Origin of the sequence: Ralstonia sp. UNC404CL21Col (genome assembly GCF_000620465.1) — a bacterium.
GTDB classification, from domain to species: domain Bacteria; phylum Pseudomonadota; class Gammaproteobacteria; order Burkholderiales; family Burkholderiaceae; genus Ralstonia; species Ralstonia flatus.
This window is the reverse complement of record NZ_JIBE01000003.1, coordinates 1,359,107-1,416,025: the sequence shown is the minus strand read 5'-3', so window position 1 is coordinate 1,416,025 and position 56,919 is coordinate 1,359,107. Positions and strand designations below refer to the sequence as shown.

The 56,919-nt window shown below is 63.1% G+C and carries 49 protein-coding genes and 1 pseudogene (2 of these 50 only partly in view); 31 read left to right on the top strand and 19 right to left on the bottom strand.

The window, feature by feature from the left end:
- Positions 1-1,009, bottom strand: partial view of a polysaccharide deacetylase family protein gene (locus tag N511_RS23765; protein WP_051530834.1) — the 5' portion only. Its footprint begins 47 nt before the window's first position; 1,009 of the gene's 1,056 nt are visible here — the first part of the coding sequence; the start codon lies at positions 1,007-1,009; the stop codon falls past the left edge of the window.
- Between the two features lie 106 nt (positions 1,010-1,115).
- Here N511_RS23765 and N511_RS0106720 point away from each other — a divergent pair, with 106 nt between their 5' ends.
- Entirely contained in the window at positions 1,116-2,021 is a 906-nt protein-coding gene (locus N511_RS0106720) for a LysR family transcriptional regulator (protein ID WP_027678594.1), read from the top strand.
- A 49-nt stretch (positions 2,022-2,070) separates the two neighbouring features.
- Here the strand turns inward: N511_RS0106720 and N511_RS0106715 are convergent, their stop codons facing one another.
- Positions 2,071-3,219 (bottom strand): HPP family protein, encoded by a 1,149-nt coding sequence (locus N511_RS0106715; protein ID WP_027678593.1) that lies wholly within the window; start codon positions 3,217-3,219, stop codon positions 2,071-2,073.
- Positions 3,220-3,452: 233 nt separating this feature from the next.
- Between N511_RS0106715 and N511_RS0106710 the strand changes: the two genes are divergently transcribed.
- Positions 3,453-5,441 (top strand): acid phosphatase, encoded by a 1,989-nt coding sequence (locus N511_RS0106710; RefSeq protein WP_027678592.1) that lies wholly within the window; start codon positions 3,453-3,455, stop codon positions 5,439-5,441.
- Between the two features lie 12 nt (positions 5,442-5,453).
- Here N511_RS0106710 and N511_RS0106705 read toward each other — a convergent pair whose 3' ends face one another.
- A complete protein-coding gene (locus N511_RS0106705) occupies positions 5,454-6,335 on the bottom strand; it encodes an AraC family transcriptional regulator (protein WP_027678591.1) in 882 nt (293 codons plus the stop codon).
- A gap of 242 nt (positions 6,336-6,577) precedes the next feature.
- On the opposite strand from N511_RS0106705, the gene N511_RS0106695 reads away from it, so the two are divergent.
- From N511_RS0106695 to N511_RS0106685, 3 genes are all read left to right on the top strand, one after another.
- Positions 6,578-7,090 carry a hypothetical protein gene (locus N511_RS0106695; protein WP_027678590.1) on the top strand — a complete coding sequence of 171 codons (513 nt, stop codon included), beginning with the start codon at positions 6,578-6,580 and terminating at the stop codon, positions 7,088-7,090.
- Positions 7,091-7,343: 253 nt separating this feature from the next.
- Positions 7,344-7,973 carry a hypothetical protein gene (locus tag N511_RS0106690; RefSeq protein ID WP_027678589.1) on the top strand — a complete coding sequence of 210 codons (630 nt, stop codon included), beginning with the start codon at positions 7,344-7,346 and terminating at the stop codon, positions 7,971-7,973.
- A gap of 7 nt (positions 7,974-7,980) precedes the next feature.
- Positions 7,981-8,559: a hypothetical protein gene (locus N511_RS0106685; RefSeq protein WP_027678588.1), complete on the top strand. Its 579-nt coding sequence runs from the start codon at positions 7,981-7,983 to the stop codon at positions 8,557-8,559.
- A 117-nt stretch (positions 8,560-8,676) separates the two neighbouring features.
- Here the strand turns inward: N511_RS0106685 and metK are convergent, their stop codons facing one another.
- Positions 8,677-9,867, bottom strand: coding sequence for a methionine adenosyltransferase (metK, locus tag N511_RS0106680; RefSeq protein WP_027678587.1), 1,191 nt, complete (start codon positions 9,865-9,867; stop codon positions 8,677-8,679).
- Positions 9,868-10,106: 239 nt separating this feature from the next.
- Here metK and N511_RS0106675 point away from each other — a divergent pair, with 239 nt between their 5' ends.
- From N511_RS0106675 to N511_RS0106660, 4 genes are all read left to right on the top strand, one after another.
- Positions 10,107-10,955 (top strand): lysophospholipid acyltransferase family protein, encoded by an 849-nt coding sequence (locus tag N511_RS0106675; RefSeq protein ID WP_027678586.1) that lies wholly within the window; start codon positions 10,107-10,109, stop codon positions 10,953-10,955.
- A gap of 13 nt (positions 10,956-10,968) precedes the next feature.
- Positions 10,969-11,862 (top strand): lipid A biosynthesis lauroyl acyltransferase, encoded by an 894-nt coding sequence (locus N511_RS0106670; RefSeq protein WP_027678585.1) that lies wholly within the window; start codon positions 10,969-10,971, stop codon positions 11,860-11,862.
- 89 nt (positions 11,863-11,951) lie between these two features.
- Entirely contained in the window at positions 11,952-12,833 is an 882-nt protein-coding gene (gene dapF, locus N511_RS0106665; RefSeq protein ID WP_027678584.1) for a diaminopimelate epimerase, read from the top strand.
- Positions 12,834-12,879: 46 nt separating this feature from the next.
- Positions 12,880-13,707, top strand: coding sequence for a polyphosphate kinase 2 family protein (locus N511_RS0106660; protein ID WP_027678583.1), 828 nt, complete (start codon positions 12,880-12,882; stop codon positions 13,705-13,707).
- A gap of 600 nt (positions 13,708-14,307) precedes the next feature.
- Here N511_RS0106660 and pyrE read toward each other — a convergent pair.
- The gene (gene pyrE / locus N511_RS0106655; protein ID WP_027678582.1) at positions 14,308-14,985 is read right to left on the bottom strand and encodes an orotate phosphoribosyltransferase; all 678 of its coding nucleotides are present in this window, start codon (positions 14,983-14,985) and stop codon (positions 14,308-14,310) included.
- 32 nt (positions 14,986-15,017) lie between these two features.
- Here pyrE and N511_RS0106650 point away from each other — a divergent pair, with 32 nt between their 5' ends.
- Positions 15,018-15,803 (top strand): exodeoxyribonuclease III, encoded by a 786-nt coding sequence (locus N511_RS0106650; RefSeq protein ID WP_027678581.1) that lies wholly within the window; start codon positions 15,018-15,020, stop codon positions 15,801-15,803.
- A 127-nt stretch (positions 15,804-15,930) separates the two neighbouring features.
- The gene (gene argC / locus N511_RS0106645; RefSeq protein ID WP_012760871.1) at positions 15,931-16,944 is read left to right on the top strand and encodes an N-acetyl-gamma-glutamyl-phosphate reductase; all 1,014 of its coding nucleotides are present in this window, start codon (positions 15,931-15,933) and stop codon (positions 16,942-16,944) included.
- Positions 16,945-17,005: 61 nt separating this feature from the next.
- Here the strand turns inward: argC and N511_RS0106640 are convergent, their stop codons facing one another.
- The 4 genes from N511_RS0106640 to N511_RS0106625 form a co-directional block, all read right to left on the bottom strand.
- Positions 17,006-17,914 carry a prohibitin family protein gene (locus N511_RS0106640; RefSeq protein WP_027678580.1) on the bottom strand — a complete coding sequence of 303 codons (909 nt, stop codon included), beginning with the start codon at positions 17,912-17,914 and terminating at the stop codon, positions 17,006-17,008.
- A gap of 308 nt (positions 17,915-18,222) precedes the next feature.
- Positions 18,223-18,978, bottom strand: a complete 756-nt coding sequence (locus N511_RS0106635; RefSeq protein WP_027678579.1) for a YdcF family protein — start codon at positions 18,976-18,978, stop codon at positions 18,223-18,225.
- Between the two features lie 112 nt (positions 18,979-19,090).
- A complete protein-coding gene (locus tag N511_RS0106630) occupies positions 19,091-19,696 on the bottom strand; it encodes a DUF6630 family protein (RefSeq protein WP_027678578.1) in 606 nt (201 codons plus the stop codon).
- Between the two features lie 25 nt (positions 19,697-19,721).
- A complete protein-coding gene (locus N511_RS0106625; RefSeq protein ID WP_027678577.1) occupies positions 19,722-20,231 on the bottom strand; it encodes a MarR family winged helix-turn-helix transcriptional regulator in 510 nt (169 codons plus the stop codon).
- A gap of 223 nt (positions 20,232-20,454) precedes the next feature.
- Between N511_RS0106625 and N511_RS0106620 the strand changes: the two genes are divergently transcribed.
- Complete coding sequence (locus N511_RS0106620) at positions 20,455-21,378, top strand: EamA family transporter (protein ID WP_027678576.1); 924 nt, start codon at positions 20,455-20,457, stop codon at positions 21,376-21,378.
- A 7-nt stretch (positions 21,379-21,385) separates the two neighbouring features.
- Here the strand turns inward: N511_RS0106620 and N511_RS0106615 are convergent, their stop codons facing one another.
- Positions 21,386-22,330 carry a M48 family metallopeptidase gene (locus N511_RS0106615; protein WP_027678575.1) on the bottom strand — a complete coding sequence of 315 codons (945 nt, stop codon included), beginning with the start codon at positions 22,328-22,330 and terminating at the stop codon, positions 21,386-21,388.
- A gap of 97 nt (positions 22,331-22,427) precedes the next feature.
- Between N511_RS0106615 and N511_RS0106610 the strand changes: the two genes are divergently transcribed.
- Positions 22,428-23,717 carry a muropeptide transporter gene (locus tag N511_RS0106610; RefSeq protein WP_027678574.1) on the top strand — a complete coding sequence of 430 codons (1,290 nt, stop codon included), beginning with the start codon at positions 22,428-22,430 and terminating at the stop codon, positions 23,715-23,717.
- A gap of 4 nt (positions 23,718-23,721) precedes the next feature.
- Here N511_RS0106610 and N511_RS0106605 read toward each other — a convergent pair whose 3' ends face one another.
- On the bottom strand, positions 23,722-24,915 hold the full coding sequence (locus tag N511_RS0106605; RefSeq protein WP_027678573.1) for a class I SAM-dependent methyltransferase: 1,194 nt from the start codon (positions 24,913-24,915) through the stop codon (positions 23,722-23,724).
- 16 nt (positions 24,916-24,931) lie between these two features.
- Here N511_RS0106605 and N511_RS0106600 point away from each other — a divergent pair, with 16 nt between their 5' ends.
- Together N511_RS0106600 and N511_RS0106595 are read left to right on the top strand one after the other, a co-directional pair.
- Complete coding sequence (locus N511_RS0106600) at positions 24,932-25,750, top strand: SDR family oxidoreductase (RefSeq protein WP_027678572.1); 819 nt, start codon at positions 24,932-24,934, stop codon at positions 25,748-25,750.
- Positions 25,751-25,774: 24 nt separating this feature from the next.
- Positions 25,775-26,173, top strand: coding sequence for a dihydroneopterin aldolase (locus N511_RS0106595; protein ID WP_024976941.1), 399 nt, complete (start codon positions 25,775-25,777; stop codon positions 26,171-26,173).
- 279 nt (positions 26,174-26,452) lie between these two features.
- Here the strand turns inward: N511_RS0106595 and N511_RS0106590 are convergent, their stop codons facing one another.
- Positions 26,453-27,382 carry an arginase gene (locus tag N511_RS0106590; RefSeq protein WP_027678571.1) on the bottom strand — a complete coding sequence of 310 codons (930 nt, stop codon included), beginning with the start codon at positions 27,380-27,382 and terminating at the stop codon, positions 26,453-26,455.
- Positions 27,383-27,407: 25 nt separating this feature from the next.
- Positions 27,408-28,634, bottom strand: a complete 1,227-nt coding sequence (gene rocD, locus N511_RS0106585; RefSeq protein WP_027678570.1) for an ornithine--oxo-acid transaminase — start codon at positions 28,632-28,634, stop codon at positions 27,408-27,410.
- A gap of 118 nt (positions 28,635-28,752) precedes the next feature.
- Here rocD and N511_RS0106580 point away from each other — a divergent pair, with 118 nt between their 5' ends.
- From N511_RS0106580 to N511_RS0106555, 6 genes are all read left to right on the top strand, one after another.
- Positions 28,753-29,676: a LysR family transcriptional regulator gene (locus N511_RS0106580; protein WP_027678569.1), complete on the top strand. Its 924-nt coding sequence runs from the start codon at positions 28,753-28,755 to the stop codon at positions 29,674-29,676.
- 86 nt (positions 29,677-29,762) lie between these two features.
- Positions 29,763-30,527: a TetR/AcrR family transcriptional regulator gene (locus N511_RS0106575; protein WP_027678568.1), complete on the top strand. Its 765-nt coding sequence runs from the start codon at positions 29,763-29,765 to the stop codon at positions 30,525-30,527.
- Between the two features lie 49 nt (positions 30,528-30,576).
- On the top strand, positions 30,577-31,551 hold the full coding sequence (locus N511_RS0106570) for an HlyD family secretion protein (protein WP_027678567.1): 975 nt from the start codon (positions 30,577-30,579) through the stop codon (positions 31,549-31,551).
- The gene (locus N511_RS0106565) at positions 31,548-32,519 is read left to right on the top strand and encodes an ABC transporter ATP-binding protein (protein ID WP_027678566.1); all 972 of its coding nucleotides are present in this window, start codon (positions 31,548-31,550) and stop codon (positions 32,517-32,519) included. The genes N511_RS0106570 and N511_RS0106565 overlap by 4 nt, the downstream gene beginning before the upstream one ends.
- Positions 32,516-33,691 carry an ABC transporter permease gene (locus N511_RS0106560; protein WP_027678565.1) on the top strand — a complete coding sequence of 392 codons (1,176 nt, stop codon included), beginning with the start codon at positions 32,516-32,518 and terminating at the stop codon, positions 33,689-33,691. The genes N511_RS0106565 and N511_RS0106560 overlap by 4 nt, the downstream gene beginning before the upstream one ends.
- Positions 33,692-33,698: 7 nt before the next feature.
- Positions 33,699-35,438 carry an efflux transporter outer membrane subunit gene (locus N511_RS0106555; protein ID WP_037026333.1) on the top strand — a complete coding sequence of 580 codons (1,740 nt, stop codon included), beginning with the start codon at positions 33,699-33,701 and terminating at the stop codon, positions 35,436-35,438.
- 287 nt (positions 35,439-35,725) lie between these two features.
- Here N511_RS0106555 and panE read toward each other — a convergent pair whose 3' ends face one another.
- A complete protein-coding gene (gene panE, locus N511_RS0106550; RefSeq protein ID WP_027678563.1) occupies positions 35,726-36,682 on the bottom strand; it encodes a 2-dehydropantoate 2-reductase in 957 nt (318 codons plus the stop codon).
- 166 nt (positions 36,683-36,848) lie between these two features.
- Between panE and ttcA the strand changes: the two genes are divergently transcribed.
- From ttcA to N511_RS24810, 4 genes are all read left to right on the top strand, one after another.
- On the top strand, positions 36,849-37,796 hold the full coding sequence (ttcA, locus tag N511_RS0106545; protein WP_027678562.1) for a tRNA 2-thiocytidine(32) synthetase TtcA: 948 nt from the start codon (positions 36,849-36,851) through the stop codon (positions 37,794-37,796).
- A 338-nt stretch (positions 37,797-38,134) separates the two neighbouring features.
- Positions 38,135-39,502: a bifunctional UDP-N-acetylglucosamine diphosphorylase/glucosamine-1-phosphate N-acetyltransferase GlmU gene (glmU, locus tag N511_RS0106540; protein ID WP_027678561.1), complete on the top strand. Its 1,368-nt coding sequence runs from the start codon at positions 38,135-38,137 to the stop codon at positions 39,500-39,502.
- Positions 39,503-39,619: 117 nt separating this feature from the next.
- Complete coding sequence (gene glmS, locus N511_RS0106535; RefSeq protein ID WP_027678560.1) at positions 39,620-41,458, top strand: glutamine--fructose-6-phosphate transaminase (isomerizing); 1,839 nt, start codon at positions 39,620-39,622, stop codon at positions 41,456-41,458.
- A gap of 130 nt (positions 41,459-41,588) precedes the next feature.
- Positions 41,589-43,382 carry a TnsD family Tn7-like transposition protein gene (locus N511_RS24810; protein ID WP_081785323.1) on the top strand — a complete coding sequence of 598 codons (1,794 nt, stop codon included), beginning with the start codon at positions 41,589-41,591 and terminating at the stop codon, positions 43,380-43,382.
- Here the strand turns inward: N511_RS24810 and N511_RS24805 are convergent.
- The 4 genes from N511_RS24805 to N511_RS24800 all read right to left on the bottom strand — a co-directional run bounded on the left by N511_RS24805 (position 43,336) and on the right by N511_RS24800 (position 49,705).
- Complete coding sequence (locus tag N511_RS24805) at positions 43,336-45,171, bottom strand: TnsD family Tn7-like transposition protein (RefSeq protein ID WP_081785322.1); 1,836 nt, start codon at positions 45,169-45,171, stop codon at positions 43,336-43,338. The genes N511_RS24810 and N511_RS24805 overlap by 47 nt on opposite strands.
- A gap of 4 nt (positions 45,172-45,175) precedes the next feature.
- Positions 45,176-46,681, bottom strand: a complete 1,506-nt coding sequence (locus tag N511_RS23760; RefSeq protein WP_051530832.1) for an ATP-binding protein — start codon at positions 46,679-46,681, stop codon at positions 45,176-45,178.
- Positions 46,678-48,753 carry a Mu transposase C-terminal domain-containing protein gene (locus tag N511_RS24540; RefSeq protein WP_027678559.1) on the bottom strand — a complete coding sequence of 692 codons (2,076 nt, stop codon included), beginning with the start codon at positions 48,751-48,753 and terminating at the stop codon, positions 46,678-46,680. Before N511_RS24540 ends, N511_RS23760 begins: the two co-directional genes overlap by 4 nt.
- Before the next feature lie 94 nt (positions 48,754-48,847).
- Positions 48,848-49,705 (bottom strand): TnsA endonuclease N-terminal domain-containing protein, encoded by an 858-nt coding sequence (locus tag N511_RS24800; RefSeq protein ID WP_081785321.1) that lies wholly within the window; start codon positions 49,703-49,705, stop codon positions 48,848-48,850.
- A gap of 608 nt (positions 49,706-50,313) precedes the next feature.
- On the opposite strand from N511_RS24800, the gene N511_RS0106510 reads away from it, so the two are divergent.
- The 5 genes from N511_RS0106510 to N511_RS0106490 all read left to right on the top strand — a co-directional run bounded on the left by N511_RS0106510 (position 50,314) and on the right by N511_RS0106490 (position 56,518).
- Complete coding sequence (locus N511_RS0106510; RefSeq protein ID WP_027678557.1) at positions 50,314-51,534, top strand: AAA family ATPase; 1,221 nt, start codon at positions 50,314-50,316, stop codon at positions 51,532-51,534.
- A 12-nt stretch (positions 51,535-51,546) separates the two neighbouring features.
- A complete protein-coding gene (locus tag N511_RS0106505) occupies positions 51,547-52,323 on the top strand; it encodes a metallophosphoesterase (RefSeq protein WP_027678556.1) in 777 nt (258 codons plus the stop codon).
- Between the two features lie 125 nt (positions 52,324-52,448).
- A complete protein-coding gene (locus tag N511_RS0106500; protein ID WP_027678555.1) occupies positions 52,449-54,083 on the top strand; it encodes an anti-phage dCTP deaminase in 1,635 nt (544 codons plus the stop codon).
- 618 nt (positions 54,084-54,701) lie between these two features.
- Positions 54,702-55,613, top strand: a complete 912-nt coding sequence (locus N511_RS25450) for a hypothetical protein (protein ID WP_231479578.1) — start codon at positions 54,702-54,704, stop codon at positions 55,611-55,613.
- Positions 55,592-56,518 carry a hypothetical protein gene (locus N511_RS0106490; RefSeq protein ID WP_231479577.1) on the top strand — a complete coding sequence of 309 codons (927 nt, stop codon included), beginning with the start codon at positions 55,592-55,594 and terminating at the stop codon, positions 56,516-56,518. The genes N511_RS25450 and N511_RS0106490 overlap by 22 nt, the downstream gene beginning before the upstream one ends.
- A 64-nt stretch (positions 56,519-56,582) precedes the next feature.
- Here the strand turns inward: N511_RS0106490 and N511_RS0106485 are convergent, their stop codons facing one another.
- Positions 56,583-56,858 (bottom strand): hypothetical protein, encoded by a 276-nt coding sequence (locus tag N511_RS0106485; protein ID WP_316871984.1) that lies wholly within the window; start codon positions 56,856-56,858, stop codon positions 56,583-56,585.
- 46 nt (positions 56,859-56,904) lie between these two features.
- Here N511_RS0106485 and N511_RS24795 point away from each other — a divergent pair.
- Positions 56,905-56,919 (top strand): annotated as a pseudogene (locus N511_RS24795) (IS3 family transposase) (its annotated part continues 331 nt past the right edge of the window); the annotation flags it as partial.

Genomic DNA, 56,919 nt, shown 5'->3' with positions numbered 1-56,919 from the left:
GGCGGGCGATCTCGTCCTTGCGCAGGAAGGCCACGCCGGGATGCTGCTTGGCATAGCGGAGGAAGGCGTCCCACGCGCGCACCATCTGCGGCGTGCCGCTGATGCGGTCGTGCGCGCTGATCGACATCATGCGGCGGCGCGAGCCGGCTTCTTCGTAGAGCTGGTCGAAGTCGAGCTTGATCTGCTCGAGGAAGGCCGATGGCGAGTAGTTGCGGCCTTCGATCAGCAGGATGTCGTTGTTGCGCAGCGTGTAGGGCACGACCACGAAGTCGCGGCCGTTGACCTGCTCGATGAAGGGCTCGTCGCGGCTCAGGTCGTCGATGTGATACAGGTAGCCCAGCTCCTGCAGCAGCGACAGCGTGTTGGGGCCGCGTCGCAGCCAGTTGCAGTTGTAGCCAACGGGGCGCTGGCCCGTCACCGCCTCGACCATCGTCATGGCTTCGCTCAGGAAGGCGCGTTCCTGGGCGCGCGTCATGGCGTATTGCGAACTCCAGCGCGGGCCGTGCCCGGCGGCCTCGTGGCCGCGTGCGACGATCTCGCGCGCGAGTTCGGGGTGGCGTTGCGCCGCCTCGCCGATCATGTGCGAGGTGACCTTCACGCCGTGTCGGTCCCACAGGTCAAGCATGCGCGGAATGCCCTCGCGGTAGCCGTAGGCAAACCACGTGTTGGTGGCCGGGTCGGACGGCATGCTGGCCGGAAAGTCGATCTTGGGGAACGGGCTGTCGGTGCCTTTGGGCGGCTGGCCGCCGGCTTCGAACTGCATCGAGATGGAGATGATGAGGCGAATGCCGTCTGGCCAGAACTGGCCTGCGCCTGGCGCGCCAGCAGCTGCAGGGCCGCTGGCCCGCGGTGTTTGTGCGGCGGCGTTGCCGGCCAGCAGCGCGCCAGCGGCCAGGGCGCCTGCCCCGGCGCCTGCACGGCTGAGAAACGTGCGGCGGCCGGCGTGCGGCTGGGCAGCGGTGTCGACGCGAGCGTCGGTGGAGGGCGGGGTATCAGGCAGTCGGGTCATGGCGCAAGCGCTAACGTGAAAGACCGAGGCATGCTAGCCTTCGCGAAATCGCTGAAATACCGCTGCCAATAGGAAACATCCTTTCCGAAACGCGAAGAATTGCCTCATGCTCGACAACCTGCCCGCGCTCATTTCGTTTGCCCGTATCGTTTCCGCCGGCAGTCTGTCGGGCGCGGCACGCGAGATGGATTTGCCGCTGTCCGTCGTGAGCAAGCGCCTGGCGCAGCTCGAAACCGCCTTGGGCGTACGCCTGATCCAGCGCACCACGCGCCGTCAGACGCTGACCGAAGAGGGCGTGCTGTTCCACAGCCGCGTGGTGCGCATCCTCGATGAAATCGAACAGGCCGAGTCGCTGCTGATGCAGCGTCGCCAGGCCGTGAGTGGCCTGCTGCGCGTGACGGCGCCGGGGCAGCTCGGGCGACGGCGCATTGCGCCCATCGTGGCGGCGTTTCAGCGCGAGCATCCGCAACTGAGCGTGCAGCTGGAGCTGACCGACGCCGTGGTCGACCTGATCGACAGTGGTTACGACATGGCCATCCGCTTCGGCGCGCTGACCGATTCGACGCTGATTGCGCGGCCGCTGGCCCCGAACTTCCGGGTGCTATGTGCCTCGCCGGCATACGTGGCCGAGCACGGCGCGCCGGCGCATCCGGCAGACCTCGTGCGCCATCGGTGCATCCTCATCGGTGACCAGCGCCGCGCAGACTGGCGCTTCAGCGGCGGTGGCGAAGAGCACACCGTGCGCGTGACGGCCTCCATCGTCACCAACGACGGCGAAGCCGCGCATGCGCTGGCCGCCGAGGGCGCGGGCATTGCCGTCAAATCCATCTGGGACGTGGGCGACGATCTGTTGGCCGGGCGCCTGGTGCGCGTGCTGCCGGGGCATTCGGTGTCGGCGGCACCGCTGCACGCGATCTATCCGCACAGCCAGCACCTTGCGCCGCGCGTGCGCGTGTTTGTCGACTACGTTCGGGACCGGCTCCAGCAGGACTGGCGTTGGGATGCGCTGTGACGGCAGGGCAGGCGCAGTCGGGCGCTCGGGCGCCTGATGTGCTGACGCGTCAGGCCGCCTGGGGCGCGATGTTCGCCTGACGATACAGCCCGCCCACCAAGTCGGATTCGGTAACGATGCCGGCCAGCCGGCCGTCGGCATCCAGCACCGGAATGTGGTGGTGGCCGGCGCTGGCAAACATCGGCACCAGGTCCGACATGGGCGCACTGGCCGCGATGGTCTGCACGCGCGTCTTCATGTGGTCGGCCACGCGCGGCGGTGTGAGCGCGCCGATGCTGAACCAGCGGCGCAGCGTCTGGCGCAGGTCTGCGGGCGCCAGGCCGAGCAGGTCGGCGCGCGTGACGATGCCCACCACGCGCCTGTCTTCGTCCACCACCGGCAATGCCTTGAAGCCATGCTGACGCAGCAGTTGCAGCGCACGCGGGATCGATGTGCCGGCCAAGACCGTGACCACCGGCGTGGTCATGATGTCGGCGCACGTGAGTGCGTGGAACGTGCGCGTGTAGGCCTGCAGCTGCATCTCGCGCAGCACGGCTTCGATGTCTTCCGGGTCGATGTCCAGCAGCTCGCTCTGGCGGCGCAGCGCAGCGACGATGTCGGCGCGGCTGAAGCCGGCTGCGGTGGGCGGACGCTCGGCGGCGGGCAGGCGTTGCGCGTGCGGATAGCGGTGGCCCGTGGCCGCGTGGTACACCAGCGCGCCCACCAGCAGCAGCGCTGACTGGATCAGGATCGGCTCCAGCACGAAGCGATAGCCCAGCGCATGCACGGCCGGGCCGCCAATCACGGCGGTGAGCGCCACCGCCCCCGAAGGCGGGTGCACGCAGCGCAGGGCAAACATGCCGGCAATCGCTGCCGAGACGGCCAGCGCCGATGCAATCACCGGGTCATTGACCAGCAGCGCGCACGTGACGCCCGCGGTGGCCGCCACCAGGTTGCCGCCGATGATGGACCACGGCTGCGCGAGCGGGCTGGCCGGCACCGCAAACAGCAGCACGGCCGAGGCGCCCATCGGCGCGACCAGCAGCGGGATCAGCGTGGCCGCGCCCGGCACCATCTTCATCATCGTGCCGGTAAACAGGATGCCGATGAGGGCGCCGACGGCGGAACGCATGCGTTCGCTCCAGCGCACGGTTACGGGTGCGGGAATGAAGCTGTGGAGCCAGCGGCGCAGGGCGGGATGCAGCGGTGAAGCGGACATGGTCGACAGACGGCGATTGCCCGGACCAGGCTTCACCAGAGGTCAAAGAATGCGGTCGGCGATTATATCACTCTGTGACATAACTCACTGGCAGCGCTGTCATGACGCGAGATGCCCCAACGTAGGGCGAAGATCACGCGGATTTGTCAACGAAACGTCACCGTTATTTCATGGCGCGTGCCGAGACTGCTGGGCTTTCCAGCGCTCTTTGCGGGTTGCAAGCCCGCCGCACCATGTCCTTCACTGTCCGCCCCGCGTTTTCCCGTCCGCGTCTTTGCTCCAGCCTCGTTGCACTTTTCGGCGCCCTCGCGCTCACCGCGTGCGGCGGCGGCGATGACAACACCAGCAGCACGCCCGTTGCCACCACGCAGGCCATTCCGGCGCCGCCGGCAGACCCCGGCTTTGTCGACACGGCGGCCGTGGCCACCGGCGTGCCGGCCTTCGTCGACAACATCGCCACCAACCAGCGCGGCGATGCGCGCTACGCCACGCTGGGCACCAACGCCGGTGTGCGCCTGTTCACGCGCTTTCTCGACCTCTGGCAGCCGCTGACGGAGATCGTCGATGCGGGCGTGAACGCGCCGGCCAACGGGTCGTTCCCGGCGGTGGTCGCCTCCACGTGGACGGGCCTGCCCAACGACGGCACGGCCGGCGGCACGCAGCTCAATCTGCCGGTCTTGAACGCAAACGTTCAATACGTGGTGAACGCCACCGCCAACCGCACGCAGGCGCAGGCCGATGCGGCGTACTTTGACGACCGCCGCGGCAAGGGCTACAGCGTGACCGACGGCATGGGGCCGCTGACCACCGCGTGGCGCACGCTCGCGCAGCAGACGACGTCCATTACCACCGTGCCGGCCGATGCCACCACCGTGCTTTACAACGACAGCGGCAACAACACGGGCGTGGGCACCTCGGGCGGCAACACCGCGTTCGGCAAGGTGGTCGACCTGATCAACACGGTCGGCAACAACGCTTCTACCGAGCCGGCCAAGCGCTTCTACAAATATGCGCGACCGTACCGCTGGAGCAGCAGCGTGGCGGTCGTGCCGACGCTGGTGCCGGCCGAGAGCCCGACCCCCGCCACCGACGGCGGCTTCATCAGCGGCCACTCGGCCGAGGCGACGCGCGATGCCGTGGCCATGGCATACCTGGTGCCCGAGCGCTTCCAGCAGATGCTGTCGCGTGGTCTGGAGCTGGGCGAGAACCGCATCCTGGCCGGCATGCATTCGCCGCTGGACGTGATGTCAGGCCGCATGATCGGCATTGCCGCCGCCGCAGCCAACCTCGTCGACCCGGCCAATGCCGCGCTCAAGGCGGCCGCCTTCACGCAGGCGCACACCGCGCTGATGGCGCAGACCGGCACGGATGCGACGACCTTCCCGGCGCTGGCCCAGTCCGGCACGCCGGCCACCGACCGCTTTGCCGACTACGCCACCAATCAGGCCAATTTCACGCGCCGCATGACGTTTGGCTTCACGCAGATCGGCGCGACGACGCTGGCGCCGGTGGTGCCCAAGGGCGCCGAGGTGCTGCTGGAAACGCGCTTCCCGTACCTGAGCGCCGATCAGCGCCGCGTGGTGCTGAAGACGACGGAGCTGGCATCCGGCTACCCCGTGCTCGACGACGCCGAAGGCTGGGGCCGCCTCAACCTGTTCGCGGCGGCCGACGGCTACGGCGCGTTCAACGGCAACGTGATCGTGTCGATGGATGCAACGCAGGGCGGCTTCAACGCGGCCGATACGTGGCGCAATGCCATCTCGGGCGCGGGCAAGCTCACGCTGCAGGGCACCGGCCGGCTGCGTCTGGCAGGCGCCAACACGTACACCGGCGGCACGCAGGTCGCAGGCGGTGTGCTGGAAGCCGATTCGGCCAACGCATTCGGCACGGGCGACGTGTATGTCGGCGCCGGCACGCTGGCGGTCAACGCGCCGGCGGCGGTGGCCATTGCGGGCAAGTTCACGCAACTGCAGGGCACCACGCTCGACCTCGCCATCGGCCCGAACGGTCAGGGCAAGCTGAGCGTGGCCGGCCTCACCACGATTGCCGGCGGCACGCTGCACGTGAAGTTCGTGAACGGCTACGCGCCCAAGGTGGGCGACACCATCGCCGTGGTAGATGGCGCGGGCAGCAACCGCCAGTTCTCATCGGTGGTGGTGGACGGCTTCAAGGCCACGGCCATTTACACGGCCACCGGCATCCAGATCCACCTGGACGCCTGATTGTCTGACCGGTCATCTGAGCGGCAGCAGCACGTCGGTCACGGCTTCGTGCTCGGGCACGTCGGGGTAGAAGCGCACGCGCTGGAACAGCAACGGCGCGTCGCGCAGCTCCTCGCCGCTGGCGGGCAGCCAATCGGCATACAGGTACGCCACGCTCTGGGCGAGCGTGTCGTCGGAGCCCGTGTGGCGCAGCACGGCATAGCGCCCGCCTGCCAGCGTCTTGCCGGTGATGCCCGCCGCATTGGGGGCGATCGGTGCCTGCGTCGCCGCGCAGATGTCCATGCGGAACGCCTCGGGCGGCACGTCGTCGGGGTTGTCGTAGACGACGTTGTACGTGGCCGAAACGCTGGGGTGCAGCCGATGCTCGCGGCGCCAGGCGATGAACGTGCGAAGGGTCTCGCCCAGGCGTGCTGGGTCGCCGCGGTGCTCGATGGCGGCGACGGCGACGGCCTCGCGCTCGACGATCTCAACGGATTGGGTGTGCGGTTGTGCGGGCATGTGTTGGCTCCTGAGGGCGCGCAGCGCCTGTAGATCGGTCGCCCAGGATGCCCACTGCGGCGCGGCCCGGAAGGCTGACGGCGATTGGCCCGCCTGCCTGCGGAACGCCCGAGCAAATGCCTCCGGCCCTTCGTACCCGCACGCCAACGCGATGTCGGTGATGCGCACGTCGTCGCGATAGGCGAGTTGATGGGCGGCACGCTTCAGGCGCAGCAACTGCACATAGCGCCCGACGTTCATGCCGAACAGCAACGAGAACTGACGGTGGAAGTGGTAGCTCGAAAACGCTGCCACGCCGGCCAGCCCGTCCACGTCGAGCGTGTCTTCCAGATGCGCGTCGATGTGGGCGAGCATGGCGCGGAAGCGGGCGAGGTAGCGGTCGGTGGCGGTGGTCAATGCGGTGGCTCCTGGGTGGCGATACGGTATCGCCGGCGGGTTTGACGCGCCTGATCGAAATTGCGCAATCGCCTGCCGTGATCTTTGGCCCGTGCCGCTTGTCATGGGGCGAAGTTGGGCACATGCGGCGCATATCGGCGCTGCCCTGGCGTCCCTAGAGTGGGTCTTGCCGTGAGGGCGGTTCCTTGCGGTGCGCCGGCACACAGCCGGTGGCTCACGCTCATGGATGACGAGGCCACATCATGGCAGAACAGACGCTCTACACATCGCACAACAACTATTCGAGCCTGCAGACACAGGGCGGCGGCACCGACACCGAACGCCGCCTCGGCTGGTGCGCCGCCGCCAGCGCGCTCTGGTGCAAGAACACGCTGGACGCGTCGATCGCGCCCAAGGATTCCGACCCGAGCAAGCTGCGCGCCGGCATCTTGCAGGTTAAGTTCCGCTGGGATCCGAATGGCAATGGGCAGGACGTGCTGACCTTGCTGAGCAACGTGGACCTGCATGGCGTGCAAGTTGCCAACGCGGTGAACTTCGATGCGCTGCTCGATATCGTGACGGGTACGCCGGGCGTGTACTGGCTGTCCAATTACGGCCACGCGACAGCCGTGGACACGCGCCCCGGTCGCGAACTCTTCTACGACATCGAGAACGGCCTGTTCCAGTACGGCAACTCCGCTGAACTGCGCCAGGGCATTCGCGCTCGCTACGGCAACTCGCCGCGCTGGCGGGCTTTTCGCGTGACGGCGGCTTGATTGCTGCTGCGAAGGTCCAAGAAAAAACCGCCCTGAAGGGCGGTTTTCATTTTGCCGATGCGCCGGGTTCGGAGCCCGACTGAAGCGGCCCCACCAGCCGCCGCGATACCCCTCTTCGAAAGGGCGTGATCTTCACTTCGCCTCTGATAGCATCCCCCAGCCCCTCCGGGGCGCCGTCTGCGGGGCGCGCCAGTACGCTGACCGCCTGCGTCGACGTATCCGAAGTCGACCTCACACAAAGAAGAATCAGGGTATGCAAAACAACAACAGCAAGTTTGGGGGCGGGCGCTTCATCCGCCGTATGGTGATGGCCGCTGCTTTGACCGGCGCAGCCATGTTGACAGGTTGCGCGAGCTTCTATGTCGACACCGCGACCAAAGCGGTGCCGGCGTCCGAAATGAAGAAGGTTGCGGATCCGAAGCCGGTGCAACTGGTGTTCGAATTTCAAACCAAAGGCGCGCCCAACCCGCGCGTGACGACGCTTCTGAAAGACACGGCCGCCAAGGAAGTCATCGAAACCGGCCTCTTCTCGAAGGTATCGACAGAGCCGACGCCGAACGTGGGCATGCTCAACGTCACGCTGAACAACGTGCCGATCACGGACGATGCCGCGTCCAAGGGTTTCGTGACGGGTCTGACCTTTGGTCTGGCCGGCAGCGCTGTCACCGATGGCTACATCTGCACGGTGAGCTACCTGCCGCCGGGGCAGGCGACCCCCATCGTGAAGACTGCGCGTCATGCGATCCACACCACGCTGGGCAACGCCAATCCGCCCGCCGGCGCCAAGAAGTCTGCGACAGCGCTGGACGCAGCCCAGCAGGTGACGCGCGAGGTGTTGAGCAACGCGCTGAAGGATCTGTCTTATGACGCCGCGTTCAACTGATTCCGGAATGACGCGTGCACTGTGGGCGGCGTTGCTCGCGGCCGCCTCGCTGCTGGCGGGCTGCGCCGAAATGCCGATGACGCCGCCCAAGCCGACTATCGAGAACGCAGCGAAACTGCGCAGCGGTAGCCCTGCCATCGGCCCGGTCGAGGTGGGCCGCTTCTCACTGGATGCCGCGCAATCGGCGAGTATGGATAAGGGCGTCAGCATTCGCAGCAACACAGTGCGCTCGCCGGTGGAGGGCTCCTTTGCCCAATACCTGCGGGAAACCTTGCGCGTCGAGTTGCAGTCGGCAGGCCTGTTGGATGCGCGTTCCGATGCAGTCATTACCGGCACGCTGCTCGACAGCTCCGTCGAAGCACCCGTGGGGACTGGCAAAGCCTCGCTGGCAGCAAGGTTTGTGGTGACGCGGGCTGGCGCCGTGCGCTACGACCGCGCATTGCGTACCGAGGCTTCGTGGGATTCTCCGTTCATGGGCGTGTCGGCGATTCCACAGGCGGCAGGGCAATATGAAGCGCTCTACCGCAAGCTGGTCGGCGTGTTGCTCGACGATGCCGCGTTCCGTGCCGCTGTTGCGAGGCAGTAGCGCGCACCGCATGTGCAGGGTAGAAAAAAGAAGTCGCCCTTCGGGGCGGCTTTTTTCTTGGCAGGCAGACAAAAAAACCGCCCCGAAGGGCGGTTTCTCTTTGGCGCCAGTGCTGGCTCAGGCAAACGCCTTGGCCGGCTCGCCAGCCAGGCCGGCTGCTTCGCGCAGCAGCAGGGCCTTGTCGGTGGCTTCCCAGCTGAACTCCGGCTCTTCGCGGCCGAAGTGACCGTACGCGGCAGTCTTTTCGTAGACCGGGCGCAGCAGGTCCAGCATCTGCACGATGCCCTTCGGACGCAGGTCGAAATGCTCGTGCACGAGCTTGGCGATCTGGTCGTCCGGGATCACGCCCGTGCCTTCCGTGTACACCGTGATGTTGATCGGGCGAGCCACGCCGATCGCGTAGCTGACCTGCACCTGGCATTGGCGCGCCAGGCCAGCGGCCACCACGTTCTTGGCCACGTAGCGCGCGGCGTACGCGGCCGAGCGGTCGACCTTCGACGGGTCCTTGCCCGAGAACGCGCCGCCGCCGTGCGGGGCTGCGCCGCCGTACGTGTCGACGATGATCTTGCGGCCGGTCAGGCCGCAGTCGCCTTGCGGACCGCCGATGACGAAGCGGCCGGTCGGGTTCACCAGGTACTTGGTGTCGGCCAGCATGTGCGACGGCAGCACCGGCTTGATGATCTCTTCGATCACGGCTTCGCGGATGGCCTCTTGCGACATTTCCGGCGCGTGCTGGGTGGACAGCACCACGGTATCCACGCTGTGCGGCTTGCCGTTCACATAACGCACGGTCACCTGCGATTTGGCGTCCGGGCGCAGCCAGGGCAGGCGGCCGTCGCGGCGCAGTTGCGACTGGCGCTCGACCAGGCGATGCGCGTAGTAGATCGGGAAGGGCATCAGTTCGGGCGTTTCATCGCACGCGTAGCCGAACATCAGGCCCTGGTCACCGGCGCCCTGGTTCAGGTAGTCGTCCGATGCGCGGTCGACACCCTGCGCGATGTCCGGCGATTGCTTGTCGTAAGCGACGAGGACGGCACAGCCCTTGTAGTCGATGCCGTAGTCGGTGTTGTCGTAGCCGATGCGCTTGATGGTTTCACGCGCGACCTGGATGTAATCGACGTTGGCCGACGTGGTGATTTCACCCGCCAGCACCACCAGGCCGGTGTTGCACAGCGTTTCTGCAGCGACGCGCGCATATTTGTCCTGGGCGAGGATGGCGTCCAGGATGGCGTCGGAAATCTGGTCGGCGACCTTGTCGGGATGGCCCTCGGAGACCGACTCCGAGGTGAAGAGGAAGTCGTTTGACACGGCTGTTAGCTCCAGATTGGCTATCACGTTGCCAATCCGTTAAGCCACGGCCGGCGACGCTTTAGCGGTATTTAGCAACCTTGCCGAGGTTTGTGGCCAAGCAAGGATTCGCCCCGCAAGTTGTCAGTTAACTCGGCGAATCGCGCTATTATACGCGGCACTTTTCTTGGCCGCAGCAAGGCCTGCCAAGACCCTGCTCCCCTGTCGACTGCGACCAACACATTGCAGCGTACGCACGCATGACCTTCCTCTACTGGCTGTTTTCACGCCTGCCCCTGTCAGTGCTGCAGGCGCTGGGCGGCTGGCTGGGAGCGTTGGCCGCCCAGGTGCCCGGCCGCTATCACGACCGGCTCATCGCCAACTTCCGCCACGCCTATCCCGACGTCACCCCCGCCATGCTCAAAGAGGCTGGGCGCTCCGCCGGCCGCATGGTGTTTGAGATGCCGTACTTCTGGGTGCGCAAGAACGGGGCGCAGGTTGCGCCGCACCTGTTCGATGTCTGCCGATCCACCATTGAGCGCGCGCTGGCAGACGGGCGCGGCCTGATCTTCCTCACGCCGCATCTGGGCTGCTTCGAGGTGCTGCCGCAGGCTTACGCAAGCGAGCATCCCGTCACATCGCTGTTCAAGCCGCCGCGCAAGGAAAGCCTGCGCGCCTGGATCGAACACATGCGCACGGGGCCGAACATGCACATGGCCCCCGCAGACCCGCGCGGCGTGCGCATGCTGGTGCGCGCACTCAAGCGCGGCGAGGCCATCGGCATCCTGCCCGACCAGACGCCCACCGGCGGTGAAGGCGTATGGGCGCCGTTCTTCGGCAAGCCGGCCTATACGATGACGCTGGTGCACCGCTTGCATCGCCTGACAGGCGCGCCGGTGGTGGCGCTGTTTGCCGAACGGCTGCCGCGCGGTGCGGGCTACCGGCTGCACGTGGAGGAGATCGGCGACCTGCCCGAAGACGCCACGCAGGCCGCCACGCGCATCAACGCCGCCATCGAGCGGTTGATTGCCGTGGCGCCGACGCAATATCTCTGGGGCTATAACCGCTACAAGCATCCCAAGGGCGCGGAAGCTCCGCCCGCTGCCTGACACTGCTGCCTTTATGGAACGTTTCTCTGCCAAACTCGGACTCGGCTTCTTGTGGCTGCTGTCCTTCCTGCCCTACGGTTTCGTCGCGCGTTTTGGCGAAGGCCTTGGCGGTCTGCTGTACCGCATTCCCAACGGCCGCCGCCGCGTGGTCTTGGCCAATTTGCGCGCGTGCTTTCCCGAGAAGTCGGAAGCCGAGCGCGAAGCCATGGCGCACGACGTTTTCCGCAAGGTTTTCCGCAGCTTTGCCGAGCGCTCGTTTGCCTGGTTCGCATCGGAAAAGCGCCTGATGCGCGTGGTGAAGATCGACGACCAGGCCAACCTGCCGGCGCTGCACGGCCAGCCGCACATTCTCGTGACGCTGCATCTGTCGGGCGTGGAGATCGGCGCCCTGGCGCTGACGGACTACCTGCGCACGCACGTCGGCAACGCGGGCTGTTCGCTGTACACGCGCATGGCGAACCCGGTGCTCGATGACGCCATCAAGGCGCTGCGCAGCCGCTTTGGCGCGACCATGGTGTCGCGCAACGAAAACATCCGCCAGATCATGCGCACCATCAAGCGCGGCGAGGCGCTGCAGCTCATCTCGGACATGGATTTCGGCGAGCGCGACTCCGAGTTCGTGCCGTTCTTCGGCGTGCCGGCGCTCACGCTCAACGCCATTCCGCGCATGGCGTCGATGACCGGCGCCAAGGTCGTGCCGATGTACACCGAGATCCTGCCCAACTACGAAGGCTACGCGCTGCGCATCCTGCCCGCGTGGGAGAACTACCCCACCGGCGACCTGACCGCCGACACGCGCCGCATGAACGCCTTCTTTGAAGACGCGATCCGCCCGCGCATCACCGAGTATTACTGGGTGCACAAGCGCTTCAAGCACCGCCCCGAGGGCATGCCGGGCATTTATTGATGCCTGCAGCCGGCCCAGGGCAACCGCGGCCGGCTCGCTTTAGAATGGGCGCTTTCCGAACGCTCATTGCCGCCTCTGTGCGGCCCGCCATGAAACTGCACTTCACCAAGATGCACGGCGCGGGCAACGACTTTGTCGTGCTCGACGGCATCCAGACCCCCATCGACTTCACGCCCGAGCAATGGGCTGCCATTGCCGATCGCCACTTCGGCGTGGGGGCGGACCAGCTCCTGCTGGTCGAGCGTTCAACGCGGCCCGACGTCGATTTCCGCTACCGCATCTTCAACCACGACGGCGGCGAGGTGGAGCACTGCGGCAACGGCGCACGCTGCTTCGTCAAGTTCGTCACCGACCGCGGTTTGACCGACAAGCGCACCGTGCGCGTGGAAGTCATGAACGGCATCGCCACGTTGACGATGCAGGACGATGGCCAGGTCACGGTCGACATGGGCGCACCGGTGTTCGAGGCGGCGCGCCTGCCGTTCCTGCCCGACGGCCTGCCCACCCGCGTTGAAGGCGACGACACGCAGCACGCGCTGCAGATCAACGGCCGCACTGCATGGCTGTCGACCGTGTCGATGGGCAATCCGCATGCCGTGCAGATCGTCGACGATACGGAAGCCTTTCCCGTGCTGGGAGACGGTCCGCTGATCGAATCGCATGCCGTGTTTCCGCGCCGCGTGAATGCGGGCTTCATGCAGATCGTCGATCGCCATTCCGTGCGTCTGCGCGTGTACGAGCGCGGCGCGGGCGAGACGCTCGCGTGCGGCACCGGCGCCTGCGCAGCGGTGGTGGCCGGCATCCGCCGCGGCCTGCTGGATTCGCCCGTCAAGGTGGCCACGCATGGCGGCGACCTGACCATCGCCTGGGCCGGCGTCGGCCAGCCGGTCATGATGACGGGCCCCGCCACCACCGTCTTTGAAGGCACGCTGGACCTGGATGCACTCAAGCTGACTGCCGCACCGCATTGACACCGCGCGGCCGCCTGCCGCAACGTCAGAACAACAAGGAGATACCGTGGGCACGAACGGCAAGAACCTGATTGACGACTACCGTTTCGACGGCAGCAACAAGTTCAAGATCGCGAAGGTGGATGCCACTAGCAAGCCGTTCTCCACCGGCAACAAGGCGGACGACAACGCACGCCTGGCCGAAGTCTCGGCCAAGCTCGACGCCCTGCAGGATGTGCTCTACGCCGAGCACCGACGCAAGGTGCTGGTGATCCTGCAGGGCATGGATACCTCGGGCAAGGACGGCACCGTGCGCGGCGTCTTCCGCGCGATGGACCCGCTGGGGCTGCGCGTGGTCGGCTTCAAGGCGCCGACGCCGCAGGAACTCGCACACGACTACCTCTGGCGCGTGCACGCCCAGACGCCCGCGCGCGGCGAGATCGTCATCTTCAACCGCAGCCACTACGAAGATGTGCTGATCACGCGCGTGCACGGCGACATCGACGCGGCCGAGTGCAAACGCCGTTATGGGCACATCAACGCGTTCGAGCAGATGCTGAGCGACACCGGCACGACCATCGTCAAATGCTTCCTGCATATCTCGAAAGACGAGCAGCGCCAGCGCCTGCAGGAGCGCGTCGACGATCCGCACAAACACTGGAAATTCGACCCAGCCGATATTGCAGAGCGGGAGTTCTGGGAGGGCTATATGGAAGCCTACGAGGCCGCCATCAACGCCACCGCGACGCCCGACGCCCCTTGGTATGTCGTGCCCGCGGATTCCAAGACGCACCGGAACGTGATGGTGGCGGAGATTTTGTTGCGGGTGTTGGAAGGGATGAAGCCGCAGTATCCGGAGGGGAATCCGGCGTTTGAGGCGTTGAGGATTGAGTGACTGGGTTGGCGGTGTCGGATTTTGGCGCTGGTGGTCCGCCCCCCCTTTCGTTCCCTGCCGGGACCGACTCACTTTTCTTTGTCTTGCCAAAGAAAAGTAAGCAAAAGAAAGGCGCGCCCGAGATGGCGACTTCCCCTTGGATTTGTGTGACCGTGCGGGGAAGGAGGCAAACTCGCTGCGCTCAGACAAGCCTCCTTCCTTGATCCGCCCGCTCACAAAAATTCAAGGCGCCATCAAGGGCTCAACGTCAAAAGAGAAAGGCCAACCCATCGTGCGGTTGGCCTTTTCGTTTGGGCTTGCGCCCCGAGGGTGTGGCTTTTGTCCTTTGACTTTCCCTGCCCTAGATGGCGCCTTGAATTTCTGTCGCAGGGAGGAAAAAGAGGGGAGGCTGTCTGAGCGCAGCGAGTTTGCCTCCCCTCCCTCCCTGCGACAGAAATTCAAGGAATGGGTCGCCATCTCGGGCGCGCCTTTCTTTGCTTACTTTCTTTGGCAAGACAAAGAAAGTGAGTCAGCCCCGGCAGGGGATGAAACAAAGGCCAAACCAAAAAACAAAAACCCCGACGAACAACATCCACCGGGGTTTTCCACAACATCAAAAGCTCAAATCGCGCTAACGCCGTACTTATCCCGATAAGCCGCAGCCTTTTCACGATACCCAGCCAGCGCCGGGTCCCCAGCGTTATCCAGATACCCCAGCAAATCGTCCAGATTAGCAATCGACACAACCGGCATCCCGTATTGAGCCTGCACATCCTGCACCGCAGAGCGCTCGCCAATATCCACCGCATTGCCGCTGCGCTCCATCCGATCCATCAGGATCAGCACGGCAGCCGGCGTTGCGCCAGCAGCGCGAATCATCTCCACCGACTCGCGCACCGAAGTGCCGGCAGAGATCACGTCATCGACGATCACCACGCGGCCCTGCAGCTTCGCGCCGACCAGGCTGCCGCCTTCGCCGTGGTCTTTGGCTTCCTTGCGGTTGTACGCGAAGCCCACATTGCGGCCCAGGCCCGCCAGCGCCACGGCGGTGGCCGATGCCAGGGTGATGCCCTTGTAGGCCGGCCCGAACAGCATGTCGAACTCGACACCGGAGTCCAGCAGGGTTTTCGCATAGAATTGCGCGACTTGGCCCAGCAGTGCGCCGTCAGCAAACTTGCCGGCGTTGAAGAAATAGGGCGACGTCCGCCCCGCCTTGGTCACGAATTCCCCGAACGACAGCACGCCGGCTTCCACCGCAAAGCGGATGAAGGATTGGCGCAACTCGCTGTTTTGGCTCATCTTTTTTCTCTGGTCCGCAAAAAAGTCCCGCCATGTTACGCATCATTTCCGCCAACCTCAACGGCGTTCGCTCCGCTGCCAGCAAAGGCTTTTTTGAATGGATGGGCAAGCAGGACGCCGATTTCGTCTGCGTGCAGGAACTGAAATGCGCGCAAGACGACATGACGCCCGAATTCCTGGCGCCGCACGGCTACCACGGCGTGTTCCAGCACGCGGTGAAAAAGGGCTACAGCGGCGCGGGCATCTACACGCGCCACAAGCCCGACGAGGTCATCATCGGCTTCGATAACGGCGAGTTCGATGCCGAAGGCCGCTACGTCGAGGCCCGCTACGGCAAGCTGTCGATCATCTCGGTCTACGTGCCGTCGGGCTCCAGCGGCGAAGAGCGCCAGCAGGCCAAGTTCCGCTTCATGGACCTGTTCATGGACCACCTCAAGGACCTGCGCCACGAAAAGGGCCGCGAGGTCGTGCTGTGCGGCGACGTCAACATCGTCCACAAGGAAATCGACATCAAGAACTGGAAGGGCAACCAGAAGAACTCCGGCTGCCTGCCCGAAGAGCGCGCGTGGCTGACCAAGCTGTTCGACGAGGTCGGCTATGTGGATGTGTTCCGCACGCTCGACCAGCGCCCCGAGCAGTACACCTGGTGGAGCAATCGCGGCCAGGCGTATGCAAAGAACGTCGGGTGGCGTATCGATTACCAGATCGCCACGCCGGGCATTGCCGCCACCGCGCGCCGCACGTCGATCTTCAAGGACATCAAGTTCAGCGACCACGCGCCGCTGACGATCGATTACGACACGAAGCCGCACTGGTAAGCGGCATCAAAGTCACTTCATAGCGCTGCCGCGGAAATGTCTTCGTCAGCCGCTACAATGCAAACCTCACGCGCCGGCACCGCTTGCCGGCGTTGTCTTTGGCCCCCAGTTTTTTTGCGAGATCACCATGGCATTCAAGGTTTTCGTCGACGGTCAGGAAGGCACCACCGGCCTTCGCCTGCTCGATTATCTGTCGCAGCGCGACGATATCGAGCTGCTGCGCATCGCCGAAGACAAGCGCAAGGATTCAGCCGAGCGCGCCAAATTCCTGAATGCCGCCGATGTCGCATTCCTGTGCCTGCCGGACGTCGCCTCGCGCGAGGCCGTCTCGCTGGTCAACAACCCGAACACCTGCATCATCGACGCCAGCACCGCGTTCCGCACGTCGGACGACTGGGTCTACGGCCTGCCCGAACTGGCCCAGGGCCAGCGCGAGCGCCTGCGCAACACCAAGCGCATCGCCGTGCCGGGCTGCCACGCCAGCGCGTTCGTGCTGCTGATGCGTCCGCTGGTGGATGCGGGCATCGTCCCGGCCGACTACCCGGTCACGGCGTTCTCGCTCACCGGCTACAGCGGCGGCGGCAAGGCCATGATCGCCGACTACCTGGCCGCCAATAACCCGAAGCTCGACAGCCCGCGCCCGTACGCGCTGGCCTTGGCGCACAAGCACCTGCCGGAGATGCGCGTGCAGAGCCGCCTGAGCCTCGCGCCGATCTTCACGCCGGTCGTCGGCAACTTCCTCAAAGGCCTGGCCGTGACGATCGGCCTGCACCCGCAGCACCTGGCGCGCAAGGTGAGCCCGACGGACATCGCCCGTGTGCTGGCCGATTACTACCAGGGCGAGCAGTTCATCCGCGTGGCGCCGGCTGACAACGTTGCGACGCTCGACAACGGCTTCTTCGATGTGCAGGGCGCCAACGACACCAACCGCGCCGACCTGTTCGTGTTTGGTTCGGACGAGCGCATGGTCGTCACCGCGCGTCTGGACAACCTGGGCAAGGGCGCGGCCGGTGCGGCGGTGCAATGCATGAACGTGCACCTGGGCGTGGATGAAGCGACGAGCCTGCATGTGGAAGCGCCGATTCCCGCAGCCGGCGCCGAGCACGCCGTGCGCGAAGCAGCGCCGGGCTTCGCAAGCTGATCGCCGCCTGAGCGGAAACGAAAAACGCGCCTTCGGGCGCGTTTTTCTTTGGCGGTGCGGCTTACTTGGTTTGCGCGCCGGCCGGGATGTTGAACAACATGCCGCCGCCGTTGCCGCCCGCCATCACACTCGGCGTCACGCCGTTCCACTTCTCGATGGCGGCACGTTCGAGCTTCAGGCGCTCCCATGCCAGCAGGCGGTCATCCAGCGACGAGGCGAGCGCACGGTTGGCGGCGGCTTCGCCTTCGGCAATCGCCACGCGCTTCTTGGCCTCGGCCTGGGCGGAGCGCACTTCGTTCTCGGTGCGGATGGCGTCCTGGATGGCCTTGGTCTTGGCGCTCACCGCATCGAGCAGCGCACGCGGCGGGCGCAGCGAACCGACGATGCCGAACTGCTTGATCGACACGCCCAGCGGTGCGAGCCGCGCGTCCAGCTCCTTGGTGAGCCGCGCGACGAACTCTTCCTTCTTGCCGCCATTCACGTCGTCGAAGTTGTATTCCGAGCCGATGGCGACGATCACGTTGCGCGCGGTGTCACGCAGGTAGCCGTGCGTGAAGGTCTCGATGCGATCGGCGCGGAAGTTGGTGTAGAACGCCGGCACTTTCTCCCGATCGAGCTGGTACGAGACGGCCACGTCCACGTTGACGGGCACGGCGTCCTTGGTGTTGAACGTCAGCTCTTCGTTGAGCGCGCGGCCTTCATTCACGTCTTGCGTCCAGATCACGCGCTGCACGTAGGTCGGGTATTGGATGATCGCGGTCTGCACAGGGTTGTAGAACACGAACCCGGTGACGACGTTTTCATGCGTGATGCCGCGATCGACCAGCCGGTTGATCTTGATGCCCGTGTAGCCGGGCGGAATGATCTGCCAGTTCAGCAGGAAAGTCCGCCCGATCACCAGCGCCGCGACAGCACCGAAGACGAGCGCGAGCAGTTTGACCGGCAGCTTGCTTGCCGTGACTTGAGGCATGAGGGTTCCCCTTGCTTGTTGGTTTGCTTCTGAGGTGTGGCTGGCGGGGCGGGCGCTGCTTACGCAGCGGCCTGCTTGCTGGCGCAGGAATCGTCAGCGATTCCCGTCAGGGATGGCCGCGCCCGGTGGGCGGGTGGTGGCAAGCAAGCTTGCCAATGGTGATGAGGCGGTGAGCTTCAATACGGCCGAGGTGGCGCATTGCGATGCCCGGATGTTGCGATGCACAAAGTATAGGTCGGCGCCGGATTTTTGCTGCCCTCCGGAAGCACTAGAGCGCCGCTTCGAACGGTGGGGTGCAGCGAAGCGAGTCAGGCGTCGCCGGGATTGATGCGCGCCGGGTTCCAGCCCAGCGCGTTGTACACGTGATACCGCGCAATGCCGATCCACTCGTGCAGCGCGAAATCGGTCAGCGCAAAGTTGTATGCCATCGGCAAGGGCGATGCCGCGGCCTGCAGATCGTCTGCGCGCACCGGAATTGGCGCCATGCCGAAGTGCGTGAAATAGAGCAGGCTGCGCCGCAGATGGATGGCCGACGACACGAGCACCGTGCGGTCCGGCGCGTATTGCGACAGCACCGTGCGCGAGAACTGCGCGTTCTGCCACGTGTTCATGCTCCGGGGTTCTATGAGCACGTCGTCCTTGGCCACACCCAGCCTGACAAGCTCGCGCTGATACACCGTTGCTTCCGGTAAGCCATGGTGGCGTGCATCGCCGCCGCTGACGAGGATCTTGCAATCGCCATCCGACTTGCGGCACGTCTGGTACAGCTGCGTGGTTTCCACCAGCCGCGGATACGAGAACAGCCCCGGCTCGACCTCATCGCCCACACGGAACGTGCCCGCGCCCAGCAGCACGATGGCGTTGCGCGTGCCCCATTGGATCTGCGGCTCGTTCTCGAACGGTTTTTCCAGCGAATCGAGCAGCCACGCCGGCACCGGCCCACAGCCGATCGCGATCACCAGCACACCACTGAACACCGCCAGCCCGCGCGCAGGCCGACGTCGGCCGCGTGCTGCGCACACCGCTGCCACGATCACCAGCACACACAGGATGGTCAGGCTCACACGCTCCTCCAGGTTGGCGCCCCACGCGCACACGTGAGCCGCCATCGTAAAGAGGAATGGCCCGGCGCGCGACCCGTCTTCTTACGGGGTTGTTGCGGTAAACAAGGCGGGGCTAGAGCGACAGCCCTTGCGACGCGCGAAAGTCGTCGGCCTGCGCGACCTTCAGCCCTGCGCGCTCGGCGTGGGCAAGTCCGGTTTGCAGCAGATCCGCCCGGATGGGAAACGCAAAGTAGTCGTCGCCGCCGGTATCGACGTGCAGCAATTCGTAGCCATGCGGACGCAGCCACGCGCCGAAATCGAGCAGCCCCTCTGCAACCGTGCGCTCGGCTTCAGCGCGGGCCCATTCCCAGCGCGCCCCGATGCCCAGCGTGTCGAGCAGCTTCTCCGTCTGCCATTCGATTTCATCCCAGGCTTTCCAATCGACCCAGATGGCGAGCGTCCACGGTGCGCCGTCGCCCAGGTTTCGGCCAATCGACCACGTCAACAGCCCGGCGATATCGTCGCCCGGGAGGTCGCCGGTCCGCACGGACGCGGCCAGCTGGTCCGCCTCGGCCTGCCCACACGGGGCCGCCACCAGGCGCACGAACTCGGCCAGGGCGTCGATCGCGTCCGCGCTGGGAGACAGGTCGTCCCGCAGGATGTCGTCGTCGCGCAGCGGGTCTTCCGATGTCGGTGTCGGCGCGGGTCGGCCGAACAGGTTTTTGAATCGCTTCAGCATGAACGTGTTCTCCTGTCGGTCGAACTCAATCGCCTGCGCCGATCTTCCCTAGCAGCTCTCGCAACATCGCCCGCTCCGCCTGACTCAACGCCGCAAGCATCCGCTCTTCGGTCTGCACATGCGAGGCGACCAGCCCGTCGACCAGCGCGAAGCCTTCGTCGGTCAGCACGATCTGCAGCCCGCGCCGGTCGTCCGGATCGGTCTTGCGGGCGATCAGGCCGCGCTTTTCCAGCCGGTCGAGCCGATTCGTCATGGCGGACGTCGACAGCATCATGTCCTTGGCCAGCGCCGAAGGGGACAGCGCCTGATCGCGGCCGTTGCGGCGCAGCGTCAGCAGCACGTCAAAACCCGCCATGTCGAGATCGGCTCCGGCCACGTTGGCGACCACGCCGCTGCGCAACCGCTCGCCGGCGCGCCAGACATCGCCGCAGACGGCCATCGGGCTCGGGTCGATGTCCGGGCGCTCGCGCCGCCATTGCGCGAGGATGTTGTCCATCGGTCCGCCCTGCGGGGATGCGGAATCACCTTGACCCATAAAAATCCTCGTCCTAGTATTTCGACATCGAATTACTTGATGTCGAGGCTCTGCGAAATCGTATCGGTTTTGCGCTGCGCAGACAATGCGTGCCATCACGCGTGGCGCGGGGGCAAAGCGAGGTACTTACCTGGTAGCGCCTGTCTTGCTGCAGGGAAGCGAAGACCAGACGTCAGTGTCCTCATTTATTTCGATATCAAATAACGTGACATGGAGATTCATCATGCAGTTCGACCGTCTGACGTTGATGCTGGCCACCGCTGCGGCGCCGGTGCTGTGGGGCACGACCTATCTCGTCTTCACACAGACGCTGCCCGTCGGCCATCCCTTGCTGGTCGGGGCGCTGCGTGCGCTCCCGGCAGGGGTCCTGCTCATGCTTCTCGGCCCTGGCCTTCCGCCGCGTAGCAAGTTGCTTCCCTTGCTGTTTCTCGGGCTGGCGAATATCGGCGTGTTCTTCGCGCTCTTGTTCTTGGCGGCGCAGCGTCTGCCAGGCGGCGTGGCAGCGACGATCATGTCGGCCCAACCGCTGGTGGTCGCGCTGCTCGCGTGGCCACTGCTTGCGCGCAAGCCGCGTCCCGCACAACTGGCCGCGGCGCTGGCCGGCTCGTTGGGGGTGGGGCTGCTGATTCTCGGCCCAGCCGCCAAGCTCGATGCAATCGGCGTGCTGGCTGCGCTGGCCGCGGCGTTCTCGATGGCGATCGGCACGGTGCTCATCGAACGCTGGGGCCGCATCGGCACGCCGTTGGCAGTGGCCGCCTGGCAGCTCGCGCTCGGCGGCCTGGTCCTGCTGCCGGTGGCGTTGTTCGTGGAAGGCCTGCCGCCCGCGCTCACGGCGCGTAACGCGGTGGGCTTTGCGTACCTCATCGTCATCGGCACGGCGTTGGGCTACTGGCTGTGGGTGCGCGGTATCGGCGTGCTCGGCGCAGACGTGACGTTCCTGTCGCTGCTCAGCCCGCTGACGGCGACAGTGCTCGGCGCGCTCGTCCTGGGCGAATGGTTCAGCCCGATGCAGACGGGCGGCGCGGTGCTGATCCTGGGCGCGACGGTGGCGGGGATGGCGTTGTCGCGGCGGGCACGGTCAGGCCCCACGGCGAAGGCGAATGCGGCGCAGCGTCCCGGCTCGGGCGGACAGCCACAGACACGTTGATTGCTGTCTACCGCCGCACCATCGGCCGCATCGGCGCTTCGTCGCCATTATCAACAGGCGCCGCGCCCAGATATTGCATGTTCGACCGATATTCCGGCAGTTTCGCCATCGTCATATGGCGGGCATCGGCAAACAGCGTGAGCGTTTCGGGCAAATGGCGCGACAGTACGGCCATGCGCGTGCGCCCCGAGGGGTGCGTCGATAGAAACTGCTTTTGCTCCGTCCCGCCGATCGAACCCATTTTCTGCCACAGGGTGAGCGCGGCGCGCGGGTCGTAGCCGGCGCGGGAGGCGATGTCCATGCCGACCAGGTCGGCCTCGGTTTCCTCCGCACGCGAGAAGGCGAGCAGGTGCATCTTGGCGCCTTCGCCAAGGTCCGTGTCGCCCCGATTGCCGAAGCCGAACAGCTGCGAGATGACGTTGGCGCCCAGGTTGGTGATCTCGCGCTGGCCGGCGCGGGCGCGGGCGTGCTCGCGCAGCGCGTGGGCGATCTCGTGGCCGAGCGCCATGGCGAGTTCGTCGTCCGTCAGCTTGAACTGTTCGAGCAGCCCCGAGAACACGGCGATCTTGCCGCCGGGCATGCAAAAGGCATTTACCTGCGACGAGCCGATCAGGTTGACCTCCCACTGCCAGCGCGCGGCGTCGGGGTTCCAGCGCGGCGCCTGCGGCGTGAGGCGCCTGACGATGCTGCGGATGCGGATGAGGTCGGGCACGTTGTCGGGCGCCAGCGCGCCTTCGTGGGCCGCGTTGTCGACGATGCCTTGGTACTCCGCCAGCGCGCGCTTGTCGATTTCTTGCGCCGGAATGACGAGGCGGATGTTGGGCGATGTGGTGGTCGGCGCTTCCAGCTTCACGCCGTCGGCGGGCACGGGCAGCGGGCCGTCCATGGCGGCGGCCCACGCAGATAGCGCGAGGCCGATGGCGATCAGCAGGGAGCGTGTGGCGCGGGGCATATGGGTGAGGGGCCGAATCCGTGCGACATAATATCGGCCAACGCACCGTGCCACGCTACGTGGCAACCCGCATTCGCACTCGCCTCCGGCCCGCCGCATGACCTTCCACGATTACCTCGATATTTTCCGCAACCGCCGCATCGGCGCGATGCTGCTGCTGGGCTTTGCCTCCGGCCTGCCGCTGGCGCTCACCTCCGGCACGCTGCAGGCGTGGATGACGGTGGAAGGGCTGGATATCCGCACCATCGGGCTGTTCTCGCTGGTGGGGCAGGCGTACATCTTCAAATTCCTCTGGGCGCCGCTGATGGACCGCTTCACGCCGCCCCTCATGGGACGCCGGCGCGGCTGGCTGGTCCTGACGCAGGCGGGGCTGGTGGCGTCGATTGCCGCCATGGCGTTCACGCCGCCGCACGCCGCGCTCTGGGCACTGGCCGGGCTGGCGGTGCTGGTGGCGTTTTTGTCGGCGTCGCAGGACATCGTCTTCGATGCCTACAGCACCGATGTGCTGCATTCGAGCGAGCGCGGCGTCGGCGCAGCCGTGAAGGTGCTCGGCTACCGGCTCGCGATGCTGGTGTCGGGCGGCCTGGCGCTGTATCTGGCCGATCGCGTGATGGGCTGGAGCAACATGTATCTGCTGATGGCCGGCCTGATGGCGCTGGGTATCTTCACGACGCTGTGGTCGCCCGAGCCGGAGGTGTCGGCGCGCCCGCCGCGCAGCCTGCAGGAAGCGGTGGTCGGCCCGCTGCGGGACTTTTTCTCGCGCCGTGGCGCCTGGGCGCTGCTGGCGTTGATCGTGCTCTACAAACTGGGCGATGCGTTTGCGGGCAGCCTGTCGACCACGTTCCTGATTCGCGGTGTCGGCTTTTCTGCCGGTGAGGTCGGCATCGTCAACAAGACGCTCGGCTTGGCCGCCACCATCGTGGGCGCACTGTATGGCGGCACGCTGATGGTCCGGCTGGGGCTGGTGAGGGCGCTGCTGCTTTTTGGCGTGCTGCAGGCGGTGTCGAACCTGGGCTATTGGGTGCTGGCCGTGACGCCGCAGCATCTGTGGACGATGGCGGTGGCCATCGGCATCGAGAACATCTGCGGGGGCATGGGCACGGCGGCCTTTGTGGCGTTGCTGATGGCGCTGTGCAACCGGTCGTTCTCGGCGACGCAGTATGCGTTGCTGTCGGCGCTGGCTTCCATCGGCCGCGTGTACGTCGGGCCCACCTCGGGCTACCTCGTTGAAGCCTACGGCTGGCCCGCGTTCTATCTGATGACCGTGGTGTTTGCCTTCCCGGGCCTGGCGCTGCTGTGGTGGATGCGCGGCACGATCGGCCGCTACGAAGCCGAGCAGAACGAACGCGCCTTGGAAGCCAAAGCAGCCAAGGCCGCGTCAGCCTGATCGACTAACCCAAGCGGTTCGAGCGGTCTGCATCGGCAAAGCCGGCCAGCGGCAGCGCCGCATCGATGCCCTTGCCCAGCGCGATGGCCTTGAACAGCTCGCCCATTTCCGCTTCCGACAGTAGCTTCTGCACGGCATTGGCGGCCGGCAGAAACTGCATCGGATCGGACGGATCGAGCGTCATCAGCAGCTGCCCCACGCCGGCGCTCAACAGAAACCGCGCCTGGCTTGTGTAGCCGAGCAGTTCCAGCCCGGCTTCCTGCCCCGCCTGGGCAATCCCCGAAAAATCGACGTGCGCGGTGATGTCCTGCAGGCCGGGCAGCCAGAACGGATCGTCGTGCGCGTGCTGGCGGTAGTGGCACATAAGCGTGCCGTTGGCGCGCTGCGCGTGGTAGTACTCCGCAGCGGGGAAACCGTAGTCGATCAGCAGCAGCAAGCCGCGCTCAAGTGCCGCGCCGGCGCTGCGGATGAAGCCCTCGGCGGCTTCGTGTGATTCGGTGACGAGATCGTCCGTGCCCGGCAGTGCGGCCAGCTTGGCGGGCACCTCCGACGGGTCAGCAAGCCGGTCTTCCCATTGCAGGCCGTTGTCGGCATCGAGCATCACGCCGCGCTGGTGCCACACGCCGCCGCGGCGCGCCCAGAGCGACACGGGCATCGCATCGAGCACTTCGTTGCCGACCATCACGCCAGTGAACGGCGCGGGCAACGTGTCGTGCCACCGCGCGAGCGCGCCCAGCTCGGGGCCGAGCGCAGTCAGGCGTTCCTGCTGGCGCTGGCGCAGCTCGCCGGAGAGTTCGACGATGCCGTAGCTGTCGGGCCGTGCGCCCAGCGCATCCAGTTCGGTGAGGATGTCGGCGGCCAGCTTGCCGGTGCCGGCGCCAAATTCCAGCACGTGGCGCTGGCCTTCGGGCAGAGCCTGCAGCACCTGCGCGATCTGGTGCGCCACGGTGCGCCCGAAGAACGGCGTCAGTTCGGGCGCGGTGATGAAGTCGCCGCCGTCTTCCACGCGGCGGCCAAACTTGGCCGCGCCGCCGCTGTAGTAGCCCAGACCGGGCGCGTAGAGCGCCAGTTCCATGTAGCGGTCGAACGGAAGCCAGCCGCCGGCGCTCGCAATGGCGTCGGCGATCACGGCGAACAGGTGCGCGGACTGCGCCTGCGCCGCCTCGTTGGGAAGCGGTAAACTCACGGTTTTGCTCATCGCCGGATTGTAAACAATGGCGCAGACGCCCAACCAGTCCACTGCGGAATCGGCCGCAGAATCCGCTACACAGCGGCGCATCGCCCTCGTTACCGGCGCAGGCCGCCGCGTGGGGCGAGTCATTGCCCTGGCGCTGGCCCGCCACGGGTGGGATGTTGCCGTGCATTGCCACCGCTCGCGCGCCGAGGCCGATGCCGTGGCCGCCGAGATCACCGCCATGGGCCGCCGCGCCGCCGTGCTGCAGGCCGACCTGTCGGACGAAGCCGCCGCTGGCCGCCTGATTGCCGATTGCAGCGCTGCACTGGGTACGCCCACCTGCCTGGTCAACAACGCGTCTTTGTTCCAGTACGACGTGGCGACGAGCTTCAGCTATGCGTCGCTCGATACGCACATGCGCACCAACGTGGCGGCGCCGCTGCTGCTGTCGCGCGAGCTGCACCGTGCGTTGACGGCCGATGGTGCCGAGCGCCGCGGCGTCGTCGTCAACCTGCTCGACCAGAAGCTCGACAATCTGAACCCGGATTTCCTCTCTTACACATTGTCGAAGGCGGCGCTGTCGACAGCCACGATGCAGCTTGCGCAGGCCCTGGCGCCCGCGCTGCGCGTGGTGGGCGTGGCGCCGGGCATCACGATGGTGTCGGGCGACCAGTCGCAGGGCGGGTTTGCACGCGCGCACCAGATGACGCCGCTGGGCCAGTCGTCCACGCCGGAAGACATCGCCGAGGCGGTGTGTTACCTCGCCACCGCCCGCGCCGTGACCGGCACCACGCTGTTCGTCGACGGAGGCCAGCACCTGATGCCGCTGGCCCGCGACGTGATGTTCCTGACTGAATAAACAACTCCTCCCCCGGACGCTCCCATGCTTTCCCTGCTATCCCACCCGCGCCTGTCGCACTGCCGCCGCATGTTTCTGCGCAACTACGAAGTGCAGATCAACATCGGCGTGCATGAATTCGAGAAGAAGGGCGAGCAGCGCGTCCTGATCAACATCGAGCTGTACGTGCCGCTGGAGCATTCGTCGCCCACGGAAGACAAGCTGCATGAAGTGGTGGATTACGACTTCATGCGTGACACTGTGGCGCGGCGTATGGCGCAAGGTCATATTCACTTGCAGGAAACGCTGTGCGATGACGTGCTGACGGCGATGCTCAAGCATCCGCATGTGCTGGCTGCGCGGGTGTCGACGGAGAAGCCGGATGTGTATCCGGATTGCGAATCCGTGGGTGTTGAGGTGTTTCGGATTAAAGAGTCGGGCTGAGGGCTTTTTTTGATGCTCGTGGAGCGTCCCTTGTTTCACCCCCTGCCGGGGGCGACTCACTTTCTTTGTCTTGCCAAAGAAAGTAAGCAAAGAAAGGCGCGCCCGAGATGGCGACCCCCTCCTTGAATTTATGTCGCAGGCAGGGAAGGGAGGCAAACTCGCTGCGCTCAGACAGGCCTCCCTTCTTTTTCCTCCCTGCAACAGAAATTCAAGGCGCCATCTAGGGCATCAACGGCCAGACCGTTGGTGTGCGGGCGTTGGTGCCTGCGGTTTGGCGGCTTAAGCCGCCGTCGCGTATTCGCGGCGCTGGGCGTGCAACGCGCCTGCGACGCTGGCCAGCAGGTCCAGGGCCAGATGCGCTGTGATCCCGCCCTTGTCGTGGCGCGGGTTGTATTCCACCAGTTCGAATGCGGCGAAACGTGCGTCGCGCGCGCAAGCGGCGAGTGCCTGTGCCATGCCGTGTGCGGTGAGTCCATCTGTTTCGGGCGTGCCCACGCCGGGTGCGACGGCGGGGTCGAAGGCATCCAGATCCAGTGTCACGCCAAAGGCCGCGGTGCCCGATTTGACCTGGCGGATGGCGTCGGCCATGACGGCGCGCAGGCCGTTGCGTGCCACTTCGGCGGCGTCGACGACGCGCACGCCAAGCAGATCCAGCAACGCGCGTTCGGCGGGCTCGTAGCTGCGCGCGCCGATCACCACGACGTGTTCCGGCAACAGCTTCGGCGCGGCATCGCGGATTTGCGTGAGGGCCGCCGCGCCGTGGCCGAGCAGTGCCGCCAGCGGCATGCCGTGGATGGCGCCGGAATCGCTCGTCTGCGGCGTGTGGCTGTCGAGATGGGCGTCGATCCAGATCAGGCCGAGCGGACCCTTCGGCCGCAAGGCGTTCGCCACGCCTGACCACGTGCCGATGGCGCACGAGTGATCGCCGCCGATGATCACGGGCACATGCCCCTGGTGCACGCTGTGCGCGGTTGCATCGCCAAGCGCGCGCGAGAAGCCGGCCACGCCCGGGAGCGCGGCCAGGCGCGCCGAGCGGCTGTGCCCGGCCGACGTCGCCAGTTCGATGTCGTGCACGAGCGCAGCGTGCGTGTCCGGCGTCTGCAACCGCGCCAGCGCGCCGGCTTCCAGCAGCGCACGCGGGCCGTCCTTGCAGCCGTCGTCTTGCGCGCCGCAGCCGATGGCCGCGCCGATCAGATCGATGATGGTCATGTCACTCCCCTTGCAAGTTCTTCCGTCACGCCACCTTGCGGCGCGGCCACCCTGCCAGCGTCTGGCGGATGGCCTCCAGCGCCAGTGCCAGTTCGGCCTCGCCAATCACCAGCGGCGGTGTCAGGCGGACCACGTTGCCGTTGGTGTCCTTGGTCAGCACGCCGCGCTCGGCCAGCGCGAAGGCGAAGTCGTGTGCGTCGATGTCGGCGTCGAGCTGCAGGCCGATCAACAAGCCGCGTCCGCGCACCTGCCGCACGCCATGGCCGACCAGCGTTTTCAGTTCATTGATGAACGCTGCGCCCACGCGCGCGGCACGCTGTGGCAGTTGTTCTTCCATCAGCAAGGCAAGTGCCGCCCGTCCGATGTGCGCCGCGAGCGGGTTGCCGCCAAACGTGGAGCCGTGGTCCCCCGGCCGAAACACGCCGATGACCGCCTCGCGTCCTGCGATGGCTGACACGGGCACCATGCCGCCGCCGAGCGCCTTGCCCAGCACCACTAGGTCGGCGTCAACGCCTTCATGCCAGCTCGCGAGCACATCGCCGGTGCGGCCGAGGCCTGTTTGCACCTCGTCGCAGATCAGCAGCACGTTGTGCCGGGTGGCGAGTTCGCGTGCGAGTTTCAAGTAGCCAGGAGGCGGTTCGACGATGCCGCCTTCGCCTTGCACAGGTTCCATGAGGATGGCGCCGGTGTTGGGCCCGATGGCGGCACGCAGCGCATCGGCGTCGCCAAACGGAATGCGTCGGAAGCCCGCCGCGAACGGGCCGAATCCGTAGCGATATTGATCGTGCGAGGAGAACCCGACGATGGTCGTCGTGCGGCCGTGGAAATTGTTCTCGAAGACGATGATCTCGGCCGCCTCGGGCGCCAGGCCCTTCACGTCGCGTGCCCATTTGCGGGCCGCCTTGATGGCGGTTTCGACGGCCTCGGCGCCGGTGTTCATGGGTAGCGCGCGGTCCATGCGCGTGATGCGGCAGACGTCGGCCAGGAAGGGGCCCAGCTCGACGTTGTGGAATGCGCGCGACGTGAGCGTCAGGCGGCCCGCTTGCTCTATCAGCGCTGCAACGAGTTTCGGATGCGAATGACCGAAGCTGACCGCCGAGTACGCCGACATCATGTCGAGGTAGCGCCGGCCATCCGTATCGAAGAGCCACACGCCTTCGCCGCGTTCCAGCATGACGGGCAAGGGCGCGTAGTTGCGTGCGCCGTAACGGTCTTCCAATGCATAGCTCGGATGTTGCATTGCGGTCGTCATGATGGCCTCCTGCCTGGATCGGTCGTTCACTTGCGGCGGATTGTGCGATCTGACAGACTTGAAATCAAATCGAATGTTTTTCGTTTTTCGATCCAAAAATTTGATGAATTGAGGCGCCATGTCGCACTCGCCGCTGCGTTATCTGCATAGCTTCCTGACCGTCGCCAACGAGGGCAGCTTCGTGCGTGCCGCAGACCGCCTGGCCGTGTCGCAACCGGCGCTGTCGTACCAGATGCGGCAACTGGAGCAGTGGCTCGGCGTGCCCTTGTTCGAGCGTTCGGGGCGCAAGCTCGTGCTCACGCGCGCCGGCACGTCGGTGCGTGCGTGGTGCCGCGATGCGTTTGCCGGGCTGGATGAACTGCGCGCCGCCTTGCACAGCGGCGAGATGGAGCGCGTGTCGCTCAAGCTGGCGAGCGGCTCCAGCTTCGGGCGCTATGTGCTGATGCCGGCGCTCCTGACGCCGTCGCCCGAATCCGACGCGCCGCTGTTGGACGATGTACGCCTGGAACTCGCCTTCGGCAGCGACGAAGAGGTCTTCAGCCACGTCGAATCCGGCCGCGCCGATCTTGGGTTCGTCTACACGCCGCGCACGTCGCGCCTGTTTGAGCACCACGCCGTCTATACCGAAGAGTTCGTGTTGGCCTGCAGTGCCCGCGCACTGCGTGAGCACGCTGCACCCCGCACGCTGGCTGATTGCGCGGCGCTGCCCTTCGTCACCTACGACGAATCCGATGCGGTCTACGGGCTGTGGTTCAAGGCGCTGTTCCGGCGCATGCCCGAGACGACCGTCAGCGCACATCACGTGTCCGACCTGGAAGAGGTGAGCACCTTGGTGGAGGCTGGCATGGGCTGGTCGGTGCTGCCGCTGCATGCCATTCAGGAGGCAGTGGAGCGTGGGCGCCTGCACGTTGTGCGCCCAATCGCAACGCGACGCTGCCTCAACACCGTGTTTGCCGTGCGCCGCACATCGAGCTTCCCAAGCGAAGCGCAAGACCGCTTGCTGGTGCGGCTTGCGCAACTGGATGCAGCGGCGCGCGGTTAGCCGCGCGGCCGTCCCGTTCCTGGCTGATCTGCGAGACGCCAATTGCCGCCTTGAAATTAATTAATTCGACAATTAATATTCGCGGCATGGCAGCCCGCAAACCTTCCCCTCGCGGCCCCGGCCGCCCCCGCCGCCAGGATGGCGCAACGCACGACGACCTCCGCGACCGCCTGCTCGACATTGCCGTCACGTTATTTGCGCGCGACGGCGTCGGCCCGACCACGCTTGCTGCCATCGCCCGCGAAGCCGGGGTGACGGCGCCGATGGTGCATTACCACTTCAAGACGCGCGATCAATTGCTCGACGCTGTGGTGGAAGGGCGCATCCGTCCGTTGATCGATCAGGTGACGGGTCCGGCACTGGCGATCATCGCCGACGACGCCCATCTGCCCGACCTTGCGCAGACGGTGGCCGGCGTGGCGCAGCGCATGGTCGCAGTGGCGACGGCCACGCCATGGTTTCCGACGCTGTGGATTCGCGAGATCGCCAGCGAGGGCGGGCAGTTGCGCGAGCGTGTGTTTGCACGCATCGCGCTGGAGCGTGCCACGTTGCTGGTCGACCGCATTGCGCGCGCGCAGGCCGCCGGCGCGGTGAACGCGTCTTTGCAGCCGCCGCTGGTGATGGTGTCGTTGATCGGCCTGGCGATGCTGCCGCTGGCGACGCGCGCGCTGTGGGGCCGCCTGCCGCTGGCGGATCGGGTCAGCGACGAGGACATCGGTCGGCATGTGGCGGCGCTGCTGCTGCATGGCATCGGGCCCGTCGCCACGGCGGAGCAAGCCGACGGGAAATCAGCCAAGCGGAAATCGAAATCGAAGCCCAAGTCCAAGCCAAAGAGCAAGGGGCGCGAGTAGGGCGTACACGGCAGGTCAATCGCATCAATCGAATCCCGCGGAGGGCGGTATGCGGCAAGCGTTGTGCATGGGTAGGGCAGGGTCTTTGGCGGCGGCATCGGCCGCAGCCATCGTGCTGGCGGGCTGCGCCAAACACGACGACCGCACCTACCAGGGCTATGTGGAAGGCGAGTTCGTCTACGTGGCCTCGCCGGTGGGCGGGCGGCTCGAACATCTCGGCGTGCAGCGCGGGCAGACCGTCAACGCGGGTGCGCCGCTCTTCGTACTGGAATCGGTGGATGAGACGGCGGCCCGCCAGCAGGCCGCCGCGCAACTGCAAGGCGCCGAAGCGCAACTCGCCGATCTGAACGTCGGCAAGCGCGTGCCGGAGGTGGACGCGGTGCGCGCGCAACTGGCCCAGGCGGTGGCGGCGGACAAGCTTTCGTCGACGCAGCTCGCGCGTGACGAAGCGCAGTTCCGCGCAGGTGGCATCGCGCAATCGCAGCTCGATGCAAGCCGCTCGACTGCGCAGACCAATGCGCAGCGCGTGCGTGAGTTGACCAACCAGCTGCGCATCGCCCAGTTGCCGGCGCGCAATGACCAGATTCGCGCGCAATCCGCGCAGGTGGAAGCCGCGCGTGCGGCGGTGGCGCAAGCGCAGTGGCGGCTCGATCAGAAAGCGCAGAAGGCTACGCAGGGCGGTCTCGTGTTCGACACGCTGTATCGCGAAGGCGAGTGGGTTGGCCCCGGCAGCCCCGTGGTGCGGATGCTGCCGCCGGCCAACGTGAAAGTGCGCTTCTTCGTGCCGCAAGGCGTGGTCGGCGCGCTCAAGCCGGGGCAAGCCGCGCGCCTGCACTGCGATGGCTGCGCGGCGGATATCAACGCCACCGTCACCTACATCGCCACCGAAGCCGAATACACGCCGCCCGTCATCTACAGCAACGCGACGCGCGAAAAGCTGGTCTTCATGGTGGAAGCGCGGCCGGCTGCGGCCGACGGTCCGAAGCTGCGCCCGGGCCAGCCCGTGGAGGTCACGCTGCCATGAGCGCTGCCAGCCACGACGGTCAACCGCACACACGTACCGGCGACTACGCCATCGACGTGCATGGCCTGAACAAGCACTTCGGCGACAAGCACGTTGTGAAAGACCTCTCCATGCAAGTCGCGCGCGGCGAGATCTTTGGTTTTCTCGGCCCCAACGGCAGCGGCAAGACCACGTCGATCCGGATGATGTGCGGGCTGCTGACGCCCGACAGCGGCAGCGGCTCCTGCCTCGGTTACGACATCCTTAAAGAGTCTGCGCAGATCAAGCGGCGCGTCGGCTACATGACGCAGCGGTTCTCGTATTGGGACGATCTTTCGATTCGCGAGAATCTGGACTTCGTCGCGCGCCTGTACGAGATGCCCAATCGGCGCGAGGTGGTGGACCATGCGCTGGAGCATCTTGGGCTGGCCTCGCGTGCCAAGCAACTGGCGGGTTCGCTGTCGGGCGGCTGGAAGCAACGTCTGGCGCTGGCCGCGTGCATGCTCCACAAGCCTGAGCTGCTGCTGCTCGATGAACCCACCGCCGGCGTGGACCCGAAAGCGCGCCGCGACTTCTGGGAAGAACTGCACCGGCTGGCGGCGGAAGGCATCTCGGTGCTCGTCAGCACGCACTACATGGACGAAGCCGAGCGCTGCCACAAGCTCGCCTACATCGCGTATGGCGAACTGCTCGCGCACGGCACCGCCGATGAGGTGATCGCCGCACAGCATCTGTCGACATGGTCGGTTTCGGGCGGCAATCTAGTGGAACTGGGCCGCAAGCTGGAAGGGCAGCCCGGCGTGGATCAGACCGTCGCGTTTGGTTCGGTGCTGCACGTGACCGGGGCCGATGCCCAAGCCCTGGAGGGCACGCTCCGCAAGCTCGCCGGAGAATCCGGCACGCGCGCCGAGCCGATCGACACGGGCCTCGAAGACGTGTTCATCCACATGATGAAGCGCTCCTCCGACAACTACGGGGCGCAGCCATGAAGGCGGACGGCAATCGGTTTTCGTTGGTGCGCTGGTGGAGCGTGGTGCTCAAGGAGTTCCTGCAACTGCGCCGTGACCGCGTGACGTTCGCCATGATGATCGGCATTCCGATCATGCAGCTGTTCCTGTTCGGCTTTGCCATCAACGCCGACCCGAAGCATCTGCTGACCGGCGTGATTGCCGCAGACCAGAGCGAGTTCACGCGCAGCTTCCTGGCCAGCATGCGCAACTCCGACTACTTCGACCTGACGACCACGCTGGTCGACGAAACCGCGGGGCGCGAAGCGCTGGCCAAGGGACAGTTGCAGTTTGTCGTGTCCATCCCGCCGGACTTCACGCGCCGGCTCGTGCGCGGAGAGAAACCCTCGCTGCTCGTGGAAGCCGATGCCACCGACCCTGCCGCTACCGGCCTGGCTGTGGCGTCGCTCTCGCAACTGGTGCAAGGCGTCGTCAACAAGGACATGAAGGGTGCGCTGTCGCCGCTGGCCGGAGGTGCGGGCGCGGGCCCGAGCGCGAGCGGTGCCGCGCCGCCATTCGATGTGCGCATCCACAAGCTCTACAACCCGGAAGGCATCACGCAGTACAACATCATCCCAGGCCTGATGGGCACCATCCTGACGATGACCATGGTGATGATGACGGGCCTGGCCATGACGCGCGAGCGCGAGCGCGGCACGATGGAAAACCTGCTCGCCACGCCGGTGCATCCGCTGGAGGTGATGACGGGCAAGATCGTCCCGTACATCTTCATCGGGCTGGTGCAGGTGACCATCATTCTGCTGATGGCGTTCTTCGTTTTCCACGTGCCGTTTGTCGGCAGCGTGTGGATGGTCTACGTGTCGGCACTGCTGTTTATCGTGGCGAGCCTGACGGTAGGGATCACGCTGTCGTCGCTGGCGCAGAACCAGTTGCAGGCGACGCAGCTGACGTTCTTCTACTTCCTGCCGAACATCCTGCTCTCGGGCTTCATGTTTCCGTTCGTGGGCATGCCCAAGTGGGCGCAGGTGATCGGCAACCTGCTGCCCATGACGTACTTCAACCGACTCACGCGAGGCATTTTGCTCAAGGGCAATGGATGGTTTGAGCTGTGGCCGAGCATCTGGCCGTTGATGGTGTTTACGGTGGTGGTGTTGGGGGTGGCGTTGCGGTTTTATCGCAGGACGTTGGATTGAGGTGGCTATGTGGACGCGGTGGATTCGACGTGCTGACGCTGGTGGTGCATCCCTTGTTTCGTCCCCTGGCGGGGCCGACTTACTTTCTTTGTCTTGCCAAAGAAAGCTAAGCAAAGAAAGGCACGCCCGAGATGGCGACTTCCCCTTGGATTTTTGTAACTGTGCGGAGACGGGGAAAACTCGCTTCGCTCAGACAGTTCCCCGTCTTGTTTCCACCCGCTTACAGAAATTCAAGGCGCCATCTAGGGCAGGGTACGGCCGAACCATCGGTGGGCACCTGTTGGCGGTGGGGCGTGCGGTGGTGGGTGGCGAGCGGTTGCTTGGCGTTGTGATTGTTGTCGCGTTATCTCTGAGCGGCTGTGCCGTCGGTCCCGATTTCAAGGCACCTGCGGGGCCTGCAGCTACCGGCTATTCCGCGCAGCCTGTTTCGCCCGAAACCGCATCCGCGCCCGTGGTTGGCGGCGAAGCGCAGCATCTTGTCGATGCCAATGTGCCGGCGGATTGGTGGCACCTGTTCCGATCGCCGGCGCTGGATGCGTTGGTGGACGAGGCGTTGCGCGCGAGCCCGTCCGTCGCGCAGGCGGAGGCGCGCTTGCGTCAGGCGCAGGCCGAAGCGCAGGCGCAGTTCGGCTATGCGTTGCCGTCGGTGGATGGCACCGTGTCGGCGGTGCGTCAGCAGATCAACCCGGAGGCGTTCGGTTTCAACACGCCCAAGCCGGGGCCGTTTACGCTGTATTCGGCGTCGCTCTCGGTGTCGTATGCGCTCGATATTTTTGGCGGCGTGCGCCGGGCGCTGGAAGCATCGCAAGCGCAGGTCGATACGCAGCGTTATGAACTCGAAGCGGCGCACTTGTCTCTGGCAGGCAATGTGGTGACGACCGTGGTGCGGATTGCCGCGCTGGATGCGCAGATCGCGACCACGCAGCGATTGGCGGCCGAGCAGCGCAAGCAGTTGGAGATCACCGAGCGGAGGTTGAGCGTGGGCGGCGTCGCGCAGGTCGATGCGTTCTCGCAGCGCACGCTTGTTGCGCAGACCGACGCCACGTTGCCGCCGCTCGCGCAACAGGCTGCGCAGCAGCGGCATCGTCTATCGGTATTGCTCGGCCGTGAGCCCGGCGCTGGGTTGCCGGACTTGCCGTCGCTCGACGCACTGCATCTGCCCGACCCGCTGCCGGTGTCGGTGCCATCCACGCTCGCGCAGCGCCGCCCCGACATCCGCGCTGCCGAAGCGATGTGGCACGAAGCCAGCGCCAACGTGGGCGTGGCCACGGCCAACCTGTTCCCGCGCATCACGTTGTCCGCAGGCCTGGGTTCGGAAACCACCAGCTTCCGCAACCTCCTCGGCGCCGGATCGAGCATCTGGAACCTGGGCGCCGGGCTCACGCAGCCAATCTTCCACGGCGGCACCCTGCGCGCGAAAAAACGCGAAGCCGAAGCCGCCTATGACGCTGCGGGCGCCGCCTACAAGCAAGCCGTATTGCAAGGTCTGCAAGAAGTGGCCGACGCCCTCCACGCCGTCAACAACGACGCCCAAACGCTACAGGCCCGAGCGCTCGCAACCGACCAGGCGCAACAGACCCTGCGCGCCGCCCAAGCCCGCCACGCCGCCGGCGGCATCAGCACGCTAACGTTGCTGGACGCCCAACGCCAGGTCGACCAAGCCACGCTGCAACAGGTGCAGAGCCAAGCCGACAGGTTGCTAGACTCCGCCGCGCTCATGCAGGCCCTAGGCGGCGGCTGGCAATAAACCAGGAACAGCGGCAAACCAAATCGACAACCCAAGCCTCCAGAAGGTGTGGCCGTACCCGCCCTAGATGGCGCCTTGGATTTTTGTTGCGGGGAGGAAAAAGGAAGGAGCCTTGTCTGAGCGCAGCGAGTTTGGCTCCTTCCCCTCCCCGCGACACAAATCCAAGGAGGGGGTCGCCATCTCGGGCGCGCCTTTCTTTGCTTACTTTCTTTGGCAAGACAAAGAAAGTGAGTCAGCCCCGGCAGGGGATGAAACAGGCGTGAACCCAACGCGCAAAAAACAAACAGTCAGCCAGCCGCCGCCCGCAACAACCGCTGCTGATAAGCCTGCAAATGCGCAAACGCCACCCGCAGCAGCGACACATCAACGCCCAACGCCCGCCCACGGCGCAGCATGTCCCCCACGATGTGATCCGCCTCCACCCGCGCGCCGCTCTCCAGATCCCGCAGCATCGATGCCGTCAGCGGCGACCCCGCCTGCGTCAGCACGTTCAGCGCACGTTCGCGCGCCGCCTGCCGATTCGGATACCCCGACGCCGCCGCCACGCGCTCGCACGCGTTGAACATCGCCTCATTCAGCGCCGCGCCCTCATCCGTGGCAACAATCTCGCCCACCGTCGCCCGCATCAGGCACGTCATTGCCGCCAGCGAAGTGAGGAACGTGAATTTCTCCCACATGTCCTGCATGACGTTCTCGGCCAGCACGGAATCAAAGTGGGCCGTGGCAAACACATCGCGAATCGCCTCGGTGCGCTCGCGGGGCGCATGCGGCGTGCGCTCGCCAAAGGTGATCGAATGCGCGGCGGGGCCCTGCCCGTTGCTCAGATGCAGCACCGCGCCATCCGGCGCACTCGTCGCACTGATGTGGCACAGCCCACCGAGCACCCGCGATTCACCAAACGCCGCATCCAGCCGTTCCAGATGCGCCAGACCGTTGAGCACCGGCAGTACCACCGTGCGCTCACCGACCACGGGGCGGATGGCCGTGATGGCGTCTTCCAGGTCGTGGGCCTTGCAGCTCAGCAGCACCAGGTCGGCACGGCCCCAAGCCGCCGCCTGGTCTGCAGTGATGGTCTGCACGGGCAATTGCGCATCGCCGTGCGGGCTGCGGATCACGAGACCGTGTTCGCGCAACCGCGCCGCACGCGCAGGGCGCACCAGGAACGTCACGTCCGCGCCCGCCTGGGCGAGCCGCCCGCCGAAATAACCGCCGGTGCCGCCGGCGCCAAGCACCAGAGTCCGCATTGCTGTCGTCATGGGGTTGGTTTCCATCGAGCCAAAGATAGGCAAACGATTCTAGGCCTGTTCGCGCGACCCTGCAGGCGGCGCCCCGCGCGCGCTAAAATGCTGATTTTCCTCACAATTTGACGCCTGTCCGGCCATTATTCAGCGCTGGCGGGGTCGATAAGCCATGACGTTTTCCAATAATTTCCACCGCCTCGAAACCCGTCTGCAGTCGCAGGTTGGCCGCGCCATCGGCGACTTCAAGATGATCGAAGACGGCGACACCATCCTCGTGTGCCTGTCTGGCGGCAAGGATTCGTACACGATGCTGTCGGTCCTGATGGCGCTGCAGAAGCGCGCGCCGGTCGACTTCAAGCTGATCGCCATGAACCTCGACCAGAAGCAGCCCGGCTTTCCGGAAGAGGTGCTGCCCAACTACCTGAAGAAGCTGGGCGTGGAATATGTGATCGTCGAGGCGGACACCTATTCGATCGTCAAGGAGAAGGTGCCCGAGGGCAAGACGACGTGCTCGCTGTGCTCGCGCCTGCGCCGCGGCGTGATCTACCGCACGGCCAAGGAGCTGGGCGCCAACAAGATCGCGCTGGGCCATCACCGCGACGACATCGTCAACACGTTCTTCCTGAACATGTTCTTCGGCGGCAAGATGAAGTCGATGCCGCCCAAGCTGGCCACCGACAACGGCGACCACATCGTCATCCGGCCGCTCGCCTATTGCGCGGAAAAGGACATCGCTTCCTACGCCCGCGCGATGGAGTTCCCGATCATCCCGTGCAACCTCTGCGGCTCGCAGGAAAACCTGCAGCGCAAGAAGGTCAAGGAGATGCTGCTGGAGTGGGAGCGCCAGACGCCGGGCCGCATCGACAACATCTTCGCTTCGCTGCAGAACGTCGTGCCGTCGCACCTGGCCGATACCGATCTGTTCGACTTCAACGGGCTGACCACGGGCCTGGCGAAGATCGGCGAAGACGCGCTGTTCGGCCAGACTGCCTACGACCAGGCCCCGCTGGTGTTTGCCGGCTCGCACGACGACCGCATCGAGTTCGTGCGGTTTGAGCGCAAACCAGGCGACAAGCCCGCCGAGCAAGCCGTGCCCGGGGAGGCCGCGGCAAGCTGAGCGCGACCCGCTCCACACGGGGTGGCACACGGTGCACACATGCGCGCCGCGCGCCATGCCGGGCGTCCGCCATCCGCCCGACCGGCCAGCGGGTTACCCGTCTCGGTCATGGCGCGATTGCAACAATTCCACCGTTTGACCGGTTCAGGGGGAGGGTGGGCCCCATGCTAGAATTTTTCCATCTGTGTCTTATACGCCGCAAAAGCGCCCCGCAGAAGGGTTTGCAGGCGGTCCGGCCATCCTGAGGGGAGGTGGCGGGCGGTGGGTTTCAGGCAGCCAATCCCGGTGCCGGCAACCCGTCGCAGGCTATCGCTTCGAGTCACTCTAGGAACCTCCTTGTGAATATCGTCATCCTGGCTGCAGGCATGGGCAAACGCATGCGCTCCGCCCTGCCGAAAGTGCTGCACCCCCTGGCCGGCAAATCGCTGCTGGCGCACGTCATTGAAACCGCGCGCACCCTGTCGCCGACGCGGCTGGTGGTGGTTGTCGGTCATGGCGGCGATCGGGTGCGCGAGATGGTTGGCGCGCCCGACATCGCTTTCGCCACGCAAGACAAGCAACTTGGCACGGGCCACGCCGTCATGCAGGCCGTGGACCAGCTCGACGAGAGCGTGCCCACCCTGGTGCTCTACGGCGATGTGCCGCTCACCCGCGCCGAAACGCTGAACGCGCTGGTGGGCGCCGCCGGCAACGACCACCTGGGCGTGCTGACCGTGCATCTGGGCGACCCGACCGGCTACGGCCGCATCGTGCGCGACGCCGCCGGCCGCATCACGCGCATCGTCGAGCAGAAAGACGCCAACGAAACACAACTCGCCATCCATGAGGTGAACACCGGCATCCTGGTGTGCCCGACGGCCAAGCTCAAGAGCTGGCTTGCCACGCTCTCCAACGACAACGCGCAGGGCGAGTACTACCTGACCGACGTCATCGAGCGCGCCGCCAGTGAAGGCGTACCCATCACGTCCGCCCATCCGCTGGCCGAGTGGGAAACGCTGGGCGTGAACAGCAAGGTGCAGTTGGCGGAGCTGGAGCGCATTCACCAGCGCAACATCGCGCAGCAACTGCTGGAAGACGGCGTGACGCTCGTCGACCCCGCGCGCATCGACGTGCGCGGCAAGCTCACCTGCGGCCGCGACGTGGTGATCGACGTCAACTGCATCTTCGAGGGCGATGTCACGCTGGCTGACGGCGTGCGCATCGGCGCCAATGCGGTGATCCGCGATGCCGCGATCGAGGCCGGGGCCGAGATCTTGCCGTTCTGCCATATCGAGCGCGCCAAGGTTGGCGCCGACTCGCGCATCGGCCCGTACGCGCGCCTGCGCCCGGGCACCGAACTGGCCGAAGACGTGCACATCGGCAACTTTGTCGAGGTCAAGAACAGCCAGATCGCGGCGCACAGCAAGGCCAATCACCTGGCCTACGTGGGCGACGCCACGGTCGGCTCGCGCGTCAACATCGGCGCGGGCACCATCACCTGCAACTACGACGGCGCGAACAAATTCCGCACCGTCATCGAAGACGACGCCTTCATCGGTTCCGACACGCAGCTCGTGGCGCCGGTGCGCGTGGGCAAGGGCGCGACGCTGGGCGCCGGCACCACGCTGACCAAGGATGCGCCCGACGGCAAGCTGACGGTCTCGCGGGCGCGGCAGGTCACCATCGACAGCTGGCAGCGCCCGGTCAAGCAGAAGAAGGAAGGCTGACAGGTTTTCTCCTGCGCCGAACAGCGGATGCCGCTTCGGCACACGAGCATCGATACTGAATTACCGAGTGCGGCGCACATTTGAACGTGCGGTCACACCCCAACTGGAGAAATCAACATGTGCGGTATCGTTGGCGCGGTTTCCACGCGCAATATCGTTCCCGTCCTGATCGAAGGCCTGCGCCGCCTGGAATACCGCGGCTATGACTCATGCGGCGTCGCCGTACAGCGTGACGGACAGCTCGAGCGCGCACGCACCGTGTCGCGCGTGGCCGATCTCGATGCCCAGGCACAGACCAGCCACCTCGATGGCGCCATCGGCATCGCGCACACCCGCTGGGCCACGCATGGCCGGCCGGATACCGTCAACGCGCACCCGCACTTCTCGGGCGACACCATCGCCCTGGTCCACAACGGCATCATCGAAAACTACGAGGCGCTGCGCGAAGAACTCAAAGCCGTCGGCTACGGCTTTGAATCGCAGACGGATACGGAAGTCGTCGCGCACCTGATCCACCAGGCCTACACGTACCCGAGCAGCGCCACGCGCGGCGACCTGTTCGCCTCGGTGCGTGCCTCGGTCAAGCGCCTGCACGGCGCCTATGCGATTGCCGTGTTTGCACGCGACAACCCCGACGTGGTGGTGGGCGCGCGCGCCGGCTCGCCGCTGGTGGTGGCGATCGGCGAGAACGAATCGTTCCTCGCCTCCGACGCGCTGGCCGTGGCCGGCACCGCCAGCCGCATGGCCTACCTGGAAGAAGGCGACGTGGTGGAACTCACCCGCGACGGCTTCACCGTGGCCGATGCAAACGACAAGATCGTCGAGCGTGAAGTGAAGGAAGTCGGCACCTACGCTGCTGCTGTGGAACTCGGCCCCTTCCGCCACTTCATGCAGAAGGAAATCTTCGAGCAGCCGCGCGCCCTGGGCGACACGCTCGAAGGCGTGCAAGGCTTTGCGCCTGACCTGTTTGGCCCCGAAGCAGCCCAGGTGCTGCCCAAGGTCGACAGCGTGCTGATCCTGGCGTGCGGCACGAGCTACTACTCGGGCTGCACGGCCAAGTACTGGCTTGAATCGATCGCCAAGATCCCGACGCAGGTCGAGGTTGCCAGCGAATACCGCTACCGCGAGACGGTGCCCAACCCGAACGCGCTCGTCGTCGTGATCTCGCAATCGGGCGAAACCGCCGACACGCTGGCCGCACTGCGCCACGCACGCGAACTGGGCCACACGCATACCCTCGCCATCTGCAACGTGGCGACCAGCGCCATGGTGCGCGAGACGCAGCTCAAGTTCCTCACGCGCGCCGGCACCGAGATCGGCGTGGCGTCCACCAAGGCGTTCACCACGCAGCTGGCCGCGCTGTACATGCTGGCGCTGACGTTCGCCAAGCTGCGCGGTCATCTGAATGCCGAGCAGGAAGAAGATGCACTGCGCCATCTGCGCCACCTGCCGTCGGCGCTGAACGCGGTGCTGGCGCTCGAGCCGCAGATCATCGCGTGGTCGGACGAATTTGCCCGCCGCGAAAACGCACTGTTCCTCGGCCGCGGTCTGCATTACCCGATCGCCCTGGAAGGTGCGCTCAAGCTCAAGGAAATTTCGTACATCCACGCAGAGGCCTACCCGGCCGGCGAACTCAAGCACGGCCCGCTGGCCCTGGTGACCGAGCAGATGCCGGTCGTGACCGTTGCCCCGAACGACGCGCTGCTGGAAAAGCTCAAGTCGAACATCCAGGAAGTGCGCGCGCGCGGGGGCAAGCTGTACGTGTTTGCCGATGCCGATACGCATATCCAGTCGAGCGACGGCATCCAGGTGATCCGCATGCCGGAGCACTACGGCCAGCTCTCGCCGATCCTGCACGTGGTGCCGCTGCAGCTGCTGGCGTATCACACGGCACTGGCGCGCGGCACCGACGTCGACAAGCCGCGTAACCTGGCGAAATCGGTGACTGTCGAATAAGTTTCGGCAGGCGCAGAAACAGATGATCATTTACAAATATGTTGGCCCCAGCGCAAATATGTTTGGGTTCTGAAAAATATGTTTGTCCTGGGGCGTTTCGGCCCAGAGTTCCACATGAGGTGGTCGACGTTTGGTACCAGCCGTTGAGGTAGTTGAGGCAGCATACGATTGCTTTGATGGCCGGGGCGAGCAGCTCGACGCCGCTGCGTTGCTCGCACAGGCCTATCGCGAACCGCTAGCTTTGTGTGCCCCGCCTATCCCAGGGGAAAGCTTGATTTCCCAGGTTGGGCGGTATCACGTTACCAGTGGAAACCTAACTACGCGGGATACGTACGCAGAGCTCTTCCGGCGTTTGCCGTTCCAACTCACAGCCTGGGTTCCGTCATATGTTGGAGCCCTAGGTGATCGTTTTTTCACACGACCAAGTCAGACGATTCAGTGCCTCCTGCGAGAGAGCACCATGTTTCCGCTATTGGAAATGTTTACTGGCGCTGAGTTCGCTGCGCGGGACGAGCAAAGCCATATCGACGCGGTGCTCCAGGGGCTTCCAAAACACACAGCCGGCGCATTTAATCGGACGCGTCTTTGCCCTCAATGTCTGACGGAAAATGAAGACAGGTACGGCACGCCAGCTATTCTGAATGCACATCAGATACCCGGCGTTTCCGTATGCTTCCGCCATGGCATTCCACTCTTAGAGCAATGCCCCACATGTCGGTGCCCCTTTGAGCGAAAGGCAGACTTGGTATTGACCCCGTGGCGGGGCTGTTCTGCTTGTGGAAGAAAGCCGACTGACCAACAAGTCGAGGGGCTCCTCGCGGACGAGGGCGACCACGCTATCGCCTTCGCTCGCTTTGCTGCTCAGTTGTTGATATCAGGCCTCCGCGGCGCCTCGCGTGAGGGAATTGTCCAACTTTACCGGGCCGGCATCCACGAGCTAGGGGTGACGCATAGAGGCGCAGTCAATCGAAAAGAGTTGATTCGGCAGATTGTGGATCGATATGGCGAGAAGTTCGTCAAACGAGTTGATCCCGCGTTTCGCACTGATCGACTCTCAGCGTGGCTTCATATCCTGATCGAGAGCGCGACATGGGAGGTCCACCTCGGCAGGCATTTGCTACTTTCGTTCTTCCTCTACGAGGAGGCCGAACGATTTCTAACTCGGTACCGTGAGATTGCACTGCATCCCCGTGCGCGATTGACTAAGCGCCTTGCTCGAACGGAGGTTCCCGACCAGCCGCCGCTATCAGGCGACCTAATTGGGCAAGTTGTCGCAGCTTCAAAAGCAATTCCGAACTGCGATCTCGATACGCTGTGGCGAGAGCACTACGGCCTGATGAAGCGTCTTGTTCGGCAGAATCCCGGTGCGCTCGATGACCTGCGGAAGGAGCTGGAGCGTGGCAGCCAGCGAGACTACAAGTCCTCAGGGGACACCACACCCAACTCACATCCAAACGACGCATTCTGGGCAAAGGAACTCATGCAATTCGCGCCTCGTTTCTACAACGGAGCCGAGTATCCCGAGCGAGGCACTCGACAACTGTTGCTGAGGCGAATTGGCTGGAAACACAATCCCACTTCAGATCTGCCGAGATTCCCTCTGTTGAGAAAGGAGCTGGCGGCTGCGTGTGAATCGCCCTGGCATTTCTATATTCGTAGAATCCTATGGGCTTTGACTCAGCCGTCCGCTCGCGCGTGGTCAAGGAGCAAGGTTTGCAAGATATCCGGGGTGGAGGTGCGCAAGGGGCAGGTTCTAATGGACTACTGTGCGCTAAAAGTTGTTCCAGAAGTAGCCGGCCCGTCAGACGTGATGCGGATACTTCGGGATTGGCAGATCGGTTTGAGCTGGGAGGGGCCATGCCCAGAGCGCGTCTTTTCTAGTGTGGGACGCGGTTACCAACGTCGTACACACGGTGACGGCTAGGGATGCCCGCGAGACGGCGCAGCCGTGACGGCGGAGGCGAGATTCCTTCCTCATTGGTTAGCTGTTGGTTCCACCATTCCAAGCGTCTAGCTTGAAACTCGGGAACGGACTCAAGCACGTCCTCAAGGAGGATGTTGCAGATTGGCAGCTTGGCACGATGCTTTTCCAGCCAGGACACATGGCCAGTACGTCGTCCCAACTCACGCAGCGTAATTCTGACCGGCGCCTCTTCGGAGACACGTATCGCTTGCACCGTCGATCGAATGGCTTTCGCTAAGTGAGCATCCCGCATATTCCAGTCGACACAGCTCTTCGGCGCTCTTGTTGCGGGAGGCAAATCCAGCAAGCGCTCAATAAGCCACGCATGATCATTCCGGTACAGCCACATGTAGCAAGCCGGTATTCGCCGGCGTAGCTCGCTTGGTGAAGGAATGGGGTGGTTCTCGAGCGCAGCGATCATGCAATGCCTACTTTCATCGCGTCGCAAAGACCGCTGAACCTTCCTGCGAACGCGTTGAAGGTCGCAATCTTCGGCGAGGACGCGACTGGCCGTAGATGCGGATATTCCCAGTCGATGTGCGGTCTCAGCCAACGGGGTACCTTTGCGGAGCAATAGTCTTATTGCGTCGCGCTGAGCAGCAAAGACCCGCTTACTGCGCCGAGCAACCCTAACGCCGTGGCGGTGGGCGATCGTGAGGATTGTATGGATACCGACACTCAACTCATGAGCGGTATGGCGTGCGGAATATCCTTCGCTTTCCATAAGCCGGAGCGCATCGGCTACTACGGAAGAATCATTGAGGGCCGCCGGCTGGCGCCATACCCCAGATGGTGCACTCGTGGATACTCTTTCGTAAAGAAACGCATTAACCGATGGAGCGAGCGATCCGATCAGTAAGAGATGCTTCAGCGGGTGATGTATCGCGCGTTGCTTCCGGACGAGGGTGGTCAACCAACTGTGGTCATCACGAATCGAAGCGAATAGAGTGGCAAACGGCTCGGTACCGGAAACTGGTTCCCAGTAATTCATAACGTGCCGCTGTAATGCTACGATACATACTCTCTTTCCAGATGTGAGCAGGCCGTAGTTGCCCAGCCAAACGAGGTATCGCTCACGTAGGGCAAGTGCCTGCAGTGCAGTTTCTGAGGGCGAGTTCAGTAGTTCAGTGCCAAGCGAGGCCAGACGAACTAGCTGGGCTTTGGTGGCCTCTGGCAGGTCATGTGCCGGACGATTGAACGGAACCAGTCGCTCGTCAGGCAGAAATAGCGTGTGGCGATGAATGTGCTGCGACAGGTGATGGCATTCATTCAACGCTAGTACATGATTCGGGCACATCAGTACCCCGGGCAGTTGGTGTATTCGGTGCCAGGTCGCTACCCCTAGGTTTGCGAGATCTGCTTCGGCACAGCCGTCACAGTATCGCAGCGTACTTGCGCCACCGAGTCGGCTGCTGATGAGCCCGAGCGAGAGTTTCAAGCCAGTTGCGGCTGTCAGCCACATTGATGACTGCACGGCTCCGTAGCGATCGACTGGAACAAACAATCTCCAGTAGGGAAGGACGGTATGCCGGTCGACTATCGAGGAATATGGCGAACGATCAGCCATGCCCAGGTAGTCGAACAGCCGCCCGAGATGGCCTGGCAGTAGACTGGCAGGAATAACGCGATCCGACCCGAACAGCTCGAGCAGGGAGTCGTTTGACGAACGATTGCCACTTAGACGGTGCTGTCGCGCCGCGATGCCGAATACCGTTTCGTCGGGCGCAGTCATGATGTCGAGAGACCGCATTGAACTACTCCGGGTCAGCAGACGGAAGCGCTTCCCCAAACAGTGTTATGTCTGCGATAGCTCCGGCTCGCTTTAGGGTCCCATATACATCATCGGACTGTGCGGCGCTCCGAAGGTCGTTCTCATGAAGTTCTGGCTGTGGGCGTCGCTTTCCACTCTTGCGGGTATCTTCCGGCGAAATAGGTGTAGCCATCTCGTGGCTCCGTACTCCCATCAACTCGTCAAGGCGTGCATCGATATTCGCTGCTAGCGAAGTGGCTGTCGCACGCTCGATCACACTACGACTGGGTGGAAGGAGATCCTCAAACTTTGTCAGCGACTCGTCCGTATTGCTACGCAACGCATCTATCGCCGGATGCAGTAGCACGAGCTGCTCGTTGTATGTGGCACGGACGCATTCGACCGTCAGCGTTTCTGAACCGTCGAGCATGGCGCGTTGCTGCGCTAGCTTGAACAAGATAACTAGGATGTCCGTGATACCTTGCGTGAGATCGTAGAAGGTGTAGAACAACTCTTCATCGAGTTCCGTTGGTTTTTGCGTCCACTGATACGTCCACAAGCGCCTGACGAACTTGACCCAGTCGGCATCGTCATGCGAACTTGGGACCTCAATATCTATCAGACCACTTTCCGACGCGCGGCGAGCATCTTTCAATTCGCGCTTAAAGAGTCGTATAGCCTTGTAGGTACCGACAAGGACAGTCGGTACCTTCAATTGCTCACGTAAGTCCTGAATGAAATCAAGCAACGGTGCAGCGCCTTGTGTTTTGGCGAGATCCAATCGTTGGATTTCATCAATGACAAGCAGTCCCAAAAAATAGGTTGCCGAGTGCTGACGCATCATGCCCTCAAGCTCATCACGAGTGAGCTTGCTGCGCGAGTACATGCGTTCGTACTTATCTATAGCAAGCGCATGATCTAGTTGTCGTGCGAACTCTCTGCAGAAGCTTGAAATCGATCCATTCTCGGGGCAGGTCACTTTCAGCCAAACGATCTGCGTAATTGGAAGGCGCGATCCGTGATAGAGCTCGTGGCGGACGACTTGATCGGGGTAAGTGCGTAGCACTGCGTCGATCGCAGTGGTCTTCCCAATTCCACTAAGACCGACGATGGTGGCCTTCGAGTCAGCAGCCATGAGTTGGTCCGATGAACTCGATATTCTTGAACGGCCTTCGGTATGAGTGTTGGCGTGGTAAACGCGGCGCCAAGTATCCGCTTGCAAAGGGTTACGCATGACGTACCCAGCCCGGATGAGTCGCGATACCGTTCGCTCGATTTCATAGTACTTTGGTCGCGGCACCACAACGTGCTTCAAGCGTGCGAGCAGGTGCCAGCGCTGTTCTGCCGGAAGCTGCCGCTCAGCAGGGTCAAATTTCGGACGGACGAGCATTGCAACGGTTGCATCCCGCTCCGAATAGATGTCCGGAAGTGCTGCGATCAGCGGGTTGTTGCGATACTCCTCAATCGCCTGTTCACGGTAAGTCGCGAGGGTGCCAGCAAGGTGACTCATGATTCCACCGTCCAAATGTCGTCCAGCGGATCGGCGCCGCGCCGGGCGTTCTTGATGGGGACCACATTGGCCGGCTTTCGTCGAGCATCGAGCGCCGTTTGCCGTGAGAGTATTTCCTCTCGCGTCCTGTCGATACGCTGTCCTGATTTTTCGAAGGCACGGTTCCCGCCAATGTTGCGCAGGGCCTCGGACTTTGTCATGCCCTTACGCGCCGCACTGGCCTCCTGTTTTGCGTTCGAAACAATCTCCTCGCATTCCGCGCTGTATTGCGCATTCCGTGAGCGCGTGTCATTTGCCTTGCGCTCCGAGGCAGCATTCAGCAACTTGATTCGGTCCCAAAGCTCTTCGATACGAGCAATTTTGAACTGCTCTTCGCGATCGACGAGGTAGCAAGCTTCCCACTCTCCTTCTTCTTCATTTCGAATCCAGATCGTCGATGGCGCGTACGGCAGGTGTCGAACTTCCACGTGACCGTATCGTCCCCTTATACGTACGCGCGCGAACTGCTCTTCGCGCTCCAAGCGAGCATTCGTATAGTGTCGGGATTCGAAGCGAAGTCCATTCGGCCGAACCGACGCGGTTCCTTTGGGTAGCAGATTTGTCCAAACCTCGTGGCGACTCCGTATGTTGGCGCCACCAGTCAGGTTCGATAGCCCCCAGTTCCACACTGCCGTCGGTGTGGCGTCAGTGAGGTTCTGGCCAAGCATTGCTTCCGGCAAACGGCCGGCGTTGTAATTGGAGTGATTGAACCGGATAAATCGGCGAATCAGAATGCTGGTGAGTTCGGGAAGATTTAGGCAAGCATCCATTGCATATCCGCGCTTCTTAACCTCTCTCTCCCTCGCATTGATGGCTCCTGGCAGAAAATTAACTTGCTCAAGATTTGTCAGGCGGAACTGTTGCTCGACGTTCGGCTTCCAGTCGCCTCGTTGCACTGCGGCGTTTTGCGGGCAAATGCCGAGGGTGCCCGAAAGATCGTCGGCTGCCAGGCCGCACAGCTCTCCGTTGTCTCCCAACAGATATCGTGGCAGATGGTGGCAGGGCCACATTTCCTGCGTGATCTCAACACCGAAGTCCTTGCAGAAGGTGACCTTGTCAGTGAACGCGTTAAAGAGGGCTAGGCGGGCACCTTCCCAGCTCGGTCCCTCAAGGCCAAGATAGAACCCGACGACCATTCCGGAGAAGACATCAACAACGACGTATAGAACAGGGCGGCCGATTATCCAGGCACGGTTGAACACAGAAACGAGATAGATGTCCATCAGAGTGGCGTCGATCTCAAACCGTGCACACGGTCCGAAAACGTGCCGCCGCGATGAACCCATCACACCACGCATGCGGAGATTCCAGGTGGACGTGTCAACATTGCGTTTGGTGATAGATAGGTCCAGATTCAGCTCTTCAATAACGCGGTTGAACTGCCGATACGATGGCGCTTGATGAGGAGCGGGTTCGATTGGTACAGAGATACTGCCTTGTTGAACGTAGCCGGCACTGAAGTACTTCGTTTTGGTGTCGCGCCACGCCTTCATGCGCGATGTACCCCCCTTATAGAACTGAGTAATGCCGGCGACAATCCGTTCCCGGACATCGGCCACGGCAACACCGAGAAGGCTTGCATCGTCGGTTGACAGCAATCGATCGGGGCGCCGTCCACGTTTTGCAGATCCTGCTTTCTGCTTGCGTTCTTGTCGCGTTCCCTGTGGTCCGCAGAGATCATAGAAAGGGATGAGTGTAGCCTTGCTGTTCCCGTGCGCCCAGTAGCGATAGAGTGGTCGCCGTACCGATTTTGCGGCAATGCCAAGTTGCCTTGCCCGCAGGCTGATAATGCGACCACGAGCTTCGTCGTCAAAAATGTCCGGGATGTATTGCTCATCGACCAACGGAGCGATGATCGACCATAACCGGTCTCGCATCTCGACATACCTGGCGGGGATGGCGTCTAGGTCTCTCAATGCAAATGGGCGTGGCCGCATCTGCACAATAGCCAACAGCCCTGAATCCAAGGCCTCTTTGATCTTGCCGTAACAGAATGCGCGAGGCTGCTTGAGCTTCGGTTCGATGCCGATCATGACGATGAGATCGGCCGGTGCATCCAGCCAGAGTATTCTTTGAGGATGCGTGAACCTAGGAGAGCCAATGCTTGGGGTTGAAACTAAGACTTGGTTAAGCGCTAAGCTTTGTGGTGTCGCCATCATCTATCTCCGAGGCAAAGTGGCGCACATGACGCACGATGACGGGATGACGTGGTCCGATGTCTGCGGTCATATCGATCTCGATGAGATGTTGCCAAACGCAGTGACGAAACAGTCGGTCGGCGTCATGCCGGGTGAGCTGCAGTTCGTTCGCTGTTGCCTCAAGCAACACCTGCAGCGGGATATCTTTCATCCAGCGATGCTGTACGAACCGTAAGAATCGGGGGATGAGGGGTGTAAGGCATACCGGTTCGGGATACGCAAGGTAGCTTAGCCATTCGAGATTCATGATCCGAACGCGATCAAACTCACGTTCGGTAACCAAGGTCCACGGTATTCCACGAGAAAGCCAGTACTCCTGTTCGAGTCGCAGTTTTTCGAGGACGCGTTTTCGTTTCCTGCTCTGAAGCTCGCTTGACGATTTGATGCTGTATGCGCGGTGCTCGATTTTTCCCGAAGGCCCTCGAAGGGTCAGAAGAAAGTCGGTCGTGATAACCGTTAGCGTTGAAGTGCCGGGGTACTGGGGGTGTCGTATGCCAAGCATTTCTGAGAGACCCGCGGTTTTTTCTTGCGGGAACAGTGGGAACTGTTCGCGTATGTCCAGCACCTCCTCGGCGAAATCGGCGTAAAGGAAGAAATGGAGTTCGATGTCAGACAGTAGATGATGGAGGCGGCTGGTGGTGAAACCCCACGGTCGACTCTTGCGGCCGCTGGATGGCACGTCTCGGATCGTGAGCCACGGTCGATAGCCGGGGCCTGTTCCCGAGCCAAGCCCAGCGTCCCGCCATCGCTCTATATCGATAGTCGTGATGTTGCGACGCTTTTTCATTGCTTGATCAGGCTAGTTCTACTTGGCTACGGCGGTTGTCGTAGGGTCTTACGTCTAACGGCAATCCTCGACCCTGAGAGGCAACTCGCTCAGCAGTAGTCGCCATGTGTCCAAGCTGCATCGTCGAGTTGACTCGACACGTCTATTTCTGATGGCGCTTTGTGCGCAGAGAGCTCGCTTCTCACTTTCTAAAAGCGTATCCCGATCGGATTAAATATGCAAAAAAAAGGTGCTTATATTTTTTTGTATCATTTTTGATATCTATTCATGATTAAAGTCCGGATTTTCTCGGGATTGTTGATTTCTAGTTTGGAAAAGGTTGCCTAGTCGGTTGCCATGATTTTTCAATAGACCCAACCCGGTTGATGTTGTATGGTCGAAGAACATAGCAACGCAGATTCCATCTCGCACGCACTTCTCCATGGCTGCCCAGCGTATCCACCGTCACCAATCAATCCTAGCGGTCGGTTTCGGCAGCCGCGCGTTCGCTCATCGTGAGCGAACCAGCACGCGAATAGCAGGCTGATTCCCAGCCCCTATTTGTCCCGGCATAGAGCCGGCTAGACATCTGCGGCGACACGCCGCCAGTTCGCGTATGGAGAAACATCTTGAACGTTCCCCGAAAGTCACCGGAGTACCCGCCTGGATTTGTTCCCTTGAGGGAGCTTGCCGTACTGCGCAGCCCGGCATCGTGGGCGCTACTCGTCCCGTCGACCACGTACACGGTCCTTGATGCTGCCGAACAAGCCAAAGTGGATCTTGCTGAGGTCAAGGAGGATGAGCCCGAATCCCGCTCGCCACAACCACCTACAGTCGCGGCGACAGAAGTAGTGCCGGCGCGCCGCCGGACCAGGGGCCGGCATATTCACGTCTTTGCACAGGAGGCGCTGGAGCAAGCCAGCGCAAACCTGCAAACGGCTGATCGCTATCAGCAGAAGCACGCAAAGGCATTGTTGGAGCAGGCTGCTACCAACGATGGATACCGTGAACTGCCTCGCATCCAACCAGCCCTGAAGAAGCTCAAAGAAGCCCACAGCTCGCTGGGCAATCTGCGTGAGCCAATCCAGAAGTTAACGATTGATCTGACGCTTGCCGCTGCCATGCGGGCGAAAGACTTTCGTGTTCGACCGATTCTGCTGACGGGTGAGCCTGGAGTTGGCAAGACCCAGTTCGCGTTGCAGTTGGCCGAGATCTTGGGGGTGCCCATGCAGAAGTGGTCGGCTGGAAGCGCGCAGGCCAATTTCCAACTGACCGGCGGCGACAGCGCTTGGCGGAGCGCTCGGCCAGGGATGATCTTCGACATGCTGGCAAAAGGAAGCTCTGCGACACCCGTTCTCGTCCTGGATGAGGTGGACAAGATTGGCGATGATGGCCGCTACCCGGTCACTCCGGTGCTACTCGATTTGCTGGATACTGAAACGGCGTGCGCGTCCCAGGACGCGTTTCTACGCATGCCGTTTGACGCGAGCCGGATCATCTGTGTCCTAACAGCCAATGATGTCGACGCCGTGCCGCCCGCTCTCTTAAGTCGAGTGGAGGTTTTCGATATCCGCGCGCCTGACCCCGAACAAAGGCTGCAAATCATTCTGGCCGAGGCTCAGCGGTTGCAACGCGCAACGGGCCGTCGCATCGAGTTGGATATCCACGCTGCTGATGCCCTTGCCGAACGGAGTGATCTCGATCTTCGCAAGACACATCGTTTGGTACAAGATGCGTTCGCTACAGCGATGGCGTCAGGCAAGCTCATCGCCGTGCCGATGATGCCAAAGCGTGTCGGGGCACAATCGATCGGTTTCGTAGCGGGCAGCCGATCTAATGCAGGGAACTAGGAGTCGCCAACAATGAACCTCCTGATCCTGAGTGACCTCCATCTTGAGTTCTCGTTGCTCAACATCGACACCACTGGTGTCGATGTCATCGTGCTTGCTGGCGATATTCACCTCGGTACCCGAGGCATCCCGTGGATCGAAGCTCAGAGCAAAGGCCTTCCCGTCATCTATGTGCCCGGCAACCATGAGTTCTACAAAGGGGAGCACAGTCGAGTGCTTCGCGACCTGCGTGTGGCATGCGCGGCGACGCCGAACGTTCATCTGCTCGACATGGACAAGATTACGATCGGGGATGTGGAGTTTCTAGGTGCGACACTTTGGACAGATTTCGCGCTGTACCGTGGCACAGAACAGAGCGTACTTTCGGCAGAGGGCTATGCCGCGAGGGGCATGAGTGACTTCACGGGTTCGATCCGCTTTGAGGCGCGTGGCGTGTTCCGAAAGCTCCAGCCGAGGGACACGATTCAGATGCATATCGCTGCGCGACAGTGGTTGAACAATGAACTGATGGCTCCTGCGCAGCGTAAGCGCGTTGTTATCACTCACCACGCGCCATCAGGGCAAAGCGTAGCGCCCCAGTACCAGGATGACCCTCTCACGCCGGCGTACGCCAGTCGTATGGAAAGCGTTGTCCAGCTAGCGAACCTATGGATCCATGGTCATATGCATGACAGTTTTGACTACACCGTGGGGGAATGTCGGGTCGTCTGCAACCCGAGAGGTTATGCCCCCAAAGGAAGGGGTGCTGAAAATCTCGAATTTGATGCGGGGCTTGTTCTGAATTTCTGAGGGTGTGAGTCTGTTCCCATGCCTAGTGGTGCAATGGCTTGCGCGGCGGCGCCCCATCACCACACGCTAGGGCGAGCAGATTCAGGCTATGCTTAACCTCAAAAATCAGTCCTAAAGGGGGGGGCATGTCGAAATCGAACCTGGTTGAGCTTACGTCGAAGAGGGCACCTCGCAACACAGGAGCATTTGATGACCAGAATGCGATAGACAAATCTCGCACCGCCGAGATTGTGATTGCTCTGTGTGGGCCAATGGGTACGCCGCTGCATGAGGTGGCAAAAACATTCGAGAAGCTACTCAAAGGTACGGATTACAACTACGAGCATGTCTCTATCATCCGCCTCAGCGACGAGATCAGAGAACTCGCTGGCCTTAAAAACCAGAACTGCTCAACAAGGCAACTAATCGAAGCAGGGAATGAGTTGCGAAAGAAGCATGGCAATGCATACCTTGCTCGGATCGCAATCAACCAGATCACTATCGCGCGCGAAGGTCTGAACGTAGACCACAGTAAGGAGCAAGCTAGTCTTTTCGACGAAACCGACTCCGATGAGGATCTGAGGCCCATTTTCTCCATCCCGAGTTGCCACATCATCGATTCCATCAAGAACGTTGACGAACTTCGACTTCTGCGATCGGTGTATGGCGACATGCTGCATGTTATTGGTGTCTACACACCTATTGAGATGCGTATCGAGAAGTTGTCGAAACGTACCAACAGGGGGGATCACGTCCACCAATTAATCGATCGTGATTCTGGAGAGGAGGTCGACTATGGGCAGCAAGTGGGAGACACGTTTCCTCAATCCGATTTCTTCCTTCGTGCCGACGCAGGTACAGACTCGCAGTTGCACGCCAGGGTCAAGCGCTTCCTTGATCTAATGCTTGGAACACGTATTGCAACGCCCACACCAAATGAGCGTGCGATGTACGCGGCGTACTCTGCGGCGCGCAACTCAGCATGCCTATCTCGCCAAGTGGGAGCAGCGCTCATCGGCGAGAAAGGAGAAGTCTTGTCTGTGGGTTGGAACGATGTTCCTCGCCCGTTTGGCGGCCTCTACGAAGCCCAAGATGTTGCTGACTCTGTTGATGGAGATCACCGATGCTGGAACATAGACGGAGGTCACTGCTTCAATGATGAGGAGAAGGACCTCATCGCGAGTGCCGTGGTGGATCGCATGGTCGTCGGCGGGATCATCGATGACGCCAAGCGAGAAGACGCCTTCAAAATAATTCGCCGGGACAGCCAACTGCGTGGGCTGATCGAATTTTCGAGGGCGGTCCATGCCGAGATGCACGCATTGCTCAACGCGGGCGCAGTACATGGTTCCCAAGTGCGTGGCGGCAAGCTGTTTGTGACCACTTACCCCTGCCACTCATGTGCGCGCCATATTGTCGCGGCCGGAATTACAGAGGTGTACTTCCTCGAACCATATCGAAAGAGCTTGGCGACTAAGTTGCATGCCGACGCGATCACGGAGCGTGAAGGCGACAGCACAAAAGTCCGGATCTTGCCCTTCGATGGCGTAGCGCCTTCTCGCTTTCTGAAATTTTTCTCCACGCATGATGGAGGGCGAAAGGACCCAGTTAGCGGAAAGATGAGGGTGCGGGCGGCGTATCCTGTAACCGCCATCACCCTCGAGGCGATTCCAACGCTTGAGGCTTTGGCGGTCCGTAGTCTACAATCCCGCCAGCCACAGGCCACTCCTGCTGTCGGCGCTAGCGCCGGCCAGAATGATGGCTCAGACGAAGATAAGTGAGCACTTGCGGGGTTAACATGGATCGAGATAAGCAACTGCCGCTCAATTTCGGACCACCTCAAGAGCCTGTTACGGTTGGGGCTCTTGGGCAACACTCTGCCGGTCAGCATCTGCCGAACGCCGTAAGGACTGCAGACATTCTGCATTTGCCAAGCGCCGCTGACCGGGAGCGAAAGAGAGCATCGGAGCGAGAGGCGGAATTACTGGAACGTGTGCTACGTCGCGCGTGGCAGTTCTAAGTTCGACGAATCGAGGTCACCAATGGGGTGGCCTCGATTGCTTTTGGCTACTAAACGTGCGTGACACTCGTGAGCCTCCCGCGCGCGATGCGTTGGGATGGGCTAACCGTAGCCCAGCAACGGAAGTTTAGTCGAGCTGCTGTATCGTGCTCTGTAGTGTCATTTGTCCACCTGGTTGTCCAGATCACTCCTCGCACCGAAGCAGGAACGCGCACTCATGACCGTTCCTCTCTAATTAGTCTCATAGCACTTTCCATTCGCGCGATCTGCTCAGGACTGCGTTGTCGTATCTCCGAGGTCATTGCATCGAAGAACGGCTTGGCCGGTTTGACGAGCGGTTGTTTCGCGACGATATTTGGAGAGTTCACGGGGGTGAGCTATGTCGACGAGCAATCCGAAGAAGAGTGTTCCCGCTGATTTGCAGGAGCTGGTTTCCCGTCCTCCGATCTATCGCTTGCTAGGGGTAGCGGAGAAACTGCGCGGGAAGCATCTAAACCATGCCTGGAAAGGTCTAGCAGGAGTGCCCCGAGCCGACGAGCCTGGCATTCCTGTTGTCGTTAAGCATTTGCCGAATGCCGGCCAGATTGACATCGAACTAGCCTGTGGGCTCGCTTCACAGGTTCTGAATCTTCCAGTCCCCCGACCTGCGCTTGTCCTCGCGGACCTTGATGATCTCCCTTCGCGCCCCGTAGGCCTCACAACAGGCCCGGTCTTGCTTTTTGGCAGCTTGTTTCAAGCAGAAGACCAATTCATTGCTCGACGAGCAGATCAAGGTGGACAAGCGGCGGAGTATATTTGGGACCAAGTCTGTCAAGAGAAGGTGGGGCCGTCCGGCTCTGCTTGGGACGAATTGGTAGCCAACCCTGATCGACATGTGCAGAATCTGCTTTTCGATGGGACGAAATGGTGGCTTTTCGATCACAACCTAGCCCTTCAACCCCTCTCGAAGCTCTATGCGTCCATCGACACTGATAGTCAGGCAAGGGCGCAGATCATCGAGCACACAGCGAAAGTCAATCAGCTACTTGAGCAGGTGGTCAAACGCCGGCCAAAGGATCACGGCGTTGAGCAAGAAGCGCAGCGGTTACTCCGCCATGCGCAGAGGCTCAAGATCCTAGCGATCGAGATGAGGAAGTGGCATTTGGCACCGGGCCGGATATCTGAAACGATCGAGATGGCAGCGTTGATTGTCGATTTGATCGCCTTGCGTCTTGAACCATTGGCATTACACATAGAGGCGCGGCTCAAGAAGCCGAATGCGGAGGCGCTTTGGGACACTTCGACGAATTGAGCGTTTGGGGAGCGCCGCCTTTTGCTGCGCATGCGGTGCCGTTGCTCTGGCAGCCGAACGAGTCGACCGGTGAGCGATTTGTTGCCGTGGTGGCTCTTCGGTATGAAGCTCCCGTCATGGGAGATGCATCCACCCATATCGCGTTTCGACAGCAGCAACTAAAGGCGATGCTTGGCGCCAAGAGAGCGGCGTCGGCGTATGGCATCCTCGAGCACGTTGCCCGATTCGTTCATCAGCAATTGCTAGACGGATCGCACCTCGCGGAACTATCGGCGCCGTTCGATGGCTTTATCGTGGGGAAAGAAGCCCGTGTGCGTGGATACTCGAAAACACAGGTGATAGACACTGCAGTGCGGATGCTGTCAGCGTTTGGGACGAGAGACACATACGTCGATGAGCTTGAAACGGTGCAGCGAAACACCGTCCCTACGAGTCGGTTTCTTCGATCGGTGCGATCGGCATTCTCGCGTGAGGAGAGTGAAAGGCGCGCCCGCTTCAATCGGAAAGTCGAATGGCCTGGCGCCCCTGAGATTACGCTTGACTATGCACACAATCAGCATCTCGTCCAAGTGACCAGCCTTCCGCAGTCGGCGTCCCACTTGCTCGCCTTGCAGAAAGAGGCGGAGAGCAAGATGTTCGAGTTAGATATTGCGGCGACGCTGTTGCGCAATGCTGCTCCAGCGCAACCATCCATCTTGGTCAACACCGCTGCGCTTGCTGAGTCCCTGTCCAAGGAGGCGGAGGCGGTCGCGCGGGAACTTCTTGAGCGACTTCGGTTCATGAGCGCACAAAAGAAAATGTCCCTCATTGAAGCGAGAGACCCTGCTGAGGGTGCGCGCATACTTGAAGAGCTAGATGAGCGCGCCAGCATCGACACCAGGTCTTCAGCCGTGTTCTCGATCTAGCCAAGTGTGCGCCGCGCTGCCCGCCATACGGCGGCGCAGGCAGCGCTCATAATGCGATTTACGGTTATTGCAGTTTGAAGATCGAGACCTTGTTGCGGAGCAGATCGGCCTGCTCCTCCAGAGAGTTTGCTGCAGCGGCAGCCTCCTCAACGAGTACAGCGTTCCGCTGAGTTACCTCGCCCATCTCCGCAACCGCGACATTCACCTGCTCAATCCCTCTAGTCTGCTCGTCGGACGCTGCAGCAATCTCTGTCACGATCTCCGAGACGCGCCCGGTCGACGTCCGAACTTCATGCATAAGGCCCCTGATCTCCACAGCCTGCTGGGAACCGGCATCCACCGTGGTGGTAGATGCTTCGATGAGTTCCTTGATTTCGCGGGCGGCTGCTGCAATCGAGACG

Excerpts from the sequence above, each read along its gene's own strand:
- N511_RS0106720 (WP_027678594.1), top strand. The coding sequence starts at position 1,116 with ATGCTCGACAACCTGCCCGCGCTCATTTCGTTTGCCCGTATCGTTTCC.
- N511_RS0106715 (WP_027678593.1), bottom strand. The coding sequence starts at position 3,219 with ATGTCCGCTTCACCGCTGCATCCCGCCCTGCGCCGCTGGCTCCACAGC.
- N511_RS0106710 (WP_027678592.1), top strand. The coding sequence starts at position 3,453 with ATGTCCTTCACTGTCCGCCCCGCGTTTTCCCGTCCGCGTCTTTGCTCC.
- N511_RS0106695 (WP_027678590.1), top strand. The coding sequence starts at position 6,578 with ATGGCAGAACAGACGCTCTACACATCGCACAACAACTATTCGAGCCTG.
- N511_RS0106690 (WP_027678589.1), top strand. The coding sequence starts at position 7,344 with ATGCAAAACAACAACAGCAAGTTTGGGGGCGGGCGCTTCATCCGCCGT.
- N511_RS0106685 (WP_027678588.1), top strand. The coding sequence starts at position 7,981 with ATGACGCGTGCACTGTGGGCGGCGTTGCTCGCGGCCGCCTCGCTGCTG.
- N511_RS0106675 (WP_027678586.1), top strand. The coding sequence starts at position 10,107 with ATGACCTTCCTCTACTGGCTGTTTTCACGCCTGCCCCTGTCAGTGCTG.
- N511_RS0106670 (WP_027678585.1), top strand. The coding sequence starts at position 10,969 with ATGGAACGTTTCTCTGCCAAACTCGGACTCGGCTTCTTGTGGCTGCTG.
- dapF (WP_027678584.1), top strand. The coding sequence starts at position 11,952 with ATGAAACTGCACTTCACCAAGATGCACGGCGCGGGCAACGACTTTGTC.
- pyrE (WP_027678582.1), bottom strand. The coding sequence starts at position 14,985 with ATGAGCCAAAACAGCGAGTTGCGCCAATCCTTCATCCGCTTTGCGGTG.
- N511_RS0106650 (WP_027678581.1), top strand. The coding sequence starts at position 15,018 with ATGTTACGCATCATTTCCGCCAACCTCAACGGCGTTCGCTCCGCTGCC.
- argC (WP_012760871.1), top strand. The coding sequence starts at position 15,931 with ATGGCATTCAAGGTTTTCGTCGACGGTCAGGAAGGCACCACCGGCCTT.
- N511_RS0106640 (WP_027678580.1), bottom strand. The coding sequence starts at position 17,914 with ATGCCTCAAGTCACGGCAAGCAAGCTGCCGGTCAAACTGCTCGCGCTC.
- N511_RS0106630 (WP_027678578.1), bottom strand. The coding sequence starts at position 19,696 with ATGCTGAAGCGATTCAAAAACCTGTTCGGCCGACCCGCGCCGACACCG.
- N511_RS0106625 (WP_027678577.1), bottom strand. The coding sequence starts at position 20,231 with ATGGGTCAAGGTGATTCCGCATCCCCGCAGGGCGGACCGATGGACAAC.
- N511_RS0106620 (WP_027678576.1), top strand. The coding sequence starts at position 20,455 with ATGCAGTTCGACCGTCTGACGTTGATGCTGGCCACCGCTGCGGCGCCG.
- N511_RS0106615 (WP_027678575.1), bottom strand. The coding sequence starts at position 22,330 with ATGCCCCGCGCCACACGCTCCCTGCTGATCGCCATCGGCCTCGCGCTA.
- N511_RS0106610 (WP_027678574.1), top strand. The coding sequence starts at position 22,428 with ATGACCTTCCACGATTACCTCGATATTTTCCGCAACCGCCGCATCGGC.
- N511_RS0106605 (WP_027678573.1), bottom strand. The coding sequence starts at position 24,915 with ATGAGCAAAACCGTGAGTTTACCGCTTCCCAACGAGGCGGCGCAGGCG.
- N511_RS0106600 (WP_027678572.1), top strand. The coding sequence starts at position 24,932 with ATGGCGCAGACGCCCAACCAGTCCACTGCGGAATCGGCCGCAGAATCC.
- N511_RS0106595 (WP_024976941.1), top strand. The coding sequence starts at position 25,775 with ATGCTTTCCCTGCTATCCCACCCGCGCCTGTCGCACTGCCGCCGCATG.
- N511_RS0106590 (WP_027678571.1), bottom strand. The coding sequence starts at position 27,382 with ATGACCATCATCGATCTGATCGGCGCGGCCATCGGCTGCGGCGCGCAA.
- rocD (WP_027678570.1), bottom strand. The coding sequence starts at position 28,634 with ATGACGACCGCAATGCAACATCCGAGCTATGCATTGGAAGACCGTTAC.
- N511_RS0106580 (WP_027678569.1), top strand. The coding sequence starts at position 28,753 with ATGTCGCACTCGCCGCTGCGTTATCTGCATAGCTTCCTGACCGTCGCC.
- N511_RS0106575 (WP_027678568.1), top strand. The coding sequence starts at position 29,763 with ATGGCAGCCCGCAAACCTTCCCCTCGCGGCCCCGGCCGCCCCCGCCGC.
- N511_RS0106570 (WP_027678567.1), top strand. The coding sequence starts at position 30,577 with ATGCGGCAAGCGTTGTGCATGGGTAGGGCAGGGTCTTTGGCGGCGGCA.
- N511_RS0106565 (WP_027678566.1), top strand. The coding sequence starts at position 31,548 with ATGAGCGCTGCCAGCCACGACGGTCAACCGCACACACGTACCGGCGAC.
- N511_RS0106560 (WP_027678565.1), top strand. The coding sequence starts at position 32,516 with ATGAAGGCGGACGGCAATCGGTTTTCGTTGGTGCGCTGGTGGAGCGTG.
- N511_RS0106555 (WP_037026333.1), top strand. The coding sequence starts at position 33,699 with ATGTGGACGCGGTGGATTCGACGTGCTGACGCTGGTGGTGCATCCCTT.
- panE (WP_027678563.1), bottom strand. The coding sequence starts at position 36,682 with ATGCGGACTCTGGTGCTTGGCGCCGGCGGCACCGGCGGTTATTTCGGC.
- ttcA (WP_027678562.1), top strand. The coding sequence starts at position 36,849 with ATGACGTTTTCCAATAATTTCCACCGCCTCGAAACCCGTCTGCAGTCG.
- glmS (WP_027678560.1), top strand. The coding sequence starts at position 39,620 with ATGTGCGGTATCGTTGGCGCGGTTTCCACGCGCAATATCGTTCCCGTC.
- N511_RS24805 (WP_081785322.1), bottom strand. The coding sequence starts at position 45,171 with ATGCGGTCTCTCGACATCATGACTGCGCCCGACGAAACGGTATTCGGC.
- N511_RS23760 (WP_051530832.1), bottom strand. The coding sequence starts at position 46,681 with ATGAGTCACCTTGCTGGCACCCTCGCGACTTACCGTGAACAGGCGATT.
- N511_RS24540 (WP_027678559.1), bottom strand. The coding sequence starts at position 48,753 with ATGATCGGCATCGAACCGAAGCTCAAGCAGCCTCGCGCATTCTGTTAC.
- N511_RS24800 (WP_081785321.1), bottom strand. The coding sequence starts at position 49,705 with ATGAAAAAGCGTCGCAACATCACGACTATCGATATAGAGCGATGGCGG.
- N511_RS0106505 (WP_027678556.1), top strand. The coding sequence starts at position 51,547 with ATGAACCTCCTGATCCTGAGTGACCTCCATCTTGAGTTCTCGTTGCTC.
- N511_RS0106500 (WP_027678555.1), top strand. The coding sequence starts at position 52,449 with ATGTCGAAATCGAACCTGGTTGAGCTTACGTCGAAGAGGGCACCTCGC.
- N511_RS25450 (WP_231479578.1), top strand. The coding sequence starts at position 54,702 with ATGTCGACGAGCAATCCGAAGAAGAGTGTTCCCGCTGATTTGCAGGAG.